This is a genomic window from Ochrobactrum sp. WV_118_8 (assembly GCF_039631535.1).
In the GTDB taxonomy this organism is placed as follows: Bacteria; Pseudomonadota; Alphaproteobacteria; order Rhizobiales; family Rhizobiaceae; genus Brucella; species Brucella anthropi.
On the sequence record NZ_JBDIUZ010000001.1, the window covers coordinates 340449 to 398119 of the forward strand.

Here is a 57671-nt window from a genome sequence, read left to right on the forward strand (position 1 = left end):
CGAGCGAGATGCGTTCCTTGTCGATATCGACATCGAGAACGACAGCCTTGACGACTTCACCCTTGTTGTACTCTTCGATGACCTGTTCGCCCGGACGGTTCCAGTCGAGGTCGGAGAGGTGAACCATGCCGTCAACGTCGCCGTCGAGGCCGATGAACAGGCCGAATTCGGTCTTGTTCTTGACTTCACCTTCAACAACGGTACCGACAGGGTACTTCTGGGCAAAGGTCGTCCACGGATTGTCGAGGGTCTGCTTGAGGCCCAGCGAGATACGGCGCTTGACCGGATCAACTTCGAGCACAACGACTTCGACTTCCTGCGTGGTGGAAAGAATCTTGCCCGGATGGACATTCTTCTTGGTCCACGACATTTCGGAAACGTGGATGAGGCCTTCGATGCCCGGCTCGATTTCAACGAACGCACCGTAGTCGGTGATGTTCGTGACGGTGCCGGTGATCTTTTTGCCGATCGGGTACTTCGCGCCGATGCCATCCCAAGGATCGCTCTCGAGCTGCTTCATGCCGAGCGAGATACGATGGGTTTCCTGGTTGATGCGGATGATCTGCACCTTGACCGTCTGGCCGATGGTGAGGATTTCCGACGGATGGTTGACGCGGCGCCATGCCATGTCGGTAACGTGCAGGAGACCGTCGATGCCGCCGAGGTCAACGAACGCACCGTAATCGGTGATGTTCTTGACGACGCCTTCAACGACCTGACCTTCTTCAAGGTTCTGAACGATTTCCGAACGCTGTTCCGCACGGCTCTCTTCAAGAACGGTACGACGCGAGACAACGATGTTGCCGCGACGCTTGTCCATCTTGAGGATTTCGAACGGTTGCGGGACGTGCATGAGCGGGGTGACGTCGCGGATCGGACGAATGTCGACCTGCGAACGCGGCAGGAAGGCAACAGCGCCGTCGAGGTCGACGGTGAAACCACCTTTGACCTGATTGAAGATGACGCCATCGACGCGCTCGCCATTGGCGAACTTCTGCTCGAGCTTGACCCAGCTTTCTTCACGGCGTGCTTTTTCGCGCGACAGGACAGCTTCGCCCAGAGCGTTTTCGATGCGCTCGACGTAAACTTCCACTTCGTCGCCCGGCTTCAGCGTGCCGTCTTTGCCCTTTGCGCCGAATTCCTTCAGCGGCACGCGGCCTTCGACCTTCAGACCGGCGTCGATGATCGCCATGTCCTTTTCAATGGCTACGATGCGGCCCTTGACGACATAACCTTCAGCAAGGTCGTTCGTTGCAAAGGATTCCGCCAGCAGCGACTCGAAGTCTGCGAGGGATGGATTGAATTCTGACATGAATACTCCTGGTGCATCCGGAAAATTCATCGGATGCGGCGCCGGGGGTTAGCGTTGCGTTATGCCCGACCTCGGCCCCGTCTTTGCAGACAACCGGCGCGTGGAACGCGAAGTCAGGCTTTCAGTATGAGTGCAGCCTATATAGGTCCGAACTCAAGATAATCCAGCTTTTCGGGGCATAATGAGATCCAAAAAGTCTAAAAACTTGTCGGTTTCATCCCCGATGCTGCGCCAAAGCATGATCGATCAGCTTTTTTGCGGCTAGAAATGCCGCTTCTATACTCATTTCGCTCGTATCTAGCAAGTGCGCGTCTTCAGCGGGTCTGAGGGGAGAATCGATGCGGTTCGTGTCACGCTCGTCGCGTTTCCTGAGGTCGGCCAGTATTTCCGCGAAATCTGCCTTCTCGCCGCGTGCCACGATTTCTTCAAAGCGACGCTCGGCGCGCACTTCCGGCGACGCCGTGACGAAGAGCTTTATGGCTGCATCGGGACAGACGACAGTGCCGATATCGCGCCCGTCAAGCACGCTTGAGGGCAGGGCATTGGCGAAATTGCGCTGCGCTTCGACAAGCGCACGTCTGACCTTCGGCATGACCGCGACCTTCGATGCCGCTTCGCCGATCGCATGAGCGGAAAGGACCGCCTTGTCCATCTCGCGCAGATCGAGATTGAGCGCGGCGTCAGCCGCCACCGCTTCATCATCGAGCGGCAGCCCCTTGTCGATCAGCGCCTTGGCCACAGCGCGATAGGTCAGTCCCGTATCCAGATGCGGCATGCCGTAGTGAATGGCAATGCGCCGGGCAAGGGTTCCCTTGCCCGAGGCGGCCGGTCCGTCGATAGCGACGATGAACGGCGTCATCGCGCGTCGCTCAGTTCGATCTTGGCGCCCAGTCCCGGCATCATGTCCATGAATTCGGGGAAGGACGTGGCGATCATGGTGCTGTCGTCAACCGTCACCGGCTTTTCCGATGCAAGGCCCATGACGAGGAAGCTCATCGCGATGCGGTGATCGAGATGGGTTGCGACAGTGCCACCACCCAGTTCCTTGCCGTCGGGACGACCGCGGACCGTCAGCGACATCTCGCCTTCGGTGCAATCGACGCCATTGGCTTCAAGGCCGCGTGCAACCGCTGCCAGACGATCCGATTCCTTGACGCGCAGTTCGTCGAGACCGTCCATCACAGTTTCGCCTTCCGCGAAGGCCGCGGCGATGGCCAGAACCGGATATTCATCGATCATCGACGGAGCGCGTTCCGGCGGAACGACAACGCCCTTCAGCTTCGAGGCCTTCACGCGCAGATCGGCGACATCCTCGCCGCCGGCAAGACGGGCATTGAGCACTTCGATATTGGCGCCCATTTCCTGCAACGTCAGGATCAGGCCGGTACGGGTCGGGTTCATCAGCACGTTGCGGATGGTAACATCCGAACCTTCGACGAGAAGGGCGGCAACGAGCGGGAAAGCCGTTGACGATGGATCACCCGGTACGTCGATGGTCTGGCCGATAAGCTTGCCCTGGCCGGTGATGCGGATATGGCGCACGCCGTCCTTGTCGGTTTCAACCGAAAGATCGGCGCCAAAGCCCTGCAGCATCTTTTCGGTGTGGTCGCGGGTCATGACCGGCTCGATGACGGTGGTAACGCCCGGCGTGTTGAGACCGGCGAGCAGCACGGCTGATTTTACCTGCGCGGACGCCATCGGCACGCGATAGGTGATCGGATTGGCCGTCTTTGGGCCGATCAGCGTCAGCGGCATGCGGTCGCCTTCGGCTGCTTCCACCTGAACGCCCATTTCACGCAACGGATTCAGCACGCGACCCATCGGGCGCTTGGAAAGCGAGGCATCGCCGATAAAGGAGGTTCTCATGTCATAGGTGCCGACAAGGCCCATGGTGAGGCGCGCACCGGTTCCGGCATTGCCGAAGTCGAGCGCTGCTTCGGGCTGCAACAGGCAGCCGTTGCCGACGCCATTGATGATCCAGGCATCGCCATCCTTGCGGATTTTCGCGCCCATGGCCTGCATGGCGCGACCGGTATTGATGACGTCTTCGCCTTCCAGAAGGCCGGTGATGCGGGTTTCACCCGATGCAAGGCCGCCGAACATGAAGGAACGATGCGAGATGGATTTGTCACCCGGAATGCGAATTTCGCCCGTAAGTGCCTCCGAGCGGCGGGCGGTTGCTGGTTTCGGGGGTGCAGAATGGGACATGGATTTTTCACAGTCACATTTTTGGCGCGGACACGCGCCGGGATTGAGAGATAAGCCGGGCTTCCCTAGCATAGTAATATTGTGCGGTCATCCGCGAATACGCGGTGCGGATGAAACCCATAATCAGGAGGGAGAGCCAAGAGTCTGCACATCCCTTTGCGTTTGGCTTTGACAAACGCGCCAAATTGCGTTTATGCACCGGACAACAATATAAACGCGCTTAAGACTTGCCCCTTGCCATATGGCTCCATGAACAGCATGGTGAAGGGCTATATGCTTCAAGGCAGGCATTCCGGCGCGATTTTATGAATTTGTGTCCCCGTGCGAATTAACGAGGCTAGACGTGGCAAAAGCTGAACTTGGTACCAAGCGTATCGACCCGGAAACGGGCAAGAAATTTTACGATCTCAATCGCGACCCGATCGTTTCGCCTTACACCGGCATTTCCTATCCGCGTTCCTATTTCGACTCCACGCTTGAAAGCCGCGTTGTCGAAGAGGAAACCGAAGAGGAAGAACTGGATACGGCACTCGAAAAGCCGGAATTCGTCTCTCTCGAGGATGCCGACGACGAAACCAAGGGCAGCGGCGACGATCTGCCGGATATGGATGACGACGATGTCGATCTCGGCGACGACGATGAAGACACCTTCCTCGAAGAAGAGGAAGACGAGGACGACGACATGTCGGGCATTCTCGGCGGCGGCGTCGGCGGTGAAGACGAGGAAGGCTGATCTGTTACACAGATCAAGACCGGATGCTTTTGCGAGGCGACCTTCGGGTCGCCTCGCTGCGTTTGGAGCATATCCCGGATGAGGCTTCGGCGTGATCTGTGAATTATTTTCGACAGATGTGAAAAGAGTTGCGATTTAGCTCTTGATCTTCTGACAAACGCCATTTAATAAGCCGCCACACCGGGCAGCAAGTCCTGCCTGATGCGCCTCGAAAGAGGTCTGATGGGGCCATAGCTCAGCTGGGAGAGCGCCTGCATGGCATGCAGGAGGTCAGCGGTTCGATCCCGCTTGGCTCCACCAAATGTTTCTTCTCAAGTAACCAGAACGGACACCATCATCGGTCGGCACAATGGCTGTCGGTGGACAAAGCCTGTCCAAGCGCTATGTCATTTCCCATGACAGAGATGATTTTGGCGACATTCGACTGGGTTCCCAAAATGCCGCGTGGCTTCGTCCGCGATCTTCGCGTGCGCTGGGCGCTGGAAGAAGCCGGATTGCCCTATCGTGTCGAAGGCGTTCCATTCAAGAATCGCGGGCCGGAACACTTCACCCATCAGCCTTTCGGGCAAGTGCCATGGCTGATCGACGGTGATATGTCGGTCTTCGAAAGCGGCGCCATCCTGCTTCATATAGCCGAGAAGAGCGATGCGCTGTTGCCGCCTGATCCGAGGGCACGCAACGAGGTCATACAATGGCTGTTCGCGGCGTTGAATTCGGTCGAAATGGCCGCCTTGCCGCTCGCCCTTTATAAATTCACCGGTGATGAGGAGCAGACGCCGGGGCGTCAGCTCATGGACAGCTTCCTTGCCGGTCGGCTGGCGCACATGGAGCAGGCGCTGTCAGGCCGCGAATGGCTGACGGATCAGTTTTCGGTTGCCGATATTCTGATGGCAGACGTGTTGCGTCTGGTCGACCATTTCGACGGTCTGGCGCAGCATCCGGTCTGCCGGGCCTATGTCGGGCGCGCGACGGCACGGCCTGCATTCCAGAAAGCCTTTACCGACCAGATGGAACATTTTGCTGCAGCGGACTGACGCTCTTATTGAAATTAGCATGATGGTGCTATTTCACGCTCAAGTTGCACTCGACAATTCCTAAAAAATTGCTAAACAGAAATTGTGTGAAGTAGTTCCAGTGTTTTTAAATGAAAAGACTCCAAGATTTTGATGGGTTGCGTTTTTTATTATGTATAGGAATCGCAATTTTCCATTTTTCTTTCCGAGTTCCGGTAAATGATGAGATTTTGAATTCTTTTATATTAACATTTGCTTATTTTACCGATGTCTTTTTTATTGTGTCTGGATTATTTCTGGCGAGGCGACGAAATTATCTCTGGAGCTGGCCGCGTTATGTAGCTTTCGTTGGGAAGCGGCTCGCGCGGATTTATCCGCTGCACGTGGTGACCTTCTCCTGTTTCGCGCTTCTTTCTGTCCTGACAGCAGCGGGAATTCTGCATCCTCTGGTCGAACCCAGCATGAGCTGGCGAGACGGGCTGACCCAGTTACTGCTGATTCATAATTGGGGTTTGGGGCGCACCTTGTCCTACAATTATGTCAGCTGGTCGCTGAGTGCCCTTTTAGCCATGTATCTCGCTTTTCCGCTGTTCGATATGTTGTGCCGTCGTTTCGGGAGCTGGGTTCTCGTCGGTGTGATGGCCGCAGCCGTGGGCGGTGATTATCTGGCGCAACAGCTTGGCGTATTGTCACTCACACGCATTCAATTGTCCGATGCCGGGGTCTTGCGAGCCTTGCCTTCCTTTGTCTTTGGAATGTGGCTTGCTCGCCGGGAACATCCACCGATGCCGGCACCGGCAATCAAGGCATTGCTTGCCACTTGCCTGATTGTCTTTCTGTTCTATCACCCGGCAAACGGGCCGGACGAACCGCACACGCTTGAAGGCCCCTGGCGGCTGGCCTTCCTCTATGCGGGTGTCTATGTGCTTTATGCCGCATCCACTCGGGGCATTTATACACCGCTGCAATGGCGCGGATTCACAAGGCTTTCCCGTTACAGCTTCGGCATCTTCATTCTCCATCCTGCGGTCGGAATGGTTTTCTTCAAAGCTGCTCCGGAACGATGGGGCGAGGCGATGGCAGGCGCGGTCCTGCTCATCGCTGCAGGTGTTCTTGCAAGCGTGTTGACTGCCATTGCCTCTTACCACCTGTTCGAAAATCCCGTTTACCGCTGGCTGGTGAAAAGAATTGACGCATGGGTCAGCAGATCGGAAGGCTCAAGCGGGTTTTCTGGTTCTACGCAAAACGGCCTGCCTGTCTCCCGATAGGCAGGCATCCTCACCGGATCGATCAGGCGGTGCGCGACGTACCGCTGTCCTGACGCATCAGATAGAGCGATGCGCCGATGATCAGGGCCGCTCCCGGCCAGAAGTTGATGCTTGGCGCTGCTGCAAACACGATCCAGCCGAAGATCACGTTGATCGGCAGTCTCAGGTCATCGAACGGTTGCAGATAGACCGCATCCGCTATCGAATAAGCTGCCGTCTGGAAATATTGGGCGAGAGCTGTGAATGCGCCGATGACGATCAATATGGACCAGATTTCGACGCCCGGCGCGGTGATTGCGGACATGCTTAAGCCGGATGCCAGCCAGAGTGCCGCGTTGATGGGCGTGAGCAGTACCAGCATATAGGCCGAAATGCTGGCGGGCTTTTCGAAACGGGTCAGATATTTGGTCATCACCGAATAGCCCGCCCACAACGCTGCGGCCAGAATCGGCAGGAGCGAATAGACCGTATAGGAATCCGACCAGGGTGCGATGATGATCAGCGCGCCAATAAAGCCGGTGAATGTGGTCAGCAGCCGTGCTGGCGTGACCTTTTCCTGCAGAAAGAGCCGTGCGCACAGGATGACGAAGAATGGCGACGTCATGGACAACGCGACCACCTGCCAGATCGGCACATGGGTCAGCGCATAAATCCAGACCTGTACGCCAGCGGCAGCCAGCGCGACGCGAATGACGTGAAGACCGAAATGCCTGGTACGCAAGGCTCTCGTGCCGTCGCGAATGAGCAGGGGCAAGGTCAGTACCAGCGCGATCACATATTGCCAGAAGGCGATGATGACGGAGGGAATACCGGTACGCGTTCCCGCCCATTGGGTGGCGACATTGACGGCGGCATAGGCCGAACAGGCTGCGACCATCAGCGCTGCTCCGCGTATGGTCGGTTTCAAAGTTGGCGAAGAGGCAAGTTGGCTCAACGGTTTCTTCCTTCGGAGCATTTTGCAGCCAAATGGAAACATTTGACGTCGCATAAATGCGGCAAAACAAATGGACAGAGCGTTCCGCTTCAGGCGGAACTTGCTCTGGCAAGCCTGTTACCTCAGGGTACGGGAAGAAAGACTGCAGGACGAAGACGGCAAGCCGTCCAGCCGAGCATGATTCCAACCTCGTTCTCTCTCATCCGGACTATGACCGTCGGCTTCGGAATTGCACCGAATCTGCTGACCCTGACACGGCAGACGTGTCAGGCGCTCGCGGGCTTCGGACACTTGGTCCGTTACCGCCGGTGGGGAGTTTCGCCCCGCCCTGAGAACTGGATATTTCGTTTGCACCGAAGGACATCAGGATGAACTCCGACGCGGGCTGTAGTTATGTTACGCTTTCCCATAAAGCAAGGTGCAGGCTAGGTTCTGCCTGCCTGTCCGGCAATCACAATTGAGTGCAGGGCAACACAAGGGATGAGCCTTTGATAGCCAAGTCACGGGAAAAGCATGGACGTATCGGAAACTCTCTTTTAGAAACTCGTGTCGGAGTTGATCGGGAGAGGGTCTAATTCCACATGGTTCTGGGAGGAATGATGAGCACCAACGCAGTCCCCACGCAGTTTTCGCATGACCATCCGCTATGGCAACCGGATGCGGGGCGCATCGCCGCCAGCAATCTGGAGCAATTCCGTATTCGCGCAGAACAGCGCACGGGCTTGAGCCTGCCGGATTATGCCGCGCTGCATCGCTGGTCGGTCGAGGATCGCGGCGGCTTCTGGCAGCTTGTGTGGGATTTCTGCGAGGTTATCGGCGAGCGTGGCAAACCAGCCCTTGTCGATAAAGGCCATATGCGTGACGCAAAATTCTTCCCCGAGGCACGGCTCAACTTTGCCGAAAACCTGTTGCGCCATGAGGGTGGCGAGGAAGCCATCGTCTTTCGCGGTGAGGACAAGGTCGAGCGCCGCTTGAGCTGGGATGATCTTCACGCGCTGGTCTCGAAACTCCAGCAATTCATGCTGGCGGAAGGGGTTCAGCCGGGCGACCGCGTGGCGGGCATGATGCCCAACATGCCGGAGGCGGTGGCCTTGATGCTGGCCGCTTCGTCCATCGGTGCGGTGTGGTCTTCATGCTCACCGGATTTTGGCGTGCAGGGCGTACTCGACCGTTTCGGCCAGATCGAACCAAAGCTTTTCTTCGCCTGCGATGGCTACTGGTATAATGGCAAGCGCATTGACGTTGCCGACAAGGTTGCTGAAGTGACGGCAAAGCTGCCGGGGCTGAAACGTGCGGTCATTGTCACCTATCTCGGCGAAGCGGAAGCCGTTGCTGACCGCGCTGAAAAGGGCATCGCGCTTGATGCGGCTCTGGAACCGTTCAAGGCCAAAGATGTCGAGTTCACGCGGCTCCCCTTTGATCATCCACTTTGTATCCTGTTTTCGTCCGGCACGACGGGCATTCCGAAATGCATCGTGCATCGCGCGGGCGGTGTGCTGTTGCAGCACCTGAAAGAACACCGCCTGCATGCGGATATTCGCGACGGTGATCGCTTCTTCTATTTCACCACTTGCGGATGGATGATGTGGAACTGGCTGGCTTCAGGCATAGCATCGGGCGCTACGCTTCTGCTCTATGACGGTTCGCCCTTCTATCCCGATGGCAATGTATTGTTCGATTATGCCGCCGCCGAGGGCATGACCTATTTCGGCACTTCGGCGAAATTCATCGACGCGGTGCTGAAAGCCGGTCTGAAATCCGGCGAGACACATGATCTTTCGGCGCTGCGCACTGTCTCCTCGACCGGCTCGCCGCTGTCGCCGGAAGGCTTTGCCTTCGTCTATGAAGCGATCAAGCCGGACGTGCATCTCGCCTCCATTTCCGGCGGTACGGATATCGTGTCCTGCTTCGTGCTGGGCGTTCCGACGGAGCCGGTCTGGCTGGGCGAAATTCAGGGCGCGGGCCTTGGCATGGCCGTCGACGTCTGGAACGATGATGGCAAGCCGGTGCGCCGCGAAAAAGGTGAACTGGTCTGCACGAAGGCATTCCCCTGCATGCCGCTGCAATTCTGGAACGATCCCGAAGGCGCGAAATATCAGGCCGCCTATTTCGAGCGCTTCGACAATATCTGGTGCCATGGCGATTTTGCCGAATGGACCGAGCATGACGGCATTGTTATCCATGGTCGTTCGGACGCGACACTCAACCCTGGCGGTGTGCGTATCGGTACGGCAGAAATCTACAATCAGGTCGAGCAGATGCCGGAGATCGCCGAGGCGCTCTGCATCGGGCAGGATTGGGATAATGACGTGCGGGTGGTGCTGTTCGTGCGGCTCGCCGAAGGTGTGGCGCTGAACGACGACCTCAAGGCGCGCATCAAGACCAAGATTCGCACCGGCGCCACGCCGCGCCACGTTCCGGCGAAAATCGTTGCTGTCCGGGATATTCCGCGCACCAAGTCGGGAAAAATCGTGGAGCTTGCCGTGCGCGATATCGTGCATGGGCGCGATGTGAAGAATCGCGAGGCGCTGGCAAACCCCGAAGCGCTGGAGCTTTATCGCGATATTGCCGCGCTTCATGAGGATTGATTTGATCACCCTCCAATTGCTTGGAGTTGCCGGGTAGCGGACGCAACAAAATTTCGTTATCCGGTAATAAATAGCCACAGAACGCCACGCAAAGCCATTGCCTAATTGGCCGCCACGGGACACTCTGGCCGGAACATAGCCGTCTTGCAAAAGATGGACACCGAGCAGAACTTGTGGAGGACGAGTATGTTTGCATCGGGCATGAATTTCGGTCTTGGCGAGGAGATCGAAGCCCTTCGCGATACGGTGCGCCGTTTTGCGGAAAGCCGCATTGCGCCGCTGGCCGCTGAAACCGACCGCAACAATGCATTTCCCATGCATCTCTGGCGTGAACTGGGTGAGCTTGGCGTACTCGGCATTACGGCGCCAGAAGAATATGGCGGCGCTGGCATGGGCTATCTCGCCCATTGCATTGCGATGGAAGAAATCAGCCGCGCTTCCGCTTCCATCGGCCTCAGCTATGGCGCGCATTCCAATCTCTGCGTCAACCAGATCAAGCGAAACGGTTCTCCCGAGCAGCGCGCGAAATATCTGCCAAAACTTATTTCCGGCGAGCATGTCGGCGCGCTCGCCATGTCCGAGCCGGGCGCGGGGTCCGATGTCGTTTCGATGAAACTTGCCGCCGAGAAACGCGGCGACCGTTACGTTCTCAACGGAAACAAGATGTGGATCACCAACGGCCCGGACGCCGATGTGCTGGTGGTTTATGCCAAGACCGATCCGGCAGCAGGCCCGCGCGGGATCAGCGCCTTCATCGTTGAAAAAGGTTTCAAGGGGTTCTCGACCGCGCAGAAGCTCGACAAGCTTGGCATGCGCGGTTCCAACACCTGCGAACTGGTGTTCGAGGATTGTGAAGTGCCTGCCGAAAACCTGCTCGGGACAGAAGGCAAGGGCGTCAATGTGCTGATGTCCGGTCTTGACTATGAACGCGTGGTGCTGGCGGGTGGTCCGCTCGGCATCATGGCGGCCTGCCTCGATGTCGTGGTGCCCTATGTGCATGATCGCAAGCAGTTCGACCAGCCGATTGGCGAGTTCCAGCTCATGCAGGGCAAGCTTGCCGACATGTATGTGACCTTCAATGCCTCGCGCGCCTACACCTATGCGGTGGCGGCGGCCTGCGACCGGGGCGAGACGTCGCGCAAGGATGCGGCGGGCTGCATTCTCTATACGGCTGAGAATGCCACGCAGATGGCGCTTCAGGCGATCCAGTCTCTCGGCGGCAATGGCTACATCAATGACTATCCCACGGGCCGCCTTTTGCGCGATGCGAAGCTCTATGAGATCGGTGCGGGCACATCGGAAATCCGGCGCATGCTGATCGGACGGGAACTCTTTCAGGAGACCCGTTGATGGCGGTTCTGAAATCGGAAATCTCGACGCGCAGCGCCAGCTTCGAGACTAACCGCAAGGCCATGCTGGCGGCAATCGACGTGGTGGGTGAAGCCTCGCGGATTGCGATTGATGGCGGCGGCGAGAAAGCACGTGAACGCCATATTTCGCGTGGAAAACTGCTTCCTCGCGAACGCGTGGTGCAATTGCTTGATCCGGGCTCCCCCTTTCTGGAAGTCGGATTGACGGCGGGCCATGGCATGTATGGCGGTGCGGCCCCTTCCGGCGGCATCATCACCGGCATCGGGCGTGTATCGGGCCGCGAATGCATGATCGTCTGCAATGATGCGACGGTGAAGGGCGGTACCTATTATCCGGTCACGGTGAAGAAGCACCTGCGCGCGCAGGAGATCGCGGGCGAGAACCGTCTGCCCTGCATTTACCTGGTCGATTCCGGTGGCGCGAACCTACCCAATCAGGACGAGGTTTTCCCCGATCGCGACCATTTCGGGCGCATCTTCTACAATCAGGCGCAGATGTCGGCGGCAGGCATTCCGCAGGTCGCCGTGGTCATGGGGTCGTGCACGGCAGGTGGTGCTTACGTCCCTGCCATGAGCGACGAAACGGTGATTGTGCGGGGGCAGGGCACGATCTTTCTGGCCGGTCCACCGCTGGTGAAGGCTGCAACCGGCGAAGTGGTGAGCGCGGAAGATCTCGGCGGTGGTGACGTGCACACAAGGCTTTCCGGCGTGGCCGATCATCTGGCCAATGACGACGCCCATGCATTGCAGATTGCGCGCGCCATTGCGGCCAATCTCAACAGCGAGAAGCGTGAGTTTATCCCGCGCGGCGATAGTGCTGCACCCCTCTATGATCCGGAGGAAATTCTGGGCGTCGTTTCCGCCGATACGCGCATTCCCTATGATGTGCGCGAGGTGATCGCGCGGCTGGTCGACGGTTCGGATTTCGATGAGTTCAAGGCGCGCTATGGCACCACGCTGGTCTGTGGTTTTGCCAGTGTCTACGGCATGCCGGTCGGGATTATCGCCAATAATGGCGTACTGTTCTCCGAAGCGGCCTTGAAGGGCGCGCATTTCATCGAGCTTTGCTGCCAGCGCAACATTCCACTGATGTTTTTGCAGAACATCACCGGCTTCATGGTCGGGCGCAAATATGAAGCCGAGGGCATCGCGAAACACGGCGCCAAGCTGGTGACGGCGGTTGCAACGGCCAATGTGCCGAAAATCACCATGCTGATCGGCGCATCCTATGGTGCGGGCAATTACGGCATGGCGGGGCGGGCCTATTCACCGCGCTTCCTGTGGACCTGGCCGAACAGCCGCATTGCGGTGATGGGCGGCGAACAGGCGGCAGGCGTGCTGGCAACCGTCAAGCGCGACGGCATCGAGCGCACCGGCGGCACGTGGTCGGCGGATGAGGAAGCGGAGTTCAAGCGCCCGACGCTCGAAATGTTCGAACGCCAGAGTCATCCGCTTTATGCCTCTGCCCGACTTTGGGATGACGGAATTGTCGATCCGCGCAAGAGCCGCGAAGTGCTTGGCCTGTCGCTCTCTGCCACGCTGAACGCGCCAGTTGAGCCGACGCGCTTTGGTTTGTTCCGGATGTAAGGAAGCAATCAGATGTTCAAAAAGATACTGATTGCCAATCGCGGAGAAATTGCCTGCCGGGTCATTCGCACGGCGCGGGAATTGGGTATTGCCACCGTCGCAATTTATTCCGATGCCGACGCCCAAGCGCTGCATGTGGAGATGGCAGACGAGGCGGTGCGCGTCGGCCCTGCCATTTCTGCGCAAAGCTATCTGAATGTCGAGGCGATCATCAAGGCTGCGAAGGAAACCGGCGCAGAGGCTATCCATCCGGGTTATGGGTTTCTCTCCGAAAATGCCGGTTTCGTGGATGCTGTCGAGGCGGCGGGGCTTGTCTTCATCGGCCCATCGGCAAAAGCCATTCGTGCAATGGGGCTGAAGGATGCCGCCAAAGTACTGATGGAAAAGGCAGGCGTGCCTGTCGTTCCGGGCTATCACGGCGATAATCAGGATGGCGCATTCCTCAAAAGCGAGGCGGACCGGATCGGCTATCCAGTGCTCATCAAGGCACGGGCAGGCGGTGGCGGCAAGGGCATGCGCCGTGTCGATCATGCTGCGGATTTTGCAGCGGCGCTGGACAGCGCGCGCCGTGAGGCGGAAGCCTCTTTCGGCGATAGCGCCGTGCTGGTCGAAAAATACATGGCGAAACCGCGCCATATCGAGGTGCAGGTCTTCGGCGATAATCATGGCAATGCGGTGCATCTTTTCGAGCGCGATTGCTCGCTGCAACGCCGCCATCAGAAGGTCATCGAGGAAGCGCCTGCACCGGGCATGACGCCGCAAATGCGCGCCGCCATGGGCGAGGCCGCGGTGAAGGCCGCATTGGCAATCGGCTATTCCGGCGCAGGGACGGTGGAATTCATCGCCGATGTTTCGGAAGGGCTACGGCCGGACCGCTTCTTCTTCATGGAAATGAACACCCGCCTGCAGGTTGAGCATCCGGTTACGGAAGCGATCACCGGCCTCGACCTTGTCGAATGGCAATTGCGCGTTGCTTCCGGCGAAGTCTTGCCGAAACAACAGGGCGAACTTTCCATAAACGGCTGGGCTTTCGAGGCGAGGCTTTATGCGGAAGACCCCGCGCGAGATTTTCTGCCGGCAACCGGCAAGCTTGCTCTGTTCGCACCGCCTGAAAATGCACGTGTCGATTCCGGTGTGCGAACCGGTGACACGATCACGCCGTTCTATGATCCGATGATCGCCAAGATCATCGCCCATGGCGCAACGCGCGATGAGGCACTGAACCGGCTTGATGCGAGCCTGAACAAGACCCGGATTGCGGGCCTCGTCACCAACCGCCAGTTTTTGTCGGCGCTTTGCAACCTCGAAGCTTTCCGCGCCGGTGATGTCGATACCGGCCTGATTGCACGCGAGACGGCGGCGCTTTTCGCCGATAAGCAGCCTTCGGATATCGCATTTGCGCTGGCTGCACTCGGCGCGCTCGATCTTCTGGACGCGCCAGTGATCGGCGACCCCCAAGGTGATCCATGGACGAGCTTGCGCGGCTTTCGTTTGTGGGGTGACGCATCGCGCTCCGTCCTGCTCGACCATCATGGAGAACGCCACACGGTCAGCTTCACGACCATAGGTGACAGGCATTTCGGCTTTGCTTTCGGCACCATCGAAATCCGTTTCCATGAAAACGGGCTGGTTCGCTTTGCTGTGAATGGCCGTGTTTCAGAGGCGTCCGTCGTGCGCATCGGACATGATGTGACGGTGCAACTCGAAGGTCGCGACACCATATTTCATCATGTGCAGTCTGTTGGCGCGGAAGAGGATGCTTCGAGCGAAAGCCGCATCCTGTCACCGATGCCGGGACTGGTACGACTGGTTTCCGTCGTGGAGGGTGCAAGCGTCGCCAAGGGCGATCCGCTGGTAACGATGGAAGCGATGAAGATGGAACTGTCACTGACCGCGCCGCGCGACGGCAAGGTTTCGTCCGTAACTGTTGCAGCGGGCGATCAGGTCAATGAAGGCGTCCTTCTTGTGGAGCTGGAGTATGATCCCGAAAAGTGGGAACCGGTTTTCGGAGAAGATCATACTCAAACAAAAAACAGAGCGGGATATTGAGCGGCTTGCGACATCCCGCTCGGGAGGAAGAATATGGCTGAACACGTAGAAATCGTTGAAATGGCTGCGCGTGATGGCCTGCAGAATGAAAAGCGGTTTGTGCCGACAGCGGACAAGGTCGCACTGATCGACCGCCTGTCGGATTGCGGCTATGCCCGCATTGAGGCGACGAGTTTCGTTAGCCCGAAATGGGTGCCGCAACTGGCGGATGCCGCAGAAGTCATGGCCGGGATTCGCCGTGCTGATGGCGTGCGCTATTCGGTACTGGTGCCCAACATGAAGGGCTATGAAGCTGCTGCCGCTGCAAATGTTGACGAGATTGCGGTTTTCATTTCCGCCTCGGAAGGCTTTTCGAAAGCCAATATCAATTGCACGATTGCTGAGAGCATCGAGCGGCTGTCGCCGGTCATCGGTGCTGCGATCAATGATGGTCTGGCCATTCGCGGCTATGTGAGCTGCGTCGTGGAGTGCCCCTATGACGGGCCGGTGGCCCCGCAAGCGGTTGCCGATGTGACCGAACAGCTCTTCTCGCTCGGCTGTCACGAAGTAAGCCTCGGCGATACGATCGGGCGTGGCACGCCGGACAAGGTGGCAGCCATGCTGGATGCCGTGCTGGCCATTGCGCCTGCGCACAGCCTTGCCGGCCATTATCACGACACGGGCGGGCGGGCCCTCGACAATATCCGCGTCAGTCTGGAGAAGGGCTTGCGCGTGTTCGATGCCTCGGTCGGCGGTCTCGGCGGCTGTCCTTTCGCGCCGGGCGCCAAGGGCAATGTCGATACGGTCTCCGTCGTCGAAATGTTGCATGGATTGGGTTTTGAAACCGGCCTCAATCTGGACAAGCTCAGATCGGCGGCCTTGTTCGCGCAGGCGCTGCGTCAGGACAAAGCCGCATGAAGGCGTTTGAGACGATCCAGATTGCGATAGATCAACGCGGTGTCGCGACACTGACGCTCAACCGTCCGGAGCAGCATAATGCGCTATCCGGTCGGATGATCGATGAGCTTCTGACGGCGACGCTGCATCTGGCGGATGATGACGCCGTGCGCCTCGTGGTCCTGACCGGCAATGGCACCAGTTTTTGTGCAGGCGGTGATCTGGGATGGATGCAGGAACAGGTCAAAGCCACACGCGCGCAGCGCATTGAGGAAGCGCGCAAGCTCGCCCTCATGCTGAAAGCGCTGCGCGATTTGCCAAAACCGCTGATCGGGCGCATCAACGGGCAAGCCTATGGCGGCGGCGTCGGCCTCATCAGCGTCTGCGATGCGGCCATCGCTGCATCCGGCGCGCGCTTCGGGCTGACAGAGACCAGGCTCGGCCTGATACCGGCCACCATCAGCCCCTATGTGGTAGCGCGCATCGGTCAGGCGAATGCGCTGCGCACATTCACTTCGGCGCGACTGTTCGATGCCGAGGAAGCACGGCGGATCAGGCTGGTGCATGACGTGGTCGAGGCGGAACGTCTCGATGCGGCGGTGGAGGCGGAGATCAAACCCTATTTTGCCACCGCGCCTGCAGCGGTTGCCGCCTCCAAGAGGCTGGTTCATGCGCTGGGCGCGCCGATAGACGAGGCCGTCATCGAAATGACGCTGACCCGTCTCGCCGATACATGGGAAACGCCAGAGGCCGCGGAGGGAATCGCGGCCTTTTTTGCGAAGAAATCACCATCATGGAAGGGAGGGAACTGAACATTTGGGAGGAGCCGATTTTCGTTGTAGTTGCGGGCACTTGGCCCCTTGCAATCGGAAGCCGGAAATGCATTCTTATTACATCATGAAAGCTCGCTCCCGTTCCGGAGCATGATTCCGAAAGGGCAGATGCAATTTCGGATAATATTATGGCTCTGACCTCTTCGAGGCGGCGGTGCGGCGTGCTTTTGGATTGACCCTTTGAGATCATGTGATGAACAAAAGGGAGGGCCCGGCAATTCGGCAGCGCAGACGCGTTGAGATTTGACCGGCAAGGGTTGTCTCGGGGCCGTCGGAGGACGCTGCCCTACAAAGGAGAAAAAGAATGAACCTGAAACTTCTGTCCAGCGTGGCTTTCGCAGCTACACTCGGCTTTGCCAGCGCCGCCTATGCTGACATCACCATCGGCGTCGTTGCACCGCTGACGGGCCCTGTCGCTGCTTTCGGTGACCAGGTGAAGAAGGGCGCGGAAACCGCCGTTGAAGTCATCAACAAGGCTGGCGGCATCAAGGGCGAGAAAGTCGTTCTGAAGTTTGCCGACGATGCCGGTGAACCGAAGCAGGGCGTTTCCGCCGCCAACCAGATCGTTGGCGACGGCATCAAGTTCGTCGTCGGCCCGGTCACGACCGGCGTTGCCATCCCTGTTTCCGACGTCTTCTCGGAAAACGGTGTGCTGATGGTCACCCCGACCGCCACCGGGCCGGATCTGACCGCGCGCAATCTGGAAAACGTGTTCCGCACCTGCGGCCGCGATGACCAGCAGGCTGAAGTCATGGCCGATTATGTCCTGAAGAACTTCAAGGACAAGAAGGTCGCCGTGATCCATGACAAGGGTGCCTATGGCAAGGGTCTGGCCGACGCTTTCAAGGCGGCGATCAACAAGGGCGGCATCACGGAAGTCCATTACGATTCGGTCACGCCGGGCGACAAGGATTTCAGCGCGCTCGTCACCAAGCTCAAGTCTGCTGGCACTGACGTCGTCTATTTCGGCGGCTACCATGCCGAAGGCGGCCTCCTGTCGCGTCAGCTGCATGACGCTGGTATGCAGGCACTGGTGCTCGGCGGCGAAGGCCTGTCCAACACCGAATATTGGGCAATCGGCGGCACCAACGCACAGGGCACGCTCTTCACCAACGCCAAGGACGCCACCAAGAACCCGGCTTCCAAGGATGCTATCGAAGCGCTCAAGGCCAAGGGTATCCCGGCTGAAGCCTTCACCATGAACGCCTATGCCGCTGTGGAAGTCATCAAGGCTGGCATCGAACGCGCCGATTCGACCGATGATTCTGCTGCCGTCGCCAAGGCTCTGCATGATGGCAAGCCTATCGAAACCGCTATTGGCACGCTGACCTATGGCGCAAACGGCGACCTTAGCTCGCCAAGCTTCGACATCTTCAAGTGGGATGACGGCAAGATCGTCGGCCTCGAATAAGATTGTCGTGGTTAGAATAAAGAACGCCGGGGTTAACCCCGGCGTTTTGCATTTGTGGAGCTGAAAACCGTCAGGAGCCGGTATAGCCGAGTTCCGCCTCGATGGCTTCGAAGGTCTTTTCCATCGCGTAGGTCGGGCTGAGCGGAAAACCGAAATGTCCGTAGGCGATGGACATCTGCCGCTCGGCCTTGCCTTCGCTACCCTTCGCGACGGCTGCCACATAGAGCGCTGCAGCGAGACCGGTGCGGTCGGCGCCGGATTTGCAATGGATGAGCACCGGCTTTTCCGCATTCTGCATCAGGGCGATTAGCTGTCTCGTCTGTGCAGGGGTCAACTCCCGCCTTGACGACATTTCGAAATCGGCATGCTTGATGCCGAGCGTTTTCGCGGTTGCGATCTCTTCATCATACCATTTCGAGCCCGGCTCCGGGCCGCGCAGATTGATGATGGTTTTGATGCCATAAAGCTTCTGCAGGGATGCGATGCGCGCAGGATCAGGCTGGTTCGAGCGATAGGCCTGTCCGTCGATGATGGTGTGAACGTTGCCCTTATATTGCAGCGTGTACAGATAACCACCCATGATGCTTGAGCCGACGAGCAGTCCCAGCCCGGCCATGCGGGCATAAGTAAAGGACCAATCGACATATTTCCGAAAGAACGACATAGGGGCCTCATCTGAACGAAAGCAAATAATAAAATATAGCGAGTTGAAAATTTCTTCTTGGTTTTCGCAGGAAATATACTAGGATTTGGACTTAATCTTGTCCGAAAAACAAGGTTTTCAATTTTCTGTTTAAGTTATTTTTGAAATGCATTCCGCAGGTTCTTGCGGGAAATTTTTGGAGCAAGCGTCTGCGTCAGTTTGTGGTGTCAGTAAATCGCGTTGGTTTTTCGTGGCTTAAGCTTCGGTTAACCATGACTGTTTAATCTATGACCATGTGCTGGGGCAGATAGCGGAGCAGGTTTATGCAGCGCTACAGATTTGACGACAAGAGAATTCTGATCGAGGCGATTGTTGAGTTGCTCAACAGGGGCGTAGAGCCCGACGAACTCGATCTTGTACTGAGCCGGATCGGTCCGGTCGATCTCGACTTGATGCGGCAATGCCTGATCGAGGTGTGGAATTACAACCACCCCGATGTGGCAGAAACGCCGATGGCGGCCTGACGACAGGTTCTGCAGCCCTTGGGAGCAAAGCTTCAGACGTCGGAAACGGATATTACAAGCGTCGATCTGCGGAAGCGGGATGAACGCGGACTACATGGGGCGTGATCAGGCGCCCACGCAAGAATACGGCAGTTTCAGGCAACGGTTTGTGGGTCGAAACTGTCGGGGCAGGGCCGGGTTGAACCGGTTTTGGAGCAATCTGGCCGCTGCCCGCAATGTCATATTCCTGAAACGCAGACGGGTTATATCCATATGCGTATCGGGAATTCACTTGGGATCGTGACCACGGATGTACTGGCGCAACTCAGGTGAAAGCGGAAGGTCGGGTTCAACCCGGCCTTTTTCGTTTTTGGCGTATTTTCCGGAAAGAATGACGTGTCCGTGCCCGGAACCGGTCCACGGGATTGGCTTCTCATCTCGCTTCGATGTGTTGAATAATGCGACGAAACAAATACTTGCAGCGGTTCAGCGACTCCGTTTTTAACTGGAACCGTTGAGTACTGCCGTCAGGCGAGTTCCAGTGCGAGGCCGCACGGAATTGCGAAATGGCTTTCGGTGCGGTTCCGTTTCAGCGACGCCTGACAGGAGGCATTTTCCCCGCTCGATAAATACCGTATGAAAGAGGTTGCCTGCTGCCATTTCTGGAGGCCGCGCGATCTCATTTTCAATCACGGAAACCGTTCATGATACGCCATATCGTTCTCGTCAAATTCAGGTCCGAACTCGGAGCCGCGCAGATCGAAGAGAAGCTGCAGGCCGTTGTGGCCCTCAAGGACAAGGTCGGCGGCATCCTGTCCATTACCGCTGGCGAAAACAACAGTCTGGAAAATCTCGAAAAGGGTTTCCGGCACGGTTTTGTTGTCGATTTCACGGATAGCGCGGCGCGGGATGCCTATCTTCCGCATCCTGAACACGCGAAGGTCGGCAAAAGCCTCGTCGAAGCCGCTGAAGGTGGCATCGAGGGCATATTGGTTTTCGACTACGCGTTCTAGAGAACCAGTCCACCAACCCCCATGCGGGAAAGATCGTTGGCGGAAAGTGTGATCCCCGCCATCAGGCGATCCAGCACCCAGTCGAGGCTGTTTTCGCGGGCGCTGCGGGCCGATCCGGGGGCGGCGACAATATATTTGCCGTCATGCCTGCCCAGGACCAGCAGATTGCCCGGATCGACCGGCATGCCGATGCGCAGGATTTCACCGCCTGACATGCGGATAGACTGCGGCACGATATCTGCCTCGTCGGCAACCGCCGATGCGCTGAAGATCACGATAATATCGCAGGCCCGGCTCACTTCCGCGATTGCCGCCGCCAGCGCAACCTGATCGTGCGCGACGCGCTTTTCGCAAACAAGCGTTCCGCCATTTCGAGCAGTCCGCTTTCCCATCAGTTCGCGGGTCTTCTCAAGAACCGTTTCGCGTATCGAGGGAAGGCGCGACTGGATCAGCCCGATCCGCGCGCCGTTGAAGGGATGGACGCGCAGCGCAGGCCGTGCATCGAGGCCGATGTCTCGCAAAAGGGTCCCCGGTACAGCAAAAGGAATGATCTTGACTGTGGCGACCATCTGTCCGGCTTCCACCCGCACATGATTGCGCAGCGTCGCGATGGAAATGCGCGCATCATGCGCATTGACCGCATCAATACGGTCGGCATCTACCAAAAATACGCCATTCTTCCGGGCGTGCAGGTTGACCCGTCCGGTTGTGGGGCTGCCGATCTCCACTTCGCCGGAAATAAGCATACGCCCGATGGCAAGTGCGGCCTCATCCTCGCCGATATCGCCCTTTTCCAGGCGCGCAGCCAGAACTGAGCTGATACCCGCTTCCTGCAACAGGGCAAGATTGAGGGCATCGAGAACTGTGCCTTTGCGTAAAGTGAGCGCACCTGCCGTCATAGCATAGCCGAGAATTGCACCTTCGGCTTCATCAAGCGGCATTTCGGCAAATATCATTTCTATCCCCAATTCCCTCGCGCATTTTCAATAAGCATACACAGCGCGGAAGATAAACCGTCTCTGCGCCCCGGGGTTATTTTGCCGAAGATCGTGCCGCCACAAAACGTCGGACATGGATCGGAGCGGCTGTCCGAAAACCGTTTAACACTTTCCGGGATGCGCGCAATTCGCGTCAAATTCGGTAAATTCCCATCACGATCCCGTTTATTCATGGGGTAGATGGCGGTTTCCATCTTGCAAACCCTTTCCTTTGGGCCTATTCGCTCCGCCGCACCTGACAACTGGCGACCCATTCAGACCGCCGGTCAGGACATCGATCCCTTGAGAGGGCCGATGGATTTATTGCATTTATGCATTGCCCAAAACATGGCCCGCATCAGCGATCTGGCCGGATTGTTCAGACAAAATGCCCGCTTTTGGGCGCGACATTACGATCCAGCACAATTTTCGTCAGGCACGTGACAAACGGGATTATTCGTTATAACGGTACTTTTGGAAATTTCAGAATTTACCGAAAACTAGGAAATGACGCATGCGCCGGAGATGACACTCCGCGCGCAGGATGGAAAGACAAATGAAACACGGCACCCCCCGGACGATCGTTTCGTTCGCCGTCTTGGCCCTCACGGCGTTTCTCGCAGGCTGCGAGAACCAGGTCCTGCTTTCCCCGAAAGGGGAAATCGGCATGGCAGAACGCGATCTCATGCTTTTTGCGACCGGCATCATGCTGCTCGTCGTGCTTCCCGTCATCTTCATGACGCTTTACTTCGCATGGAAGTACCGCGCCTCGAATGAGAAGGCGGATTACCAGCCTGACTGGCACCACTCGACCAAGATCGAGCTTGCCGTCTGGCTCATCCCGTTGGCGATCATCGTCGTTCTGGGCTCCGTGACCTGGGTCGCCACCCACAAGCTCGATCCGTACCGCCCGCTGGAATCGAATGCAAAGCCGATCAATGTCGAAGTCGTTGCGCTCGACTGGAAATGGCTTTTCATCTATCCGGACCAGGGCATCGCCACCGTCAATGAAATGGCAATGCCGGTCGATGTGCCGGTCAACTTCAAGCTGACCTCCAGCAACATCATGAATTCCTTCTTCATCCCGCAGCTCGGCAGTCAGGTCTACACCATGCCGAGCATGCAGACGAAGCTGCATCTGATTGCCAATCATGCTGGCGAGTTCGACGGTATCTCCGCCAACTATAGCGGTCAGGGTTTTGCCCAGATGCGCTTCAAGGCGCATGCCTACAATCAGGCCGACTTCGACAAGTGGGTTGCCGATGTGAAGGCCAAGGCGAATGGCGAAGAGCTGAGCCGCGACCGTTATGCCTCGCTGGTTCAGCCGAGCGAGAAGGTTCCGCCGCAGTTCTTCACCTATAATGACCAGGCGCTGTTCCACAACATCGTGAACCGCTGCTGGGACGGCAAGTCCGTCTGCCTCGACGATGAAATGCATCGTCAACAGATGATCCGCGAAGCGCGCGCCAATCTGCGCAAGTCTTCGCCTGTCGATTTCAGCCAGTGGGCGAGCGACATCATCTGCGCAGTCCAGCCGCAGCGCCTCTCGCAGCTCGAAAACTGATGTGCCGATCGGTCCGTGATCTCGCAGGAGGTCACGGCCATCCGCATTCAATCCTTTGTTTCACGCGGTTCCGGAAAGATGGCCGTCTTGCGCCGTCCCGGAATTGCTAAAATCGAAGCGTGATAAAAAATGTTCGGAAAACTTACGCTCGAAGCGATACCCTATCACGAGCCAATCATCATGGTCACTTTGGCCGCGGTGGCTGGCGGGGCGCTCGCTATTCTTGCAGCCATTACCTACTACCGCAAATGGGCTCCGCTCTGGAACGACTGGCTGACGTCCGTCGACCACAAGCGCATTGGCGTGATGTATATCATTCTGGCACTCGTGATGCTGTTCCGCGGCTTCTCGGATGCGGTCATGATGCGCGCCCAGCAGGCAATCGCCTCCGGCGCCAATGAAGGCTTCCTGCCGCCGCACCACTACGACCAGATCTTCACCGCCCATGGCGTGATCATGATCTTCTTCGTGGCGATGCCCTTCATCGTCGGCCTGATGAACTTCGCCGTGCCGCTTCAGATCGGCGCGCGCGACGTGGCTTTCCCGTACCTCAACTCGCTCAGCTTCTGGCTGACGGTTGCCGGTGCGATCCTCATCAACATCTCGCTCGGTGTCGGCGAATTCGCCAAGACCGGCTGGCTGGCCTATCCGCCGCTTTCCGGCAAGGAGTTCAGCCCGGATGTCGGGGTGGATTATTATATCTGGGCCTTGCAGATTTCCGGTATGGGTACGCTGCTTTCGGGCGTGAACCTGATAACCACCATCATCAAGATGCGCGCGCCCGGCATGGGCATGATGCAGGTTCCGGTCTTCACCTGGACCGCGCTCTGCTCGAACGTGCTGATCGTCGCAGCCTTCCCGATCCTCACCGTCACGCTGGCCCTGCTTTCGCTGGACCGCTATCTGGATTTCCACTTCTTCACCAATGATGCCGGTGGCAATCCGATGATGTATGTGAACCTCATCTGGATCTGGGGTCACCCGGAAGTCTACATTCTGGTTCTGCCGTGCTTCGGCATCTTCTCGGAAATCGTGGCAACCTTCTCCGGCAAGCGCCTGTTCGGCTACAAGTCGATGGTTTACGCCACTGTGGCCATCACGGTTCTGTCGTTCCTGGTCTGGGTCCACCACTTCTTCACCATGGGTGGCGGTGCCAACGTCAACGCCTTCTTCGGCGTGGCAACCATGATCATTTCGATCCCGACAGGGGCGAAGGTCTTCAACTGGCTCTTCACCATGTATAAGGGCCGCGTTCGCATGGAAACGCCGGTCATGTGGACCATTGGCTTCATGTGCACCTTCGTTGTCGGCGGCATGACGGGCGTTCTGCTCGCAGTTCCGCCAGCAGACTTCGTGCTGCACAACTCGGTGTTCCTGATCGCCCACTTCCACAATGTGATCATCTCGGGCGTGCTGTTCGGCTGCTTTGCCGGTCTCGTTTACTGGTGGCCGAAGGCTTTCGGCTTCAAGCTGAATGAGCGTCTGGGCAAGAACGCATTCTGGTGCTGGCTCGTCGGCTTCATCCTGGCCTTCATGCCGCTCTACGTGCTCGGCCTGATGGGCATGACCCGTCGTCTGAACCACACCGAAAACCCGGCATGGCACATCTACCTCATCATTGCCGCCATCGGCGTTGCGATCATCCTTTGCGGTATCGTGTTCCAGGTTCTGCAGATCGCAGTTTCGATCCGCGACCGCGAAAAGCTGCGCGACAACAATGGCGACAGCTGGGGTACGGGCCGTACGCTGGAATGGTCGCTGGCTTCGCCGCCTGCCTTCTACAACTTCGCCGAAGTTCCGCATGTGCGCGATCATGACGGCTGGTGGGACATGAAGCAGAACGGCTATGTGCGCCGCACCGAAAAGTTCGCGCGCATCCACATGCCGAAGAACACCGGCACCGGCTTCATCATCGGCATTCTGAACATTCCGCTCGGCTTTGCCCTGGTGTGGCACATCTGGTGGCTGGCAATCGCCTCCGCCGTCGCTGTGCTGGCCGTTGCCATCGCTCACTCCTTCAATAATGACAGAGACTTTTACGTCTCGGCCGAAGAGGTGCAGGAAGTCGAAGACCTCCGTACCCGGCAACTGACTGCTCAGGAGGCCTGATTCCGATGAGCGCAAGCATTTCAACCACCGCTCCGTTCACGGGCGGGAATGAGCACCCCGCTCATGAGGACCATCACGATGCAGGGTCGACCACGCTGGTCGGCTTCTGGATCTACCTGATGAGCGACTGCGTCCTCTTTTCGGGCCTGTTTGCAACCTATGCCGTTCTGGCGCATCAGTTTGCGGGCGGTCCGACCGGCCGTGAACTGTTCGATCTGAACTTTGTTCTGATCGAAACCATGCTCCTGCTGGTGTCGTCGCTGACCTATGGTCTGGCCACGCTTTCGATGTTCAAGAAGAACCGTGCCGGCCTTCTGTTCTGGCTGGGCGTAACCTTCCTGCTGGGCGCTGCCTTCCTCGCGATGGAAGTCTATGAGTTCAATCACCTGATCCATGAAGGTGCAGGTCCGGGCCGCAGCGCGTTCCTCTCGGCCTTCTTTGCGCTGGTGGGAACCCACGGTCTTCACATCACGTCGGGCCTGATCTGGATTCTGGTGCTTTCAGCCCAGCTTCTGCGTGACGGTCTGACGGAAAAGAACCAGACGCGCGTGATGTGCCTCAGCCTCTTCTGGCACTTCCTGGATATTATCTGGATCGGCGTCTTTACCCTTGTCTATCTGTTGGGTGTACTGTGATGAGCTCTGCACACGAAACACATGACCACGGCGCGAGCCATGGCAGCCTGAAGACCTATCTGATCGGCTTCGTGCTGGCAGTTGTTCTCACCGTCGTTCCATTCATGCTGGCCATGAACGGCTACTTCACGCCGGGAACCACCGCAGCCATTGTGCTCGGTATCGCCGTCGTCCAGATTTTGGTGCATCTGGTTTACTTCCTGCACCTCGATCCGAAGTCGGAAGGCGGCTGGAATATTCTGGCACTCATCTTCACGGTCATCATTCTGGCTATCGTTCTTGCCGGCTCCATCTGGGTCATGCATCACCTCGATACCAATATGATGCCGATGTACATGTCGCCGGAAGACGTGCGTAATCTGCCGTAATACCAGGTCTCGTTGAGGTTGACTCATCGTGACTTGTTAAGCCCGTGCGGCGATAGAGCATTTTCAGGGCGCGGATAGCGCTAGCATCTTAGCGCCCTGCTATAAAAGGCTCGTCAAACACATTCCCTGCACCACAACGCTGCAGGGATTGCATCTGTGAGCCTCGCAAAACAACTGGCCTGACGGCCCGTGATCGCGGCTTTATCCTCCCTCTCTCCCCCCAAAGCCGCGTGGCGTCCCGGTTCCCTCCGGGACGCCTTTCTTTTTGACTGTCCGTCAAAGAGGTGAGAGTAACATTTCCTGTAAAATTTTAATCAACTTGCTGTAAGTGCGACGTTGTATTTTGTAAAATAAAGATGATTGCAATCAATATTGAAGTGTAGAAAATAATAATATACGCCCTAAATTTACCATTATTGCGCATGTTGTTTGCATAGTGTACTATATCAACATAGATTAGCTCGTGTTTGATACTTATTGCGTCTCTGTTCGATCGCTAATCTGGAGAAGATGCGATGTCTTTATTTAAGGGAATGCTTACTAATAATCGTATTCTTGGTGCGGCTGTTATTGCTGCAACCCTGTTCACGCCCGCTATTGCTTCCGCTGCAACAGCCTATGTCTCGGCTTCGGTCAATGTCCGTTCGGGCCCCGGTTCCAATTACGGACGGCTTGCCGCGCTCCCCGCCGGTGCGACGGTCAATGCCGGTTCCTGCCGCAATGGCTGGTGCCAGATCTATAACGGGAGCCGTGTCGGCTGGGTCTCGGCGCGTTATGTGCGTTTCGGCGCCTATAGCGGCCCCGCCTATGCCGCACCGTCCAGCACCACGGTGATCGTTAATAATGACGGTTACGATGACGGCTTCGGCCTCGGACTTGGTATCGGCTGGGCGACCGGCGGCTATTGGGGTCCCGGCTGGGGCGGTGGTTGGGGTCCAGGCTGGCGCGGCGGACCGAACTACGTCAATGGCTGCATTGGCCGCAATTGCCAGTCCAATCGCGGCGGCTGGAATCCGCGCTGGGGCCATGGCCCGCGCTGGAACGGCGGCGGCAACTGGGGCGGCCGTGGATGGCCGCAGGGCCAGATACGTCGCAACTGGGGTCCCGGTCCGGTGATGTCTCCGACCCGCTTTGGTGGTTTCAACCGCGGCTTTGGCGGCGGTGGTATGGGCGGCGGCGGTTTCCATTTCGGAAATATGCGCCCGATGCACGCTGGCCGCTGACGGCATCCGGTGTGTTTGTGCCAGAACTTATTTTGATCAGGTCGTTCTCCCTCCTCCCAATGGCCTGATGGACAGCTCGCCGGCAGCACCCCGCCGGCGAACTGTTACAATTTTCTGATCGCGCCCTGCAATCACTGCGGAATGCGAGCACAAAGCGCTTCAATCTGCGCGGGAAGTTGCAATGGTGTGGTAACGTTAATACTCCATTGACTGAAATGGTCCATATCTAGCGTTGTTGCTTGGACTTCCGTTCTCCCTATGGTAATCCCTGAATCGTCCTGGGCTTGGGGGTAATGAACGGGACGCCGCCAGGCGACCGCATAGACAGGAACCGGACAGTAGCGCGTATGACTTGGAGTAACAGGACGATACAGGGAAGGGGCATCGCCGTGCTTTTGCTGGCGGCTCAATTTTCCTCTTTCATCGTGTCGCCTGCTTTGGCGTTCGAGATCTTTGGTGTTCGTCTGTGGGGCGAGGACAAGAAGGAAGATCCTGACATCATCGACCCGAAGACCTACTCCGTCGAGGTCACGACCACGGGCGACCGCAAGAATGCGGACGGCACGGAAGCCGATCTGAAATCCACCATTGAAGGTGCTTCCGGTCTCGTTTCGGATGCCGAGAGACCAGCTTCGGGCTCCGCCGGACTGCTGGCCAAGGCGCGCGGCGATTATCGCCGTATTCTGGCCGCGCTCTATGGCGAAGGCCGCTATGGCGGTACGATTTCTATTCAAGTCGATGGCCGCGAGGCGAACGACATTCCGCCCGACGCGGAAATCCCCAATGATGCCAAGGTCGCGATTTCGGTTGACCCCGGCCCGCAATTTCTGTTCTCGCGCACGGCCATTTCCAATATTGCGCCACCGCCGGTCGACAAGCGCGATCACGTGCAGTCGCCCGAAGATGCGGGCTTCGCGCCGGGACAGGTGGCGCGTTCGGGCACGGTCATCAAAGCGGAGCGCCTTGCCGTTGAGGCGTGGCGCCAGCAAGGCTATGCCAAGGCGCGGGTTACCGATGAGGATATCGTCGCGGACCATGCCGATAACCGGGTTTCTGCCGATGTTTCGCTCGATCCCGGCCAGAAGGCGCATTATGGTCCGGTCAGCGTCGTCGGAACCGCGCGCATGGACCCGCAATTCGTGGCCTGGATGACCGGGCTGAAAGAAGGTCAGGAATACGATCCCGACGATATCGAGAAAGCCAAGAAGCGTCTCGGTCGTATGGAAGTGTTCCGCGCCATGAGCTTCGAGGAAGCCGAAAAGATCGAGCCGGACGGCAGCCTGCCGATGACGCTCAACGTGCAGGAGCGCAAGCCGCGCCGCTTCGGCTTCGGTGCCGAATATTCGACCATCGATGGTTTCGGCCTGACCGGCTACTGGATGCACCGCAACCTGTTCGGACGCGGCGAGCGCCTGCGTTTCGACGCCAAGGTCAGCGGTATCGGCGGCACGCAGGACAATTCCTTCGATCCGAAGAACTTTACCTATCTTCTGGGTACGAGCTTCACGAAGCCGGGCGTCTATACACCGGATACGGATTTTGTCGCATCGCTTGATGCCAAGCGCGAAGTGCTGGATGCTTATACCGAAACATCGGTCAATGCGAAGACCGGCTTCACGCAGATATTCAGCGACGAGCTGTCAGGCGCGCTCTATGCCAAGGCGAGCCAGGGTCATTTCGACGATGACGTCTTCGGCTCGCGCAGCTTCACGACGGCGGGTCTTGAGGGCAATCTTCTTTATGACAGCCGCAACAACAAGCCGGATCCGAGTTCGGGCTTCTATCTGGAAGGCAATATCCAGCCCTTCTACGAATTCCAGTACGGCAATTTCGCCACCCGTTTCACCGCCGAAGGCCGCACCTATTACGGCTTTGGTGAAAAGGATCGCGTGATCCTCGCAGGCCGTCTCAAGTTCGGTTCGATCGTCGGCGCGTCCATCGAGGACCTACCGCCGAGCCAGCTCTTCCTGGCGGGCGGCGGCGGCTCGGTTCGCGGCTATGGCTATCGCAATATCGGCGTCAGCGCGGGCAATGGCGAGATCATCGGCGGGCGCTCGCTTGTCGAGGCCAATGGCGAAGTGCGCACCCGCATCACCGACTCCATTGGCGCGGTGGCATTCGTCGATGCCGGTTATGTGGGCGAAAAATCGTTCCCCGATTTCTCGGAACAGATGCGTGTCGGCGTCGGTGGCGGTCTGCGCTATCTGACCGGTCTCGGACCGATCCGCCTTGATGTCGCCGTTCCGCTCAACCGCCGCTCGGGTGACCCGAGCTATGGCTTGTACGTAGGTATAGGACAGGCGTTTTGACCAGATTTCTCGTAATCATCGCCTTCGTCGCTTTCGCCGTCACGGCAGTCATCTTCGGCTGGCCGGAACAACAGAAGCAGTTGCAGGCTCAAGCTCAAGTTCCCGCTCAGGCTCAAGATCAGGCCTCTGGACAGGAACAGGCAGAAGCACCAGCAGAAGAAGAGAAATCCTATTTCCTGTCTTTCGTGGAAAGCCAGCTTTCCGCGCCGAACCGCCGCATTTCCATTTCCGGCATCAGCGGCGTTCTGTCTTCGGAAGCAACCGTCGGCTCAATCACCATTGCTGACCGCGAAGGCGTCTGGCTGCGCATCGAGAATGCCAAGCTGAACTGGAGTCGTACCGCACTTCTTGTTGGCCGTCTCAGCATCCAGTCGCTTGCTGCCGAGCGTATCGACATCATTCGCAAGCCGTTGCCTGACAACAGCCTGCCGTCGCCTGAATCGTCCACGTTCAGCCTGCCGGAACTGCCGATTTCAATCAGTCTCGACCAGCTCGCCATTGCGCGCCTGCATTTCGGGCCGGATATTTTCGGTCTCGAATCGGAAGTATCCGCCAATGGCAGCCTGTCGCTTGCCGATGGTTCGCTCGATTCAAATTTCGACATCAAGCGTCTCGACGGTCCCGGCGGAAATTTTGCCCTTCGCGCGGCCTATGCCAATTCTGACCAGAAGGTCGATCTCGACCTTAAAGTCTCGGAACCGGCTAACGGCATCGTCGCCAACCTGTTGAACATCGATGGTCGTCCTCCGGTCGATCTTACTTTGAAAGGCGCCGGTCCGCTTGACGAGTTGAAGGTCGATCTTGCGCTCGACACCAACGGTAGCCGCACGTTGACAGGCGAATTCGCGCTCAACCGGCAAGGTCAGGCGCCCGATGGCGGACGTGTTTTCTCTGCCCGTTTCAACGGTCCGATCGCGGTTCTTGTACCGCCTGTATTCCGCGATTTCTTCGGTGCCGAAACCGTACTGTCGGCGGATGGCTTCCTGAAGGATGCAGGCGGCTTCCGCCTTGATGATCTGGCGCTGAACAGCGCTGCCTTGAAACTGAAGGCTTCTGCCGAAACCGGCAATGACCGCTTCCTGAACAAGCTGCGCATCGATGCCTCCATTGCCGATGAGAGCAAGGGCCGCGTCCTCCTGCCGGTCAAGGGTGCTGAAACCTATATCGACAATGCAAAGTTTCAGGTCGCTTACGGTGATCGCCCGACCAATGACTGGACGGGAACGCTTGCCATTGCCGGTCTCAAGAACGCAACCATTTCCGCCGACAGCATCGCGCTCGATCTGGGCGGCGTTGCCGAGAACCTGAGTGATGCCGCCAATCGCCATATCACCTTCAAGGTCAATGGCGGGATGGATGGCATTTCGGCAGAACGGGCGGAAATTGCCGAGGCGCTTGGCAGCAAGATTGCGCTCGCCATCGATGGCGCATGGCGCGCCGGCTCGCCGGTCGAGCTGGCGCAAGCCAATATTGCCGGTAACGGTCTCAGCCTCGATCTCAAGGGTAATATCGACGACTTTGCCTTCAATGGCGATATCGCCGCCAAGATTGCAAGCCTTGCGCCGTTCGGCGCTCTGGCTGACCGTGACCTTGCAGGCAGCATCGATGTCAACGCCAAGGGCATTGTTCGCCCGGTCAGCGGTGCATTCCAGCTCGACCTTAACGGCACAGCACAGAACATGCGCACCGGCACGGAAGCAGTCGACCGCATTCTCGATGGTGCCGTCAATCTCAGCGGCGCGCTTGGCCGCAGCAGCGAAGGGTTTTCGGCGCGTGATTTCCGTATCGGCAATGAGCTGAGCGAGATCACCGCCAATGGTTCCTTTGCATCCGACAAGGCAAGTTTTGATTTCGGTGTCATGCTGTCCGATCTGAAGCTTCTTTCCGATCAGGCATCGGGGCGGATGACCGTCAAGGGCAGTGCGCGCGGCGACGACAAGCTGATCGCGCTGGCGCTGCGCGCCGATGCGCCGGAGGGCACTCTGGCCGGTCGCAAGCTTTCCGAAGGCGGTCTCGATTTCAATGCCATGCTCGACGGAAATGCAAAGACAGGTGCTGCCCTTTCCGGCAAGCTTGCTGGCAGTGCATTCCTTAATGGCCAGCGTGTTGATCTTGGAACGCTCATCGACATCGTAAATGACGAAAAGCGTCTGACCGACCTCGTCTTCAATGCAGGTGGTGCGCATCTTTCGGGCAATGTCACCCAGACCGCGAAAGGTCTCCTGACCGGCGCGCTGAAGCTCGATGCGCCGGATATTTCCACGGCAGCAGCCCTGGCGCTGGCGGAGGCGACCGGTGCGGCCAATGCTGATATCACGCTCGACGCCAATGACGGTCGCCAGAATGCATCGGTCACTGCCAATGCCAAGGACATCAAGGTCAATGGCAATCGTATCACCTCGGCTGATATTGCCCTGACTGCAAAGGACCTGTTCGGCGTGCCGGTGGTGGACGGCAATGCTGCGGCGCGCGACATAATGGTCGGCACTTTCGGCATCGACAGCTTCGATGCCAAGGCCAATGCGACCGGGTCGAAAACCGATTTCACTGCCAATACCAAGTTGAAAATCGGCACAGTCGCCAGTGCTGCCGGTTCGCTTGAGCCGAAAAATGGCGGTTTTGAACTGGGACTGGCTTCGGCCCATGTGAAGCAGGGCACACTCAGCGCCAATCTGGCCGCGCCCGCCACCATTTCCATGAAGGGCGAGGAAATCTCCTTCGGGGATATCATCATCAATACGGGCGCAGATGCCAGCGCGGGGCAGGTCAAGGTGAATGGCGTGGTCGATGGTCGTCTCGATCTTTCGGTCGCCCTTTCCAATCTGCCACTGGCTCTGGCCAATACGTTCAAGCCGGAACTGGGGCTTGGCGGCACGGTCAACGGCACGGCGCGCATCACTGGTACGAAAGAAGCGCCCAATGTCGCTTTCGACATGGCGGCGCGAGGTGTGACGGCAGCGGAGCTCAAGAAGCAGGGCATTGCGGCTCTCAATGCCGATGCCAAAGGCACCTCGGCCAATAATCGGCTCAATGTCGATGCGCATGTAACCGGAGGGGGCGGCATCGATGTCCGCGCCAATGGCGGCGTGCCGCTCAGTAAGGGCGATCTGGCCATCGACGTCAATCTCGCCAATCTTCCGCTGACGGCACTGAACGGTGCGGTCAAGGGACAGGATTTGGCTGGCAATGTGACCGGAACGGCGCGTGTCACGGGCCCCCTCACCAATCCTTCGGCAACCTTCAATCTGCGCGGTACAGGCCTTGCGGCCAAGCCGCTGCGCGATAACGGACTTGCGCCGCTCACCCTGCAAGCTGCAGGCAGCTATGCGGCCATGGCTATCGACTTCTCGTCGCTAACCGTCGACGGTCCGCGCGGCCTCAATGTCACCGCCAATGGCAAGGTTCCGTTCTCGGGGCAGGGGCTTGGAGTCAATGTCAATGGCAGCATTCCGCTGGCGCTCGCCAACCGCTTCCTGGCCGATCGCGGTGCGCAGGTAAACGGTACGCTGACGCTGACGGCCAGCGTTTCGGGCGGCTTCAACCGTCCGCAGTTGCGCGGCATGTTCTCCACCAATGGCGCAACCTTTGTCGATCCGGACACCAATGTTCGCCTGAACAATATCAATGTCATGGGCAGCCTGGATGGCGAAACCGTCACGCTGCGTCAGGTCAATGCCGCGCTCGGCAGCGGCGGATCGGTTTCCGCCAGCGGTACGATCTCGACCAATGCCGAAGCGAGTTTCCCGGCCAATATCGAGATCAAGCTCAATCGCGCCCGCTATGCCGACGGCAAGCTGGTCGTGGCGACCGTCGACGGCGGAATCACGATCAGCGGGCCGCTGATGCGAGATCCTTTGATTTCAGGCCGCATCGATGTCGACAGGGCTGAAATCTCGGTGCCGGAAAATCTGGGCGGCGGCGCAGCCTATGTTCCGGTTCGCCACAAGAACACGCCGAAGAACGTTCAGGTGACGCTTGATCGCGCCAAGGTCGAAACGCGTCGCAGCAAAGTGCCGACGCCGACAGCGCGTCCGACCGTGCCGCGCCTCGACGTTGTCATCAATGCGCCCAACCAGATTTTCGTGCGCGGTCGCGGCCTCGACACGGAGCTGGGTGGACGTCTTCGCCTGACCGGGCCTGTGACCGATATCAAGCCGGTCGGCGCATTCGACATGATCCGCGGCCGCATCGGCATTCTCGGGCAGCGCATTACCTTCGATGAAGGCAATGTCACGCTGGTGGGCGACCTCAATCCGCAGCTCAACTTCGTCGCCCGTTCGGAAGGCAATGAAATCACCGCAATCGTGACGGTGACGGGTACGGTTGATAATCTCGACATCAAGTTCTCGTCGACACCGGAATTGCCGCAGGATGAAGTGCTGGCGCAGCTGATCTTCAAGCGCTCCATCGGCGAGTTGTCGGCCTTCCAGATCGCACAGCTTGCCGCTGCCGCCGCCGAACTTGCGGGCGGCTCCAACAACTCGCTCATGAACAAGCTGCGCGCCGGGACAGGTCTCGACGATCTTGATGTCGTGACGGATGACAAGGGCCAGACAGCAGTTCGTGCCGGTCGCTATATCCGCGACAATATCTATCTGGGCGTGGAAGCGGGTTCAGGCGGTTCGACCAAGGGCACCGTCAATCTCGACATCACCCGTAACCTGAAAGCCAAGGGTTCACTGGGAGCGGAAGGCGATTCAAGCGGCGGTATCTTCTACGAAAAAGATTATTGATCGCCGCAAATTATTGAAGGCAATCAAGGCCGGGTTTCATGACCCGGCCTTTTGCTATCCGGCTACAATTCAAAATAGCGGTTTTGAGACAAAGCCACATTTTCGCCATTAAATAGCCATGAGATGCATGCGTTCGCCGCATTTGCCATGAAGCTTAAATCGATTGAATTTTCACATTCACTGCAATTTATGCTTTCAAACGGAATTTTCAGACACGTTTGCGCGAGTTGTTTAACCGTTCTTCAACCATAAGAACGCAAATTGCTGTTGAGTATGGCGGTCGCTTGACGGCTGTGTTTCAACCCTTCTGTCCGGGTAATTTGCATGACCAAGTTCATTGACGATCTGAGCCGCCGCCGCTTCCTTTTCGGCACCGGAGCCGTCCTCCTCACCGGTGCTGCCGGTTGTAACCAAACGATGGATATGTCGGCCTTCCAGATGAATGTCGATCCGATGTCCACCGGCGGGATCACGCCGATGCGTCCGCAGATCAGCGTCGACCGCGATATCACGACGCCGGATGTCATGTACGCCGCCGTGCAGGAAGGGCCGTATTCACTGCCCGCAATTCCATACGAGAAAGTGCCGAAGCAGTTCCGCCGCCAGATCGTGCCGGACCCGACAGGACAGGCGCCGGGAACGATTGTCGTCAGCCTCAAGGATCATCTTCTCTACTATGTTCTGCCGGGCGGAGAAGCGCTGCGTTACGGCATCGGGATCGGTAAGGCGGGCTTTGAGTGGTCAGGCACTGCCAATGTCCAGTACAAGAAGCAATGGCCGGTCTGGACGCCTCCACCGGAAATGATCCAGCGCAAGCCGGAACTGGCAAAATATCGTAACGGTCAGGAACCCGGCCCGCAAAATCCGCTAGGTGCGCGCGCGCTCTACATTTTCCAGAATGGGCAGGACACCGGTTATCGCATCCACGGCTCGCCGGAATGGTGGTCGATCGGCCAGTCCATGTCATCCGGCTGTATCCGCCTGATGAACCAGGACATCATCGATCTCTATAACCGCGTACAGGGTAAGGCTCCGATCATCGTCGGATAACCGGACCGGATGAATTCCGGCTCTGACGGCCTGCAAATGGCGTTGTGCTGCGCTTCCGGTGCTCATGTACCTAAAAGTACACTCCGTTCCGGTGCTCGCACTCCACCATTTTCGGCTCGTCATAACCGAAATCTCAACGGTCCGCACGGTGCATCAGCGTCTGTTGGAAATTGAAGCGTTTCTGCTGCAAATAAAAAGGCCACGCCAGATCTGGCGCGGCCTTTTTGTATCAGGTTCGATACGATTACTCGTAGCGCACCGACTTCGGCATGGCTTCGCCGAGATTGACGAAATGGCGCAGCTCGGCGCGCAGATTTTCTGCCGAAGCCATATGAATCTGGCTCTGCGGCACCACATCGTTCTGCACGATCTGGGTGGATACGCCCGGCATGACAAACGCTCCTGCGGTCAGGACGAGGGCGGCGGCAATGCCGAGGCGTCGTTCGGTTCTGGCCTGCATTTCTATCTCCTTGCGCCGGGTGACGGCGACTTGAAATCTGGAATCACATTCATTCGCAAAACGCTGGGACTTTTCCGGCCAAGGATCGATCTGGGGCCAATCAGTGAAAAGTCGCGCGCGGCGTAAAATTCAAAGCGCTGTCGATGGCATGGATCGGTATTGGCAACAAAGTCTGGCCGAAATCAGCCAGCGTGTCGGCAAAATTGCGGGCGGCCCCTGCCACATCGTCGCAGCGGCGATGACAGGCAATGGCTTCAAGGCAGGTATCAAGCAGCAGCGCGTCCTGATTCTGGATGCCGGAAATCAGCCCCAGCGTCAGGCATTCCTCGCGGCAGACATGGTGCGAGTCGAAAGGGAAAGCACGCAACTGGCAGCTGGCGCAATGACGCAGCACGCGGATGAAATGCGACAGCTCGCCCACCGCGCGTTTTGCTTCCGAAGGCCCAAGCACTTCCGAATAGAGGCCCCAGGTCATTTCCCACGGGATGATCGAGCCTGTCTCGAAACCCGCAGTCCAGCGGCGATAACCTTCCAGCACCAGCTTTTCCGGCAGGCGATCGAAATAGCCCGCAGTGTTGGCGCCGTTCAGTTGGGATATGCGCATATTCATGTCCGCCTCCCGTAGAAGCTACGGAATGAAGACATGCATGCGGGGCGTGAACCCTGCATTTTTACAGAGGGACGTTCGGTTTCCCCCCGCACATTGCAATATCCGGTCGGCAAGAGACTGAGCTGCCAAGGCAGGCCGTCGACATTTGCGGACCGGCATTCGCCGAGACCAATCATAGGGTCCTCCAATCGAAAGGGTTCAAGGCCCAGACATCAAAGGTTGTGAATTTGCACCATGCATAAAAGCCAGAAAATCCATCTGGAGTCAATTACTCAAGTTTAAAATCTTATTAGATTTCAATTGTTTGGAATTATTCTAGACTTTAATACTCATGTTTGCAGCATTCGAGAAGGAACGCAACCGCTGTGGGGGAGCAGCGGTTGCGGCAAACGGGCGCATAATGCGCGAAGGAGAGAGGACGCGGATCATTCGCCCCTTTGCTAACACCACAGTCGCATTCTTCGTGATGCCGGGTTGCAAAGAGCAATCTTCCCCGTTCCGGTGCTCACGTAGCTTTCTCTGGCGCTTAGCCTTATCCGAAAAGTCCGCAACTTTTCGGGACTATGCCTGGAAGCACGCTCCGCTCCGGTACTCGAAAATCACTCTTCTCGCCACGGCCTGACGAATTTGCAACTGTAGTGCTGGAGCGCATCCCGCAAAGTATGAAACGGTTTTCAGGATGCGCTTTAGAACAAAAAGCCGAGACGCGCTGATCTGATTCAGTCAGATCGAAACGCGCTCTAGTGACCCGAATGCTCTCCATCTTTCTGGCCGCCCTTTTGACCGCTTTGGGCGGTGACGGGGAAGTCGATTGTGACCTTGCCGGCCTTTTCGAATTCCAACGTGACAGGAACGGTCTCGCCTTCCTTGTATGGCTTTTCCGGTTGGATGAACATGAGGTGATAACCACCGGACTTCAGCTCGACCTTCTCGCCTGCCGGAATATCCAGACCGCCTTCAAGCTGGCGCATCTTCATCACGTCGTTCTGCATCGACATTTCGTGGATTTCGACGCGCTTGACGCCACCGGTGGTGACGGAGACCAGCTTGTCGGCATCCTTGCCGTCATTGGCGATGGTCAGGAACCCGCCTGCAACCTTGGCACCGGGAACCATGGCGCGCACCGAAGGTGCCGTGATTTCCAGTTCGCCAAGCTTCGTCGACATTGCTGCCTGCATGGAGGCCCCATCCATCTGGCCCATCTTGTCGTGCCCACCGTGGCCGCCATGACCATCGTCAGCGCCCGCCGCCTTCACCAGCAGCTGCGGTGCCGGATGCGCCAGATCGTGCGGGTTCTGGCCATCCTTGGGCACTTCCGTCCACGCAACCGACGCGTCGCTTCCGCAGACCTGCGTCACGGGAAAGGAGAGGGTGGTATCCTTGTCGAACTTGGCGAGCTGGCCGACAACGGTGAACTCGTCGTAGAAATCACCGGGCAGGTTGCCATCGGTGAAGCGGACTTCGCGGACGCCGGAAGTCACATCCTTGCCGTGCACCTTGTAGCTCTGGGCATAGTCACCCTTGACGGTCTCGATCTTCCAGCCCGCCTTGACCTGCGGCTGGGCCGAAATGAAGCCTTCAGGCAACTCGACCTTTACTTCGGTCGTGGCCTTGCCATCGCAGCCATGCGGTACGCGGAAGGTTGCCTTGTAGAAGCCGCCTGCCTTGGCTTCGCTCTGGTCGAGGGAGGAGTGGGCTTGGGCCAGGCCAGCAGAGGCGCACAGTGCGGCAATCGAGATGGCGGAGGCGAAAAGACGATAGTTCTTCATTGTGTCAAACCTGAATAATCATTGGAAGGCACACCGGTGCCAAGTTCGGGGGAACAGGGTTCGGGCGCGGTTCATTTCCGAATGCGATCCGGGGAACGCATTCGCTCAAACGATATTATTCAGGCGAGAGGCGGCGCTTGCGGCGGTGCCGATGGCGGATAGGTGTTGTGCTGCAGGATCGGTTGCGGCGGCACGATGCCATCCGCCATGGCGATATGCGGGGCAGCACCGGTTGAACCCGCAGGCGCAGGGCACAGGAAGGCCGATGAAATCCGGCAGGCTTCGCAACTATTGTTGCTCAGATGCTTGTCGTGACCCTGATGGTTGGGATCGGAACCATGATCGCCGATGCAGAGCACCGGGTAGGTTCCGTCAGGCAACTGGTATTGGGCAAGCAGGTAGCTGTCGGGCGCATTGAGGTCGATGGGCTTGTGCGCAAAGGCGACGAACATCAGGGCGAATACGCTAAGGGCGCGTATAGCCAAGGATATCCGATATTGGCCGATGCTTGTCTTCAACTCAAAGCTTCTCCATTCAAGCCGAATTTACCTAGCCTAAAGGAGCTGTCTTTGCCAAGCATCAAACAGAAACGGCGCGAATTGGTCGCGCCGTTTCTGTTTTCCATCGGTCGGGAGAATAGATATGGAGGTCAGATCGCCTGCTTCTTCATCTGTTCCGCGATGTAATCAGCCTGACGGATAGCGAGAGCCACGATGGTCAGGGTCGGGTTTTCCGCGCCGCCGGTTGTGAACTGGCTGCCATCGGAAACGAACAGATTCTTGATGTCATGCGTCTGTCCGTGCTTGTTCACGACGCCATCCTGCGGCTTTTCGCTCATCCGGTTGGTGCCCAGATTATGCGTCGACGGATAGGGTGGGGTCGGGAAGGTGCGGACGGCACCAACGGCCTCATAAAGCGCCTTGCCCTGCGCATAGGCATGATCGCGCATGGCGATATCGTTCGGGTGATCGTCGTAATAGACGTCGGGAACCGGCAAGCCGTGTTCGTCCTTCACGTCCTTGCTCAGCGTGATGCGGTTTTTCTCCTGCGGCATGTCTTCGCCGACGATCCAGAGACCGGCCATGTTGACATAATCGTCGAGTGCCGAGGTGAAGCTGCGCCCCCAACCGCCCGGATTGAGGAAGGCAGCCATGAAAGGCAGGCCAAGCGAAACGGTTTCCATCTCATAGCCGCCGACGAAGCCTCGTTTCGGATTATGCGCAGCCTCATCGCGGATGATTCCTGCCATGGTGGTGCCGCGATACATGTGAACCGGCTTTTCAAACGAGGCATAGACCGAACCGGTCGTGTGGCGCATATAGTTGCGCCCGACCTGTCCTGACGAATTGGCGAGGCCGTCCGGGAATTTCGACGAAGCCGAATTGAGCAGAAGGCGCGGGCTTTCAATCGAATTGCCTGCCACGCAGACGACGCGCGCCTTCTGCAAGTGCTGCTTGCCATCCTTGTCGGCATAGAGCACGCCCGTCACCTTGCCAGCTGCATTGTGCTCGATCTTGAGCGCCGTGCATTCCGGGCGAACTTCCAGCCTGCCGGTTTCCTCGCCCTTGGGAATTTCCGTATAGAGCGTCGACCATTTCGCGCCCCATTTGCAGCCCTGAAAGCAGAAGCCGGTCTGCTGGCAGGCCATGCGGTCGTCGCGCGGCGCTGAATTGATAGCCATGCGACCCGTATGGCATTCCTTGTAGCCGAGCTTGTCGGCGCCGGCTTTCATAACCTTGAAATTATTGTTGCCGGGCAGACCCTCAATGCCGTTGGTGCGGGTGACCCCCATCTTGTCCTCGGCCTTGGCGTAGTAAGGCTCCAGATCGGCCAGCGTGATCGGCCAGTCGAGCAGATTTGCCCCTTCGATCTTGCCGTAATGGGTCAGGGTCTCGAACTCGTAATCCTGAAAACGCAAGGATGCACCAGCCCAGTGGGTGGTGGTGCCGCCGACAGCCTTCACGATCCATGCGGGCAGGTTCGGGAAATCGTTCGCCACGCGCCAGCTGCCCGATGTCGTGCGCTTGTCGAGCCAGGCGAGCTGGGCAAAACTATCCCATTCATCATTGATAAAATCTTCGAACTCGTGGCGTTTTCCGGCTTCGAGAATGACGACGTCGATGCCTTTCTGGGCCAGTTCGTTGCCGAGCGTGCCGCCGCCAGCGCCCGAGCCGATGATAACGACGACCTTGTCGTCCTTGAGATTGTATGGAGCAGCCATTGTTTCCTCCCAATGCTTTCCCGTTTCCGCAAAACGCAAGGCGCTTGCAGGACGGTGGTGCCGCTTTGAAATTGGTATGTCCTGCGCCGGGGGCGCCTAGAGCCATTCGATATCGTCGAAGCCGCGCTGGATGTAACCGCCCTTGGAATAGGCTTCGCCCTCGTAGCCGAAGAGCGGCCAGATATCCTTCTGGTTATAAAGGCCGGTCACAAGCCCGCTGCGCACCTTCTGGAAGAAGGGGCTTTTCTCGATCTCGCGCAGGATCGCGACGCGCTCTTCCTCCCAGCCAAGCCCCAGATAGCCTCCGGCTCCAGCCCGCTTGTTCAAATCTGCAACACCGTCCTCGATCAGCTTTTTGAGCGTCTCGTCCTTGGCGGAATCCGCGTCATAAGGTTTGACGGCAATGGCATAGAAACGGTCGGGAAGCTTGTCATGCGGATAGATGTCGCGCGCAAGCTGGATCAGGGTCGCCATGGTTTCGGGCTTGAGCGTGGTGGTTTCAAGCGCCCATGCGAATTGCGGGCAGATAACGGCATTGCCGCTGACAATGAGCATGGCGCCGAGGCTGAGGCCCGCGCCGCGCTTGAGAATATCGCGGCGGGACAGTGTCTTTTTCTCTCGGGTGGAAAGACCGTCAAAAACGGTAGTCATTCGGTTCTCCTCCTTTGCTTGCCCGTCCGGAATGGGCGGGCTGGCTATGCGTTCCCGGAGATTCTCACCACCGGGAATGCTGGCTTTCCCGTCTTCCATGGCCGCTCCTCCCGGCCAGAAAAGACGATAGGGAGCGGCTCACTGGTAGCGGCCACCCCGTTGCAGAACTTCGATCTTGTAGCCGTCCGGATCTTCCGCGAAGAAGAAGCGGGCAAGCTGCACGCCGTTATTCTTGAAATCGACAAGCTTGCCGACCTTGAAGCCAAGTTCCGTGAAACGGGCATGTTCGGCATCGACGTCATCGACCGCCACGGCGAGATGACCATAGCCGTCGCCCAGATTGTAAGGCTCGGTACGGCCCTTGTTGACCGTCAGCTCGACTTCGAAATCGGCTTCGGCATTGCGCAGATAGATCAGCGTGAAGGTTTCGAAATCAATGCGCTCGGCAATATCGAGGCCAAAAGCTCGGATATAGAAGGAAACGGATTTTTCCTCGTCGAGAACACGGATCATCGAATGAATGGCTTTAGCCACAAGCTACTCCTGTTTCTTTTGCCGCTTCCTCAAAAGCGGCTTGCGATTGTCTTGCTGGTTGTCGATTATGAAAGAAAAAGCGACGGCGTGGTGGCAATCGGCTACCACAGCCAAGTTCGTGCTCTTAATGAAGGGAGGAACCCATGTGCAAGGTTTTCGCCGAGCAGGACCCGGAAGGCTACCGGCAGATCAATCGCTCCGTGCGCATAGGCGGCCATTCCACCAGCATTCAGCTGGAGGCCACCTTCTGGCGCCTGCTGGATGAGATCGCGGCCAGCCAGAACCTGACCACGCCCCGCTTCATATCGACGCTTTACGACGAAGCGCTGGAGGCCAATGGCGCGATCCCGAATTTTGCCTCCATGCTGCGCACCACCTGCGCGCTCTATCTCATGGGTCATCGTCCCGAGGCTGCCGTCTGCGAGGAGGCAGCCTGACAGAGGCCTGAAACGGGCATTGGCCTTTTGATGAAAAGGGAATAGGGGAGTAGGGCAATATGTTCTTACATCGGACATACTTCCTTACTCCGGTATTCCCTTGCTGCCTTCATTAAAGGAATCGAAATGACAAGCGTAACACGCGAACAGGTTCAGGAACGGCTGAAGACCGTGACGGGACCGGATTTCGAAAGCGATGTTGTGTCGCTCGGACTGGTGTCGGATATCTTTATTGCCGACGGCAAGGTTTTCTTCTCCATCACGGTTCCGGCAGCGCGCGCCGATGCGCTGGAGCCGATGCGGCTTGCCGCTGAAAAGGCCGTGAAGGAAATTCCGGGCGTCACTGGCGCGCTGGTCACGCTCACTGCCGAAAAGAAAGGCGGACGTACCAGCGACGATGCGCCCCCACCACCAAAGCCGCAAGCCAGACCTGCAGCCGCACCGGCGCAGCATCGCCACCCGCCACAGCCGCAGCGCGCAGCGACGAAGCCCGGCATTCCAGGTGTTGGCGCGATCATCGCTGTTGCATCGGGCAAGGGTGGCGTCGGCAAGTCCACCACCGCGGTCAATCTTGCGCTCGGTCTTGCCGCCAACGGGCTGAAGGTCGGCATTCTCGATGCCGATATTTACGGACCATCCATGCCGCGCCTGCTCGGCCTTTCCGGTCGTCCGGAAACGGTTGAAGGCCGCATCCTGAAGCCGATGGAAAATTACGGCATCAAGGTCATGTCGATGGGCTTCATGGTCGATGAGGAAACGCCAATGATCTGGCGCGGGCCGATGGTCATGTCGGCGCTGACGCAGATGCTGCGCGAAGTGGCCTGGGGCGAACTGGACGTTCTGGTGGTCGACATGCCGCCGGGCACCGGTGACGCACAGCTCACCATGGCGCAGCAGGTGCCGCTGGCGGGTGCCGTGGTCGTTTCGACACCACAGGACCTGGCGCTGATCGACGCGCGCAAGGGCTTGAACATGTTCCGCAAGGTGGATGTCCCGCTTCTGGGCATCGTCGAAAACATGAGCTACTTCATCGCGCCCGATACTGGCGCGCGCTACGATATTTTCGGCAATGGCGGAGCGCGCAGGGAAGCGGAGCGTCTCGACGTGCCGTTCCTGGGCGAAGTGCCGCTGCATATGGATGTGCGCGCCTATTCGGATGCGGGCACGCCGATCACCGTCCATGAACCGGACAGCGAACACGCGAAAATCTATCGCGAGATCGCCCGCAAGGTCTGGGACAACATGAAGGGCGGCAAGGGGGCTGGAAAGCCCGCGCCGGCGATTGTCTTCGAATGAAAAAAGGGCCGGAAACGGCCCTTTTTCTTTTGTCAGGTGATAACGCTCGGCTCTGTCCGCCCGCTGCGCTTTTTCACCTCGGCGATCTGTTCTGCCGCGTCGATGAATGGGGCCAGCGTTTCCTGCGTGTCGAGATTGTGCCTGGTGGTATCCGCTTCATAGCGCTCGACATAGATGCGGATGGTAGCACCTGACGTACCGGTGCCGGACAGGCGCAGCACCACACGACCGCCATTCGGGAAATAGATGCGGATGCCCTGATGTTCGCTGATCGAGCCGTCGACCGGATCGTGATAGGCGAAGTCGTCGGCCTTCTCGATTGTGAGGCCATTGACAGTCGTGCCGGGCAGGCTTGCAAGCTTGCCGCGAAGATCGGCCACCAGTTGTTTGGCGATATCGGAATCGACAGCTTCATAGTCGTGGCGGGTGTAATAATTGCGCCCGAAGCGCGCCCAATGTTCCTCGACGATGTCTTTCACGCTTTCCTTGCGCACCGCCAGAATATTGAGCCAGAGCAGTACGGCCCACAGGCCATCCTTCTCGCGCACATGGTCGGACCCGGTGCCGGAGCTTTCTTCGCCGCAAATCGTGACCTTGCCATTGTCGAGCAGATTGCCGAAGAACTTCCAGCCCGTCGGCGTTTCAAACATGCCGATGCCGAGCTTGTCAGCCACGCGGTCGGCGGCAGCACTTGTCGGCATGGAACGGGCAATGCCCTTGATGCCGTCCTTGTAGCCCGGCGCCAGATGCGCATTGGCAGCCAGCATGGCAAGCGAATCGGATGGCGTGACGAAGATGCCGCGCCCGATGATGAGATTGCGATCACCGTCGCCATCGGAGGCGGCGCCGAAATCCGGCGCATGGTCGGACATGAGCAGATCATAGAGATCTTTTGCGTAGACGAGATTTGGATCCGGATGGTGGCCGCCGAAATCCGGCAGGGGCACGAAGTTCATCACGCTGCCTTCCGGCGCGCCGAGACGGTGCTCGAAGATTTCCTTGGCGTAAGGCCCGGTCACCGCATGCATGGCATCGAATTTGAGACCGAAACCGCCCTTGATCATGGCGCGGATTGCGTCGAAATCGAACAGGTTTTCCATCAACTCGGCATAATCGGTGACAGGATCGAAGATGACGACTTCGGTGTCGCCGATCCGGCTCGTGCCGATCGTGTCGATATCAATATCGGCCACATCAGCGATTCTGTACTGGTCGATCACTTTCGAGCGGGCGAAGATCGCCTCGGTGATCTTTTCCGGTGCCGGTCCGCCGTTGCCGATATTGTATTTGATGCCGAAATCTTCCGTAGGCCCGCCGGGATTGTGGCTTGCCGAAAGTATCATGCCGCCGAAAGCCTTGTATTTGCGGATCATGTTGGAGGCGGCAGGCGTCGAAAGAATACCGCCCTGACCCACCATGATGCGCCCGAAGCCATTGGCGGCGGCCATCTTGATGAGCTTCTGGATCACTTCGCGGTTATAATAGCGTCCGTCGCCGCCGACCACGAGCGTCTTGCCGGCAAAACCTTCCAGCACATCGAAAACCGACTGGATGAAGTTTTCAGCGTAATTGGGCTGCTGGAAAACCGGAACCTTCTTGCGCAGGCCTGAAGTGCCCGGCTGCTGGTCCTGGTATGGCGTGGTGGCGATTGTCTTGACGGTCATATCTTTCCCGTTCGATTAAATGAATTAAGCAGTCAATGTGTTGGCATTTGCGGTCATTGCAAGACAACATAGATCAAACTTATTGATTGAAAATAACAAACTGTGTGGTTGTCGCTGGCCATGCTACAAATTCTGCCATGACCGACAATGCTCGCTCCATCAATGGCCCGCGCGATGTGATGCGCCTGAAACGCGACGATGCCACCGGCCTCGAAGCTGTTGCCGCGCGTTTCCACAGCCATGCCTATGACATGCATTTCCATGACGAATGGCTGGTCGGGGTGACACATGCGGGCGTGCAGGACTTTTTCTGTCGCGGAAAACGGCGGCAGAGCACGCCGGGCCGGGTGATTCTCATCGAGCCGGGCGAGCGCCATGACGGGCAGGCGATAGAGGCGGACGGCTTCACCTACAATATGCTCTATATGCCCCAATCGCTGATCCGCGATGCGATGGGCGGCAATGATGCGCATATCGGTTTTCGCGAGACGCTGGCCGATGACGGACAGTTGTTTCATGCGGTCGCCCGCGCCTGCGAGGCAATCTTCCTCGAAGCGCCGCGCCTGATGATTGAAGACTGCCGCGATCAGGTGACGAACCATCTTGCCCGACATCTGGCCCGGCATCTTGGGCAGGACGTGACAGAAAAAGGGTCGGCTCCGCATCCGGTCGCAGCACGCGCGATGGACTATCTGCGGGCGCGCTTCGACGAGGAGTTCGGCCTCGATGAACTGGCGGAAGCGGTCGGGGCCGCCGACCGTTTCCAGCTTTCACGCGGGTTCCGGCGTGAATACGGCACCTCGCCACATGCCTGTCTGGTGCAGTTGCGCCTTGCTGAAGCACGGCGCCTGTTGCGCGAAAAAGTGGCGCCAGCAGAAGCATCCGCGCTCAGCGGATTTGCCGACCAGAGCCATATGGGGCGCTGGTTCCGCCGCGCCTATGGCATGACGCCTGCCGCTTATCGCAAGGGACGCACAAACGTTCCAGAAATTGCAGCGAAAAGCCGTTAGTCCTGTCCTCGAAAAGAGGAAAAGGTCATGATTTTCGATACAAAAGTAGCCATTCTTGTCCTGCATGATCTGCCTGTCTGGCAGAAGCTGAACGTGACTGCCTTTATCGCGACCGGCATATCCGGCGCTGTGCCGCACGCCATGGGCGATCCTTATGAGGATGCGTCGGGCCGCCGCCATGCGCCGCTTCTGGGGCAGCCGATGCTGATTTTCTCGGCAACGCCGGACATCTTGCAACGGGCGTGGCAGCAGTCGATCCAGCGCGATCTGGTGCGCGCAGCTTATGTGCGGGCCATGTTCGAAACCGGCCATGACGAGGCCAATCGCGCAGTGTTCAAGACAGAACCGGCCGATGCGCCCGATCTGGTCGGCCTTGCGCTCTATGGTCCAAAGAAAGATATCGACAAGGCCATCAAGGGAACTAACCTGCATCCTTGAACAGGACGCTCTGGTCGAACAGATAGCGGTTGGAAAGCGGCAGGCTTGCCGCGCCCATCGCCTTGGCATGCACACCAACCTTGCCCTCGATGATCTTCGGCGCGCGCAGGCCCTGCAAGTCGAGGCATGAAAGCTCCACGCGGGTCGCTTCCACGATGCGGTGACGCACATTACCCGGCAACCAGCCATCGATGACGGCGGCGGGAAAGTCGATCACGGAGGCGGCAGCTACCGTTGCATGGGCCAGCCCGCGTGCGGCAAGCGCTACCCATTCGTCGAGCGGCGTGCCAAAGTTGCGCCAGTTTTCCGGTGAAAGCCACAGATCGTCGGAGGGCAGGTGCCGCTCCTGCAACATGCGTTCGAGGACGAACAGCGAAGCCGTATCGATGAGCTGCAAGGTTTCGCCGCGCTCCCACGTGCCGCGCATCCGCATCGGCATGGAGCCGAGCGCGCCCGCATTGCCCGTGCGGCCCGGATAGAGCGTGTTGTTCAGCACCACGCCGCCGCCGATGAACGAGCCGATGAAGAAATAGACGAAGTCGGTGAATTCTGGCCCGCGACCAAAGGTCAGTTCCGCACCACAAGCAGCTGTTCCGTCATTCTGCACGAAGACCGGAAACGAAAACGCCTTGGCGAAATCGCCAACGAGATCGGCGCCGAGCCATGCATCCAGATCTTCGGCAGGTGCACCCACTTCCTCGACCCAGTTCCACAATTCGAAGGGTAATGCGATGCCGAGCCCTGCAATGCGGTCGCGCTTGGCCGGTTCGAGGGCTGCCGTGAAAGCGGCGACGCTCTCGACGGCGAAGCGACGGATTTCACCCGGTACAGGCCAGCGATAGGTAATGTGCCGCCGTTCGCGGATCGCTCCCAGAAAATCCATCAGGATGATTTCCGCGCTGCGCCGCCCGATCTTGAGACCGAAGGAGAAAACCCCGTCGGCGGCAAGGCGCATCGGCATGGAAGGCTGGCCGACACGACCGCGCACCCGTTCGCCCTGCGTAATGAGGCCGTCTTTTTCCAGCGCACGAATGATGACGGAAACCGTTTGTGCCGAAAGTCCGGTCAGGCGCGCAATTTCGGCGCGGGCCAAAGCGCCATGCCGGCGCACGAGCGCCAGAACCAGCCGCTCATTATAGGCGCGCACGCCGATCTGGTTTGAACCGCGATTGACACTCGCGCCCGGCCCGGCGAATTGCAGCATGGCAGGACCCGGAGTGCCGGAAAGGGTGCCAGAAAGGGTGCTGGAAAGCGTATCGGCAGACCCGCTGTCTGGTTCGCCTTCAACTTTATGCCTGACCATAGCCTCTCCCAGATTCCGTGCCATGGAGCGCAATCTCGAAATGCAGCCATGGAATGCCGGAATTCCTAAACCAACCATCGGAGGAGAAAAAGCCCTCATTGTGAGGGATATAAAATAAAAACAAACGCTTAAGATGGACCACGTAATGAAACGACCAGCCTGCCGTTCGCTTTGCCGGTCCTCTCTCCTCCGTCTCCCAGAGTGACACAGCATATTAATAAATCAAGTGGATTTATTAATTGACTCTGTTTTGAAGCCGTGTTTTGCTTCTCTTCTGCCGGGGGAAGAGGACCGGTTTCAATCTGGGAGGAGTCCATGAAGAAGACAGTTCTGTCGGCAGCCTTTGCTGCCTTCGCGCTTGGCGCTGCCGCGTTGCCTGTTGCTGGGCCAGCGAATGCCGCCGATGTCGGTGCGTGCCTCATCACAAAGACCGATACCAATCCGTTCTTCGTCAAGATGAAGGAAGGCGCTATCGCCAAGGCCAAGGAGCTGGGCGTCAATCTCAAGACCTATGCGGGCAAGATCGACGGCGATTCCGAAAGCCAGGTTGCAGCTATCGAAACCTGCATTGCTGATGGCGCCAAAGGCATTCTCATCACGGCTTCCGACACCAAGGGCATCGTGCCGTCGCTGCAGAAGGCACGCGATGCAGGCCTGCTCATCATCGCGCTCGATACGCCGCTTGAGCCTGCCGATGCGGCGGACGCAACCTTTGCAACCGACAATTTCCTGGCCGGTGAGTTGGTCGGCAAATGGGCAGCGGCAACACTCGGTGACAAGGCCAAGGATGCGCGGGTTGCCTTTCTCAACCTCACCGCGTCGCAGCCGAGCGTCGACGTTTTGCGCGATCAGGGTTTTGCCACCGGCTTCGGCATCGACCCGAAAGACAAGACCAAGCTCGGTGACGAGGATGATCCGCGCATTGCCGGTCGCGACCTGACCGATGGCAACGAAGAAGGCGGACGTCGCGCGATGGAAAACCTTCTCCAGAAGGATCCGAACATCAATGTCGTCCACACCATCAACGAACCTGCCGCCGCCGGTGCCTATGAGGCGCTGAAGGCTGTCGGGCGTGAAAAGGACGTGCTGATCGTCTCCATCGATGGCGGTTGCCCCGGCGTGAAGAATGTCGAGGCCGGTGTGATCGGCGCGACTTCGCAGCAATATCCGCTGCAGATGGCGGCACTCGGTATCGAGGCGATCAAGAAGTTTGCTGATACGGGTGAAAAGCCGAAGCCGACCGAAGGCAAGGACTTCGTCGATACCGGCGTGTCGCTTGTCACCGACAAGCCGGTGGAGGGCGTTCCGTCCATCGACACGAAGACCGCACTCGACAAGTGCTGGGGCTGATCCCCTTTCTGAAACTCGGACCCGGCAGATCGGAAGATTTGCCGGACCTTTCTGCAGGTGAAGGCAGGAGACAGACATGAGTGAGCCACAGGCGGCTTCCGCTACACAAAAACCGTCTATGCAGGACTATGAAAAGACGCTGGCGCAGAGCGCGGCTGATGTCGCCTCTTTCGATGCGGGCGACCAGTCGCTGCTTTATCGGATGCGGAATTTCCTGCATCACAATCCCGCTGCCGTGCCGCTGATCGTGCTCGTCCTGTCGCTGCTGGTGTTCGGCATCACGCTTGGCGGCAAGTTCTTCTCCGCCTTTGCGCTGACGCTCATTCTGCAACAGGTCGCCATCACCGGCATCATTGCCGTGGCGCAGACGCTTGTGATCCTGACCGCAGGTATCGATCTTTCGGTCGGCGCCATCATGGTCCTGTCGTCGGTGGTGATGGGCCAGTTCACCTTTCGCTATGGGCTTCCCGCCGAACTGTCTGTTCTGTGCGGCTTTGCCACGGGCGCGCTGTGCGGCTTCATCAACGGCTTTCTCGTGGCCTATGTCCGCCTTCCGCCCTTCATCGTGACGCTTGGCATGTGGCAGGTTATCCTTGCCACCAACTTCCTCTATTCCGCCAACGAGACGATCCGCGCGCAGGAAATCACGGCTGAAGCGCCGATCCTGCAATTTTTCGGCGAGAGCATCCGCTTTGGCGGCGCGGTCTTTACCTATGGCGTCATTGCGATGGTGCTTCTGGTTCTGCTGTTCTGGTATGTGCTGAACCACACCGCCTGGGGACGGCACGTCTATGCCATTGGCGACGATCCCGAAGCGGCACAGCTTTCCGGCGTCTCGGTCAAGCCGATCCTCATGTCGGTCTATGTGCTGGCCGGTATCATCTGCGCGCTTGCAGGCTGGGCGATGATCGGTCGTCTCGGTTCTGTGTCGCCGACCGCAGGCCAGTTCGCCAATATCGAATCCATCACCGCAGTGGTGATCGGCGGCATTTCGCTGTTCGGCGGACGCGGTTCCATTCTCGGCACCATGTTCGGTGCGCTGATCGTCGGCGTGTTTTCGCTGGGGCTGCGCCTGTGGGGCACCGATCCGCAATGGACCTATCTCCTGATCGGCGTTCTCATCATTGCCGCCGTCGCCATCGACCAGTGGATCAGAAAGGCTGCCGCATGAAAACGAACACCACGCCTGTTCTGTCTGGCAAAGGTCTGGTCAAGCGCTATGGTCGCGTCACCGCACTTGATCATGCCGACTTCGATCTCTATCCCGGCGAAATCCTCGCGGTCATCGGCGACAATGGCGCAGGCAAGTCCTCGCTCATCAAGGCGCTGTCGGGCGCGATCAAGCCGGATGAAGGGGAAATCCTGCTCGACGGCAAGCCGGTCAGCTTTCATTCACCGATGGAAGCGCGACAGGCGGGCATAGAGACGGTCTATCAGAACCTTGCCCTGTCGCCCGCGCTTTCCATCGCCGACAATCTGTTTCTGGGCCGCGAAATCCGCCGCAAGGGACCGCTTGGCTCGCTGTTCCGCATGCTGGATCGCGGTGCGATGGAAAAGATCGCGCGCGAAAAACTGTCCGAACTGGGCCTGATGACGATCCAGAATATCGGCCAGGCGGTGGAAACCCTTTCGGGTGGCCAGCGTCAGGGCGTTGCGGTGGCGCGCGCCGCTGCCTTTGGCTCCAAGGTGGTCATCATGGACGAGCCGACTGCCGCGCTTGGCGTCAAGGAATCGCGCCGCGTGCTGGAACTCATTCAGGATGTGAAGCGGCGCGGCATGCCTATCGTCCTCATCTCGCACAACATGCCGCATGTGTTCGAGGTTGCTGACCGCATCCACATTCACCGGCTCGGACGCCGCCTGACGGTCATCGACCCGAAGGAATATTCCATGTCGGATGCCGTGGCGCTGATGACCGGGGCGATGAGACCGAAGGAAGCGGCTTGACCACTTGCGCTTGAACAGGGTTGCTGCGCCTTTAACACGGTGACAGGACGAATCACGGAAACCGGACATGACGCCTATTGAGCGCGAAGCCCTGCCTTCGGAAATTCTTGCGCGGCTGGCGGAAACCGACGGGCGCCTGATCGTGGCCATTGCTGGCCCGCCGGGAGCCGGGAAATCCACTATTTCCGATTATCTGCTCCATGCCATCAACAAGGGCGGCGAAACGCCGTCCATCGTCGTGCCCATGGACGGATTTCATCTGGATGACGGGATTCTCGATCAGCGCGGATTGCTGGGCCGCAAGGGCTCACCGCCCACTTTCGACTGCGCCGGATTTGCGGTGTTGCTGCAGCGACTGAAACAGGCAGAGGGCGAAATCTTCATTCCGGTTTTCGATCGCTCTCTTGAGCTTTCTCGCGCTGCGGCATCTGTGGTCGGCCCGGAGCATCGCGTGCTTCTGGTCGAAGGCAATTATCTGCTGCTCGATCAGCAACCATGGGCGCAGCTTGCTCCCTTTTTTGACATGACGCTCTATCTGGATGTGCCCTTTGCAGAGCTGGAGCGCCGCCTGAACGAGCGCTGGCTCAGCTTCGGCTTCGACGCCGAAACCGCCCGAAACCGCGCCCTTTCCAACGACATTCCCAATGCCGAACTCGTGGTAGCGCAGTCGCGCAAGGCGGATTTTGTCGTGGTCTCGGACGGGCGATAACAGGGAATTGCACCTTTCAAGGGTTGCGGCGATGCGCTTGCGTCTGCATGATGGGAAAATCGCTTCATCAGTTTCCGACCGGAATAGTTCCCCATGACGACTTATGTTTTTGCGCCGCCCCCGCAGCCTTTTTTGCCTGTGAAGGGAACGGACGCGCGCTTTCCCGTGCACCGCATCTATTGCGTCGGCCAGAACTATGCCGATCACGCCATCGAAATGGGCGGTGATCCGACTCGCAACCCGCCTTTCTTCTTCCAGAAGAACCCGGACAGCCTCGTGATCGAAGGTGGTGATTTCCCTTATCCGCCGAAGACCGAGGACGTGCATCACGAGATCGAACTTGTGGTGGCGCTGAAGGCCGGCGGTACCAACATTGCTGTCGAAAAGGCGCTGGACCATGTTTATGGCTACGCCGTTGGCATCGACATGACACGTCGCGACCTGCAGGCCGTGGCCAAGAAGGCCGGGCGCCCGTGGGAAGTCGCAAAAGCTTTCGAGCACTCCGCACCCTGTTCGGCCATCGTGCCGGTGTCTGAAATCGGCCACCCGGAAAAGGCTGTGATTTCGCTCGCCATCAATGGCGAAACCCGCCAGTCAGGCGACCTCAACCAGATGATCTGGAAGGTGGCCGAAACCATTTCCTATCTGTCTTCGCTCTTTGAGCTGCAGCCCGGCGATCTTATCTTTACAGGTACACCTGCGGGCGTCGGGCCGGTGAAGCGCGGCGACCGTCTGGAAGGCAAGGTCGACGGCGTGGCAACCCTCACCGTAACCGTAGTCTGATTCTCTTCACGTGGAGGAGCATGAATGAGCATCTATCTTCCCGATGACGTGCACGACGCTCTGGAGCGCTTCATCGCCGAAAAGCATCCTGGTCTCAACCAGACCGAGGCGATGACGCTTATCCTGCGCAAATGGCTGGTGCGCGAGGGCTATCTGTCGGCAGAGCCCGAACACGGCACACCGCCGGATGAGCTGAACGCGACCAATGACGATTGAACAAGGCAGCAATTGACTATGGCCAAACAGCCGCCGGAAGGAGCGGGTCGCAAGACCGCGCTCGGGCGACGCCTTTTGATTCTCATGATTCTAGCAATTGTGCTCGTGATCGCGCTCGTCTGGATGAGCATTTATCTCTTCGATCCAAATGGCGGTCTGGACTTTGATGATCTCGGTATTTTTGCTTTTGATTTCAATGTGGTAGATGCAGTGTCGCCGCGCATTTTGTGAGTGCGTTAATCTTTTTGTTACCATTTGAAATATTCATTTTGGCAGAGCCCCGACGTTTAGCGCTTCCGTTTGCCGTCTTTTGCATGGTACATGATCCTCATCGACCGAAAGAATATTGACTGAAACGGGCGCATTCCGATGCCCGTAAAGCCAAGAGGATCTGGATGGCATTCGAGGACATCAAGGCGGAAATTGCGCTGCTTTTCGAGCAAATGGTGAATCAGCCGCAAGACGCTCATGAAATCCGTGAAACGGTTCGCGAGAAGCTCAATACGCTGCGGGCCAGTGGTTTGCCTCTGCCTGAAGATCTGGTCGAGCTTGAAAAACGCATCGAAAAAGATTTCGATTCCTGAGAACGGATCCGGTCATGCGTTACGCGCTTTCCTCTTCTTCCTCCGCTGGTCTGGTCCGCAAGGGCCTCATGCTTCTTGGTTGTGCCGTGGCGCTCAGCGCCTGCAACACCACCAATGACGGCAAGCCCGTGAAAACGGCGCTGATCACGCAGACCGATACCTCCAGCCAGACCGCTTCCGCAGCAGGCAGCGCTGCCAGTGCCACGGCCAATACCGCAGGCACGGCGACTGCCGATGCGGGCGCTGCTGCCGGAACGCAGACTGTCGCAGCCGTGACCGATCTTTCCGATCCGGTCCTGCCTGCCGTTGTTCCCATTCCCGGCATTCGTGGCCAGTCCGAACCGATGATGGCCTATGCCGGTGCGCAGGCTGCCGCTTCGCCGGCATCCGTTGCCGCCAATATGGCGTTTGAGACACCGGATCATGCGCCGGAAGAACTCGATGCGCTGATCACCAAATATTCCGTCGCCTATGACGTGCCGGAACGCCTTGTGCGCCGGGTCGTGCATCGCGAAAGCCGGTTCAATCCGGGCGCCCGCAATGGACCTTATTGGGGGTTGATGCAGATCAGCCATCCGACTGCGCGCGGCATGGGCTATACGGGCGCGGCCAAGGGTCTGCTCGATGCGGAAACCAATCTGAAATATGCGGTTCGCTATCTGTCCGGCGCCTATAAGGTCGCGGGCGGTGATGAAAGCCAGGCAGTCCGCTATTATGCGCGGGGCTATTATTACGATGCCAAGCGCAAGGGACTGTTGCAGGAAACCGGCCTCGACGGAAGCTGGAAGCGCAACGGACCGACCCGTGACGCAGCCGCGTCCATCCAGCCGGCATCCTTGCCGGAAGGCGGAGCAGCACCGCTCCCCGGCGTCGCTCCCATTCAGGCTTCCTACGCACCGGCGGGGCAATAAACTAACTGTCATCTTGACGCTGCAAAGTGATGGCAGTTTCCTGTCCTGAACCGACGACAGGGAAATTTCATGAATGTAAGACTGCCTCATCCAGTCAAATGGAAATATGACCGGGCCGAATTGTGGGCCGATGGCGTCATCCATGTTCTGGGTGTCGGGCTGGCGCTTGCAGGCGCCATTGCCATGCTGATCTATTTCCTGCCGAACATGCCTGCAGCGACCTCGATTTCGTCGGGTGTCTATCTCGCAAGCCTTCTGGCAGCGCTCGGCATTTCGGCTGTCTACAATATCTGGCCGGTTTCGCCGACCAAATGGTTCCTGCGCCGTTTTGACCACTCGGCGATCTATCTTCTGATCGCAGGAACATACACGCCTTTTGCCATGCATATGGGCGACCGCGCTCTGCCGCTGCTTCTTTTCGTCTGGAGCGTGGCTTTCGTCGGCATCATGCTGAAACTGTTCATGCCGGGTCGTTTCGACCGGCTGTCGATCCTGCTTTATCTGGCGCTCGGCTGGAGCGGCGTCATGGTCTACGACACCATGGTGCAATCGCTGCCGCCAGCCGTTTTCTGGCTGATTGCGGCCGGTGGCATGGTCTATTCGCTGGGTGTGATTTTCCATGTCTGGGAGCGCCTGCGGTTTCAGAATGCCATCTGGCACGGCTTTGTCGTGGTGGGCGCGGCACTGCATTATTGTGCGGTGTTTTTCGTTGGCGCATGGAACTGAAGCCCGCTCTATTTCGGCTCTGACGGTCTGCAAATGGCGCACTTCTGCGCTTCCGGTGCTCATGTACCTTAAAGTACACTCCGCTCCGGTTCTCGAATTGCACCATTTTCGTCGCGTCATGGCCAAAATAGCGAACGGGCTTCGGAGCGCGTGATTGCTCAATGAAAGTCTCGCGAGTTCGGCATGATTTTTACATTCCGCGGATGATGCGCCATCTGGGATGGAGCGACGAGGCGCTGCGCTTCGCGTCCGCTCATTTCGATCAGTGCTGTCGAACGGTCCTGCAGCTTTGACGCCACCAGATGCACGACCCCTTCGGGGCTGCGCTGGAGGCGACCTTCGATATGGATCAGCCGCGCCCCCATCACTTCGCGGCGAAATGCTTTCATGACCTTCGGCCAGACGACAATATTGGCGATGCCGGTTTCATCCTCGATGGTGAGGAACACCACACCCTTGGCGCTGCCGGGGCGCTGGCGGACGGTGACGACGCCCGCCACTTTCATGCGGCGTCCGTCGGCACCTTCCTGCACTGCACGACAGGTTGAAACGCCTTCCGCCGCCAGACCCTCGCGCAGATATTGCAGCGGATGCCCTTTCAGCGAGAGCCGCGTCGTCTCGTAATCGGCAATCACATGTTCCGACGCGGCCATTTCAGGAAGTTTTGTGCGCGGTTCCTCCGCCAGTTCGCTGGCTGCGGCGGCGCGGAACAGCGGCAGCGTTTCGTCATTGGGCAGACGGCGCACGGCCCACAGTGCTGCGCGGCGGTCGATATCGAGTGAGCCGAAGGCATCGGCGTCGGCCAAAAGCGTGAAGGCGCGCCGGTCGAGCCGGAGCCGTCGATGCATGTCCTCGATGGTACGGTAAGGCTCCTGCCGGTCGACAATCAGGAGTTCGGTGTCCCGTTTGGAAAACCCGTCGATCTGGCGGAAACCGAGCCGGAGCGCCGGTCGGATATCGAGCGTATCCTCCAGCATATTATCCCAGTGACTGAAGTTCACATCGACGGGCAGCACCATCACGCCATGTTCGCGGGCATCGCGCACAATCTGGGCGGGGGCATAAAAACCCATGGGCTGAGAATTCAGAAGTGCGGCGGCGAACACTTCCGGATGGTGGCACTTGATCCACGCGGAAATATAGACCAGATGGGCAAAGCTTGCCGCATGACTTTCGGGAAAGCCATATTCGCCGAAACCCTTGATCTGGTTGAAGCAGTTTTCGGCAAAGGTCCGGTCGTAGCCACGATTGACCATGCCTTCGATCATCTTTGTCTCCATCGTATGGATGGTGCCCATCTTGCGGAAAGTGGCCATGGCGCGGCGCAACTGATTGGCCTCATCCGGTGTGAATTTTGCAGCCTCCATGGCAATGCGCATCGCCTGTTCCTGAAACAGCGGCACGCCCTTGGTCTTGCCGAGAATCTGCTGTAACTCATCCGCCGGCCCATGTTCCGGTGCCGGTGACGGAAGGAGTGGTTTTTCCTGTCCGTTCCGCCGCCGCAGATAAGGATGCACCATATCGCCCTGAATGGGGCCGGGGCGCACAATGGCGACCTCGATGACGAGATCATAGAACTCACGCGGGCGCAGGCGTGGCAGCATGTTCATCTGGGCGCGGCTTTCCACTTGAAACACGCCGAGCGAATCTCCCTTGCACAGCATGTCGTACACGGCTTCGTCTTCGCGCGGCAGATTGGCCAGCGTCAGCTTCTTGCCATCATATTTTTCCGGCTTGTGCTGGTGAATGAGATCAAAGGCCTTGCGGATGCAGGTGAGCATGCCGAGCGACAGCACATCGACCTTCATCAGCCCCACCTCGTCGATATCGTCCTTGTCCCATTCGATGAAAGATCGCTTGTCCATCGCTGCCGGGCCGATAGGCACGGTCTCGTCCAGTCGGTCACGGGTCAGAACGAAACCACCGACATGCTGGGACAGATGGCGCGGAAAGCCGATCAGCGTGATGGCCAGTTCCACCGCACGCCGAATGATGGGATTGTCGGGGTCGAGGCCCGCCTGCCTGATATGCTGCTTGTCGATGCCGCCGCCCGATATGCCCCAGACCGTATTGGCGAGCGCTGCCGTCACATCCTCAGTCAGCCCCAGCGCCTTGCCGACATCACGGATCGCACTGCGGGACCGATAGCTGATGACGGTTGCGACAATGGCCGCGCGATCTCTGGTGTAGCGGTCATAGACATATTGCATCACCTCTTCGCGCCGCTCATGCTCGAAATCGACGTCGATATCCGGTGGTTCCTTTCGCTCGACCGAAAGAAAGCGTTCGAACAGGAGGTCAACCTGTGTCGGGTCCACACCGGTGACGCCAAGGCAGAAGCAGACAACGGAATTGGCCGCCGAACCGCGCCCCTGACACAGAATGTTTTTGGAAATAGCAAACTGCACAATGTCATAGACGGTAAGAAAGTAAGCCGCATATTGCAGCTTTTCGATCAGCGCCAGTTCCTTGTGGATCAGCGCCTGCACCTTCGGCGGGATGCTGTTAGCGCCGTAATGACGGGCGGCCCCTTCCCAGGTAAGATCATGCAGATGCTGTTGCGGCGTCTTGCCGGGTGGCACCGGCTCGTCGGGATAATCATATTTCAGCTCATCAAGCTGGAAGGTGATGGGCGCGACGAAATCGGCGGTTGCTTCGACGGCCTCAGCGTAATCGCGGAACAGTCGCAGCATTTCCTTTGGCGGTTTCAGATGGCGTTCGGCATTCTTTTCGAGAAGCTGCC

At 58.3% G+C, this 57671-nt stretch carries 51 protein-coding genes, 1 tRNA gene and 1 riboswitch (2 of these 53 cut by a window edge); of the genes, 36 read left to right on the forward strand and 16 right to left on the reverse strand.

Translation table 11 applies throughout. The features are described 5' to 3' along the window. From rpsA to aroA, 3 genes are all read right to left on the reverse strand, one after another. Nucleotides 1-1312: the 5' portion of a 30S ribosomal protein S1 gene (gene rpsA, locus ABDF71_RS01655; protein ID WP_010657835.1), read on the reverse strand. It extends 389 nt beyond the left edge of the window; 1312 of the gene's 1701 nt are visible here — the first part of the coding sequence; the start codon lies at nt 1310-1312; its stop codon lies off the left edge, out of view. 214 nt (nt 1313-1526) lie between these two features. Continuing rightward, on the reverse strand, nt 1527-2171 hold the full coding sequence (gene cmk / locus ABDF71_RS01660) for a (d)CMP kinase (protein ID WP_010657836.1): 645 nt from the start codon (nt 2169-2171) through the stop codon (nt 1527-1529). Next, a complete protein-coding gene (gene aroA / locus ABDF71_RS01665) occupies nt 2168-3520 on the reverse strand; it encodes a 3-phosphoshikimate 1-carboxyvinyltransferase (protein WP_151614879.1) in 1353 nt (450 codons plus the stop codon). The genes cmk and aroA overlap by 4 nt, the downstream gene beginning before the upstream one ends. Nucleotides 3521-3863: 343 nt before the next feature. Between aroA and ABDF71_RS01670 the strand changes: the two genes are divergently transcribed. From ABDF71_RS01670 to ABDF71_RS01685, 4 genes are all read left to right on the forward strand, one after another. Continuing rightward, nucleotides 3864-4253 carry a TIGR02300 family protein gene (locus ABDF71_RS01670; RefSeq protein WP_010657838.1) on the forward strand — a complete coding sequence of 130 codons (390 nt, stop codon included), beginning with the start codon at nt 3864-3866 and terminating at the stop codon, nt 4251-4253. Between the two features lie 224 nt (nt 4254-4477). Continuing rightward, nucleotides 4478-4553, forward strand: a tRNA-Ala gene (locus tag ABDF71_RS01675). A 95-nt stretch (nt 4554-4648) separates the two neighbouring features. Next, on the forward strand, nt 4649-5287 hold the full coding sequence (locus ABDF71_RS01680) for a glutathione S-transferase family protein (protein ID WP_029926094.1): 639 nt from the start codon (nt 4649-4651) through the stop codon (nt 5285-5287). 110 nt (nt 5288-5397) lie between these two features. After that, on the forward strand, nt 5398-6534 hold the full coding sequence (locus tag ABDF71_RS01685) for an acyltransferase family protein (protein WP_259030209.1): 1137 nt from the start codon (nt 5398-5400) through the stop codon (nt 6532-6534). Between the two features lie 22 nt (nt 6535-6556). Here the strand turns inward: ABDF71_RS01685 and ABDF71_RS01690 are convergent, their stop codons facing one another. After that, nucleotides 6557-7468 (reverse strand): DMT family transporter, encoded by a 912-nt coding sequence (locus ABDF71_RS01690; RefSeq protein WP_500060879.1) that lies wholly within the window; start codon nt 7466-7468, stop codon nt 6557-6559. Nucleotides 7469-7655: 187 nt separating this feature from the next. Beyond that, nucleotides 7656-7808, reverse strand: a riboswitch (FMN riboswitch). Nucleotides 7809-8067: 259 nt separating this feature from the next. On the opposite strand from ABDF71_RS01690, the gene ABDF71_RS01695 reads away from it, so the two are divergent. The 7 genes from ABDF71_RS01695 (at nt 8068) to ABDF71_RS01725 (ending at nt 18182) form a co-directional block, all read left to right on the forward strand. After that, nucleotides 8068-10056: an acetoacetate--CoA ligase gene (locus ABDF71_RS01695; RefSeq protein WP_259030210.1), complete on the forward strand. Its 1989-nt coding sequence runs from the start codon at nt 8068-8070 to the stop codon at nt 10054-10056. A 201-nt stretch (nt 10057-10257) separates the two neighbouring features. Then, a complete protein-coding gene (locus ABDF71_RS01700; RefSeq protein WP_259030428.1) occupies nt 10258-11406 on the forward strand; it encodes an isovaleryl-CoA dehydrogenase in 1149 nt (382 codons plus the stop codon). Next, complete coding sequence (locus ABDF71_RS01705) at nt 11406-13013, forward strand: carboxyl transferase domain-containing protein (protein WP_500060881.1); 1608 nt, start codon at nt 11406-11408, stop codon at nt 13011-13013. The genes ABDF71_RS01700 and ABDF71_RS01705 overlap by 1 nt, the downstream gene beginning before the upstream one ends. A gap of 12 nt (nt 13014-13025) precedes the next feature. After that, nucleotides 13026-15062: an acetyl/propionyl/methylcrotonyl-CoA carboxylase subunit alpha gene (locus ABDF71_RS01710; protein ID WP_500060883.1), complete on the forward strand. Its 2037-nt coding sequence runs from the start codon at nt 13026-13028 to the stop codon at nt 15060-15062. Nucleotides 15063-15095: 33 nt separating this feature from the next. After that, nucleotides 15096-15959 carry a hydroxymethylglutaryl-CoA lyase gene (locus ABDF71_RS01715; RefSeq protein WP_029926080.1) on the forward strand — a complete coding sequence of 288 codons (864 nt, stop codon included), beginning with the start codon at nt 15096-15098 and terminating at the stop codon, nt 15957-15959. Further along, nucleotides 15956-16750: a crotonase/enoyl-CoA hydratase family protein gene (locus tag ABDF71_RS01720; protein WP_259030212.1), complete on the forward strand. Its 795-nt coding sequence runs from the start codon at nt 15956-15958 to the stop codon at nt 16748-16750. Before ABDF71_RS01715 ends, ABDF71_RS01720 begins: the two co-directional genes overlap by 4 nt. A gap of 325 nt (nt 16751-17075) precedes the next feature. Then, the gene (locus ABDF71_RS01725; RefSeq protein ID WP_010657848.1) at nt 17076-18182 is read left to right on the forward strand and encodes a branched-chain amino acid ABC transporter substrate-binding protein; all 1107 of its coding nucleotides are present in this window, start codon (nt 17076-17078) and stop codon (nt 18180-18182) included. A gap of 70 nt (nt 18183-18252) precedes the next feature. Here ABDF71_RS01725 and ABDF71_RS01730 read toward each other — a convergent pair whose 3' ends face one another. Further along, on the reverse strand, nt 18253-18846 hold the full coding sequence (locus tag ABDF71_RS01730; protein WP_151614884.1) for a tyrosine-protein phosphatase: 594 nt from the start codon (nt 18844-18846) through the stop codon (nt 18253-18255). A 302-nt stretch (nt 18847-19148) separates the two neighbouring features. Here ABDF71_RS01730 and ABDF71_RS01735 point away from each other — a divergent pair, with 302 nt between their 5' ends. Then, complete coding sequence (locus ABDF71_RS01735) at nt 19149-19349, forward strand: hypothetical protein (RefSeq protein ID WP_010657850.1); 201 nt, start codon at nt 19149-19151, stop codon at nt 19347-19349. 683 nt (nt 19350-20032) lie between these two features. Further along, the gene (locus ABDF71_RS01740) at nt 20033-20341 is read left to right on the forward strand and encodes a Dabb family protein (RefSeq protein WP_151614885.1); all 309 of its coding nucleotides are present in this window, start codon (nt 20033-20035) and stop codon (nt 20339-20341) included. Here ABDF71_RS01740 and ABDF71_RS01745 read toward each other — a convergent pair. Then, entirely contained in the window at nt 20338-21297 is a 960-nt protein-coding gene (locus tag ABDF71_RS01745) for a molybdopterin-binding protein (protein ID WP_433761292.1), read from the reverse strand. The two genes, ABDF71_RS01740 and ABDF71_RS01745, sit on opposite strands and share 4 nt — an antisense overlap. Before the next feature lie 222 nt (nt 21298-21519). Between ABDF71_RS01745 and ABDF71_RS01750 the strand changes: the two genes are divergently transcribed. The 9 genes from ABDF71_RS01750 to ABDF71_RS01790 all read left to right on the forward strand — a co-directional run bounded on the left by ABDF71_RS01750 (nt 21520) and on the right by ABDF71_RS01790 (nt 35309). Further along, nucleotides 21520-21762, forward strand: coding sequence for a hypothetical protein (locus ABDF71_RS01750; protein WP_259030214.1), 243 nt, complete (start codon nt 21520-21522; stop codon nt 21760-21762). 112 nt (nt 21763-21874) lie between these two features. After that, complete coding sequence (cyoA, locus tag ABDF71_RS01755; RefSeq protein WP_010657853.1) at nt 21875-22882, forward strand: ubiquinol oxidase subunit II; 1008 nt, start codon at nt 21875-21877, stop codon at nt 22880-22882. Between the two features lie 129 nt (nt 22883-23011). Further along, on the forward strand, nt 23012-24991 hold the full coding sequence (gene cyoB, locus ABDF71_RS01760; RefSeq protein WP_010657854.1) for a cytochrome o ubiquinol oxidase subunit I: 1980 nt from the start codon (nt 23012-23014) through the stop codon (nt 24989-24991). Between the two features lie 5 nt (nt 24992-24996). Next, a complete protein-coding gene (gene cyoC, locus ABDF71_RS01765) occupies nt 24997-25626 on the forward strand; it encodes a cytochrome o ubiquinol oxidase subunit III (RefSeq protein ID WP_010657855.1) in 630 nt (209 codons plus the stop codon). Further along, nucleotides 25626-25994, forward strand: coding sequence for a cytochrome o ubiquinol oxidase subunit IV (locus tag ABDF71_RS01770; protein WP_010657856.1), 369 nt, complete (start codon nt 25626-25628; stop codon nt 25992-25994). Before cyoC ends, ABDF71_RS01770 begins: the two co-directional genes overlap by 1 nt. A gap of 515 nt (nt 25995-26509) precedes the next feature. After that, complete coding sequence (locus tag ABDF71_RS01775) at nt 26510-27217, forward strand: SH3 domain-containing protein (protein ID WP_011982285.1); 708 nt, start codon at nt 26510-26512, stop codon at nt 27215-27217. 347 nt (nt 27218-27564) lie between these two features. Continuing rightward, nucleotides 27565-29526 carry an autotransporter assembly complex protein TamA gene (locus tag ABDF71_RS01780; protein WP_275982426.1) on the forward strand — a complete coding sequence of 654 codons (1962 nt, stop codon included), beginning with the start codon at nt 27565-27567 and terminating at the stop codon, nt 29524-29526. Next, complete coding sequence (locus tag ABDF71_RS01785; protein WP_500060890.1) at nt 29523-34259, forward strand: translocation/assembly module TamB domain-containing protein; 4737 nt, start codon at nt 29523-29525, stop codon at nt 34257-34259. The genes ABDF71_RS01780 and ABDF71_RS01785 overlap by 4 nt, the downstream gene beginning before the upstream one ends. Nucleotides 34260-34583: 324 nt before the next feature. Next, entirely contained in the window at nt 34584-35309 is a 726-nt protein-coding gene (locus tag ABDF71_RS01790) for a L,D-transpeptidase (RefSeq protein WP_010657860.1), read from the forward strand. Between the two features lie 244 nt (nt 35310-35553). Here the strand turns inward: ABDF71_RS01790 and ABDF71_RS01795 are convergent, their stop codons facing one another. The 7 genes from ABDF71_RS01795 to ABDF71_RS01825 form a co-directional block, all read right to left on the reverse strand. Beyond that, complete coding sequence (locus ABDF71_RS01795) at nt 35554-35769, reverse strand: hypothetical protein (protein WP_011982288.1); 216 nt, start codon at nt 35767-35769, stop codon at nt 35554-35556. Nucleotides 35770-35869: 100 nt separating this feature from the next. Next, nucleotides 35870-36379, reverse strand: coding sequence for a hypothetical protein (locus ABDF71_RS01800; protein ID WP_011982289.1), 510 nt, complete (start codon nt 36377-36379; stop codon nt 35870-35872). A gap of 740 nt (nt 36380-37119) precedes the next feature. After that, nucleotides 37120-38148: a DUF1775 domain-containing protein gene (locus ABDF71_RS01805; RefSeq protein ID WP_500060893.1), complete on the reverse strand. Its 1029-nt coding sequence runs from the start codon at nt 38146-38148 to the stop codon at nt 37120-37122. Between the two features lie 119 nt (nt 38149-38267). Then, complete coding sequence (locus ABDF71_RS01810; RefSeq protein WP_374710359.1) at nt 38268-38666, reverse strand: hypothetical protein; 399 nt, start codon at nt 38664-38666, stop codon at nt 38268-38270. A gap of 131 nt (nt 38667-38797) precedes the next feature. After that, nucleotides 38798-40369: a GMC family oxidoreductase gene (locus ABDF71_RS01815; protein ID WP_259030218.1), complete on the reverse strand. Its 1572-nt coding sequence runs from the start codon at nt 40367-40369 to the stop codon at nt 38798-38800. 96 nt (nt 40370-40465) lie between these two features. After that, nucleotides 40466-41020: a gluconate 2-dehydrogenase subunit 3 family protein gene (locus ABDF71_RS01820; RefSeq protein ID WP_259030219.1), complete on the reverse strand. Its 555-nt coding sequence runs from the start codon at nt 41018-41020 to the stop codon at nt 40466-40468. Between the two features lie 138 nt (nt 41021-41158). Beyond that, nucleotides 41159-41554, reverse strand: coding sequence for a VOC family protein (locus tag ABDF71_RS01825; protein ID WP_259030220.1), 396 nt, complete (start codon nt 41552-41554; stop codon nt 41159-41161). A gap of 143 nt (nt 41555-41697) precedes the next feature. Here ABDF71_RS01825 and ABDF71_RS01830 point away from each other — a divergent pair, with 143 nt between their 5' ends. Continuing rightward, nucleotides 41698-41991 (forward strand): ribbon-helix-helix domain-containing protein, encoded by a 294-nt coding sequence (locus ABDF71_RS01830; protein WP_006471202.1) that lies wholly within the window; start codon nt 41698-41700, stop codon nt 41989-41991. Nucleotides 41992-42117: 126 nt separating this feature from the next. After that, nucleotides 42118-43287 carry an iron-sulfur cluster carrier protein ApbC gene (apbC, locus tag ABDF71_RS01835; protein WP_010657868.1) on the forward strand — a complete coding sequence of 390 codons (1170 nt, stop codon included), beginning with the start codon at nt 42118-42120 and terminating at the stop codon, nt 43285-43287. 32 nt (nt 43288-43319) lie between these two features. Here apbC and ABDF71_RS01840 read toward each other — a convergent pair whose 3' ends face one another. Beyond that, nucleotides 43320-44951, reverse strand: coding sequence for an alpha-D-glucose phosphate-specific phosphoglucomutase (locus tag ABDF71_RS01840; protein ID WP_259030221.1), 1632 nt, complete (start codon nt 44949-44951; stop codon nt 43320-43322). 137 nt (nt 44952-45088) lie between these two features. Here ABDF71_RS01840 and ABDF71_RS01845 point away from each other — a divergent pair, with 137 nt between their 5' ends. Continuing rightward, nucleotides 45089-45961 (forward strand): AraC family transcriptional regulator, encoded by an 873-nt coding sequence (locus ABDF71_RS01845; RefSeq protein WP_500060897.1) that lies wholly within the window; start codon nt 45089-45091, stop codon nt 45959-45961. Between the two features lie 27 nt (nt 45962-45988). After that, nucleotides 45989-46399: a DUF2000 domain-containing protein gene (locus tag ABDF71_RS01850; RefSeq protein WP_259030224.1), complete on the forward strand. Its 411-nt coding sequence runs from the start codon at nt 45989-45991 to the stop codon at nt 46397-46399. On the opposite strand, the gene ABDF71_RS01855 is transcribed toward ABDF71_RS01850, so the two are convergent. Continuing rightward, nucleotides 46383-47702 (reverse strand): ROK family protein, encoded by a 1320-nt coding sequence (locus ABDF71_RS01855; protein WP_011982299.1) that lies wholly within the window; start codon nt 47700-47702, stop codon nt 46383-46385. The two genes, ABDF71_RS01850 and ABDF71_RS01855, sit on opposite strands and share 17 nt — an antisense overlap. A 315-nt stretch (nt 47703-48017) precedes the next feature. On the opposite strand from ABDF71_RS01855, the gene ABDF71_RS01860 reads away from it, so the two are divergent. The 10 genes from ABDF71_RS01860 to trhA all read left to right on the forward strand — a co-directional run bounded on the left by ABDF71_RS01860 (nt 48018) and on the right by trhA (nt 54928). Then, on the forward strand, nt 48018-49052 hold the full coding sequence (locus tag ABDF71_RS01860; protein WP_010657873.1) for a sugar ABC transporter substrate-binding protein: 1035 nt from the start codon (nt 48018-48020) through the stop codon (nt 49050-49052). A 76-nt stretch (nt 49053-49128) separates the two neighbouring features. Then, nucleotides 49129-50223, forward strand: coding sequence for an ABC transporter permease (locus ABDF71_RS01865; protein WP_029926051.1), 1095 nt, complete (start codon nt 49129-49131; stop codon nt 50221-50223). Continuing rightward, a complete protein-coding gene (locus tag ABDF71_RS01870; RefSeq protein ID WP_010657875.1) occupies nt 50220-50999 on the forward strand; it encodes an ATP-binding cassette domain-containing protein in 780 nt (259 codons plus the stop codon). Before ABDF71_RS01865 ends, ABDF71_RS01870 begins: the two co-directional genes overlap by 4 nt. Before the next feature lie 67 nt (nt 51000-51066). Further along, nucleotides 51067-51708 carry a nucleoside/nucleotide kinase family protein gene (locus ABDF71_RS01875; RefSeq protein WP_259030225.1) on the forward strand — a complete coding sequence of 214 codons (642 nt, stop codon included), beginning with the start codon at nt 51067-51069 and terminating at the stop codon, nt 51706-51708. Between the two features lie 93 nt (nt 51709-51801). Beyond that, nucleotides 51802-52491 (forward strand): fumarylacetoacetate hydrolase family protein, encoded by a 690-nt coding sequence (locus ABDF71_RS01880; protein ID WP_259030226.1) that lies wholly within the window; start codon nt 51802-51804, stop codon nt 52489-52491. 24 nt (nt 52492-52515) lie between these two features. Beyond that, a complete protein-coding gene (locus tag ABDF71_RS01885) occupies nt 52516-52707 on the forward strand; it encodes a ribbon-helix-helix domain-containing protein (protein WP_010657878.1) in 192 nt (63 codons plus the stop codon). A gap of 18 nt (nt 52708-52725) precedes the next feature. Beyond that, the gene (locus ABDF71_RS01890; protein WP_029375838.1) at nt 52726-52938 is read left to right on the forward strand and encodes a hypothetical protein; all 213 of its coding nucleotides are present in this window, start codon (nt 52726-52728) and stop codon (nt 52936-52938) included. Nucleotides 52939-53102: 164 nt separating this feature from the next. Continuing rightward, nucleotides 53103-53291, forward strand: a complete 189-nt coding sequence (locus tag ABDF71_RS01895; protein ID WP_010657880.1) for a hypothetical protein — start codon at nt 53103-53105, stop codon at nt 53289-53291. A gap of 14 nt (nt 53292-53305) precedes the next feature. Then, nucleotides 53306-54202: a lytic transglycosylase domain-containing protein gene (locus tag ABDF71_RS01900; protein ID WP_259030227.1), complete on the forward strand. Its 897-nt coding sequence runs from the start codon at nt 53306-53308 to the stop codon at nt 54200-54202. Between the two features lie 69 nt (nt 54203-54271). Continuing rightward, complete coding sequence (trhA, locus tag ABDF71_RS01905; protein ID WP_010657882.1) at nt 54272-54928, forward strand: PAQR family membrane homeostasis protein TrhA; 657 nt, start codon at nt 54272-54274, stop codon at nt 54926-54928. 158 nt (nt 54929-55086) lie between these two features. Here the strand turns inward: trhA and ABDF71_RS01910 are convergent, their stop codons facing one another. Beyond that, on the reverse strand, nt 55087-57671 hold the 3' portion of the coding sequence (locus ABDF71_RS01910) for an error-prone DNA polymerase (protein ID WP_259030228.1). Its footprint extends 649 nt past the window's final position; only the last 2585 of its 3234 coding nucleotides appear in the window; its start codon lies beyond the right edge, outside the window; its stop codon occupies nt 55087-55089.

Bases quoted from the DNA above. Each gene is read 5' to 3' on its own strand.
- cmk (WP_010657836.1), bottom strand. From the start codon at position 2,171: ATGACGCCGTTCATCGTCGCTATCGACGGACCGGCCGCCTCGGGCAAG.
- aroA (WP_151614879.1), bottom strand. From the start codon at position 3,520: ATGTCCCATTCTGCACCCCCGAAACCAGCAACCGCCCGCCGCTCGGAG.
- ABDF71_RS01680 (WP_029926094.1), top strand. From the start codon at position 4,649: ATGACAGAGATGATTTTGGCGACATTCGACTGGGTTCCCAAAATGCCG.
- ABDF71_RS01685 (WP_259030209.1), top strand. From the start codon at position 5,398: ATGAAAAGACTCCAAGATTTTGATGGGTTGCGTTTTTTATTATGTATA.
- ABDF71_RS01695 (WP_259030210.1), top strand. From the start codon at position 8,068: ATGAGCACCAACGCAGTCCCCACGCAGTTTTCGCATGACCATCCGCTA.
- ABDF71_RS01700 (WP_259030428.1), top strand. From the start codon at position 10,258: ATGAATTTCGGTCTTGGCGAGGAGATCGAAGCCCTTCGCGATACGGTG.
- ABDF71_RS01705 (WP_500060881.1), top strand. From the start codon at position 11,406: ATGGCGGTTCTGAAATCGGAAATCTCGACGCGCAGCGCCAGCTTCGAG.
- ABDF71_RS01710 (WP_500060883.1), top strand. From the start codon at position 13,026: ATGTTCAAAAAGATACTGATTGCCAATCGCGGAGAAATTGCCTGCCGG.
- ABDF71_RS01715 (WP_029926080.1), top strand. From the start codon at position 15,096: ATGGCTGAACACGTAGAAATCGTTGAAATGGCTGCGCGTGATGGCCTG.
- ABDF71_RS01720 (WP_259030212.1), top strand. From the start codon at position 15,956: ATGAAGGCGTTTGAGACGATCCAGATTGCGATAGATCAACGCGGTGTC.
- ABDF71_RS01725 (WP_010657848.1), top strand. From the start codon at position 17,076: ATGAACCTGAAACTTCTGTCCAGCGTGGCTTTCGCAGCTACACTCGGC.
- ABDF71_RS01730 (WP_151614884.1), bottom strand. From the start codon at position 18,846: ATGTCGTTCTTTCGGAAATATGTCGATTGGTCCTTTACTTATGCCCGC.
- ABDF71_RS01735 (WP_010657850.1), top strand. From the start codon at position 19,149: ATGCAGCGCTACAGATTTGACGACAAGAGAATTCTGATCGAGGCGATT.
- ABDF71_RS01740 (WP_151614885.1), top strand. From the start codon at position 20,033: ATGATACGCCATATCGTTCTCGTCAAATTCAGGTCCGAACTCGGAGCC.
- ABDF71_RS01745 (WP_433761292.1), bottom strand. From the start codon at position 21,297: ATGATATTTGCCGAAATGCCGCTTGATGAAGCCGAAGGTGCAATTCTC.
- ABDF71_RS01750 (WP_259030214.1), top strand. From the start codon at position 21,520: ATGGCGGTTTCCATCTTGCAAACCCTTTCCTTTGGGCCTATTCGCTCC.
- cyoA (WP_010657853.1), top strand. From the start codon at position 21,875: ATGAAACACGGCACCCCCCGGACGATCGTTTCGTTCGCCGTCTTGGCC.
- cyoB (WP_010657854.1), top strand. From the start codon at position 23,012: ATGTTCGGAAAACTTACGCTCGAAGCGATACCCTATCACGAGCCAATC.
- cyoC (WP_010657855.1), top strand. From the start codon at position 24,997: ATGAGCGCAAGCATTTCAACCACCGCTCCGTTCACGGGCGGGAATGAG.
- ABDF71_RS01770 (WP_010657856.1), top strand. From the start codon at position 25,626: ATGAGCTCTGCACACGAAACACATGACCACGGCGCGAGCCATGGCAGC.
- ABDF71_RS01775 (WP_011982285.1), top strand. From the start codon at position 26,510: ATGTCTTTATTTAAGGGAATGCTTACTAATAATCGTATTCTTGGTGCG.
- ABDF71_RS01780 (WP_275982426.1), top strand. From the start codon at position 27,565: ATGACTTGGAGTAACAGGACGATACAGGGAAGGGGCATCGCCGTGCTT.
- ABDF71_RS01790 (WP_010657860.1), top strand. From the start codon at position 34,584: ATGACCAAGTTCATTGACGATCTGAGCCGCCGCCGCTTCCTTTTCGGC.
- ABDF71_RS01795 (WP_011982288.1), bottom strand. From the start codon at position 35,769: ATGCAGGCCAGAACCGAACGACGCCTCGGCATTGCCGCCGCCCTCGTC.
- ABDF71_RS01800 (WP_011982289.1), bottom strand. From the start codon at position 36,379: ATGAATATGCGCATATCCCAACTGAACGGCGCCAACACTGCGGGCTAT.
- ABDF71_RS01805 (WP_500060893.1), bottom strand. From the start codon at position 38,148: ATGAAGAACTATCGTCTTTTCGCCTCCGCCATCTCGATTGCCGCACTG.
- ABDF71_RS01815 (WP_259030218.1), bottom strand. From the start codon at position 40,369: ATGGCTGCTCCATACAATCTCAAGGACGACAAGGTCGTCGTTATCATC.
- ABDF71_RS01820 (WP_259030219.1), bottom strand. From the start codon at position 41,020: ATGACTACCGTTTTTGACGGTCTTTCCACCCGAGAGAAAAAGACACTG.
- ABDF71_RS01830 (WP_006471202.1), top strand. From the start codon at position 41,698: ATGTGCAAGGTTTTCGCCGAGCAGGACCCGGAAGGCTACCGGCAGATC.
- apbC (WP_010657868.1), top strand. From the start codon at position 42,118: ATGACAAGCGTAACACGCGAACAGGTTCAGGAACGGCTGAAGACCGTG.
- ABDF71_RS01840 (WP_259030221.1), bottom strand. From the start codon at position 44,951: ATGACCGTCAAGACAATCGCCACCACGCCATACCAGGACCAGCAGCCG.
- ABDF71_RS01845 (WP_500060897.1), top strand. From the start codon at position 45,089: ATGACCGACAATGCTCGCTCCATCAATGGCCCGCGCGATGTGATGCGC.
- ABDF71_RS01850 (WP_259030224.1), top strand. From the start codon at position 45,989: ATGATTTTCGATACAAAAGTAGCCATTCTTGTCCTGCATGATCTGCCT.
- ABDF71_RS01855 (WP_011982299.1), bottom strand. From the start codon at position 47,702: ATGGTCAGGCATAAAGTTGAAGGCGAACCAGACAGCGGGTCTGCCGAT.
- ABDF71_RS01860 (WP_010657873.1), top strand. From the start codon at position 48,018: ATGAAGAAGACAGTTCTGTCGGCAGCCTTTGCTGCCTTCGCGCTTGGC.
- ABDF71_RS01865 (WP_029926051.1), top strand. From the start codon at position 49,129: ATGAGTGAGCCACAGGCGGCTTCCGCTACACAAAAACCGTCTATGCAG.
- ABDF71_RS01870 (WP_010657875.1), top strand. From the start codon at position 50,220: ATGAAAACGAACACCACGCCTGTTCTGTCTGGCAAAGGTCTGGTCAAG.
- ABDF71_RS01875 (WP_259030225.1), top strand. From the start codon at position 51,067: ATGACGCCTATTGAGCGCGAAGCCCTGCCTTCGGAAATTCTTGCGCGG.
- ABDF71_RS01880 (WP_259030226.1), top strand. From the start codon at position 51,802: ATGACGACTTATGTTTTTGCGCCGCCCCCGCAGCCTTTTTTGCCTGTG.
- ABDF71_RS01885 (WP_010657878.1), top strand. From the start codon at position 52,516: ATGAGCATCTATCTTCCCGATGACGTGCACGACGCTCTGGAGCGCTTC.
- ABDF71_RS01890 (WP_029375838.1), top strand. From the start codon at position 52,726: ATGGCCAAACAGCCGCCGGAAGGAGCGGGTCGCAAGACCGCGCTCGGG.
- ABDF71_RS01895 (WP_010657880.1), top strand. From the start codon at position 53,103: ATGGCATTCGAGGACATCAAGGCGGAAATTGCGCTGCTTTTCGAGCAA.
- ABDF71_RS01900 (WP_259030227.1), top strand. From the start codon at position 53,306: ATGCGTTACGCGCTTTCCTCTTCTTCCTCCGCTGGTCTGGTCCGCAAG.
- trhA (WP_010657882.1), top strand. From the start codon at position 54,272: ATGAATGTAAGACTGCCTCATCCAGTCAAATGGAAATATGACCGGGCC.